Here is a 57,671-nt window from a genome sequence, read left to right as displayed (position 1 = left end):
TTTTCCTTCTTCATATTGGTCACGGTCAACACCGATCACCCAAATTTCTTTGTTTGGATCTTGTTTTTTCAAGTCGATTGCTTCTGAGAACACACCGTTTCCTGTTCCACCAGCTGCATGGTAAATGATATCAATACCAGAAGCGTACATGCTTGAAGCAATAGCTTTTCCTTTATCCGCTTTGTCGAATGCACCTGCATATTGCACTTCAACTTTGGCATTTGGATTTACTGCTTTTACTCCTGCAATAAAACCGCTTTCGAATTTTTCAATTAACGGAATTTCCATACCGCCAACGAAACCGATTTTATTTGTTTTTGTCATTAAACCAGCGACAACGCCGACAAGGAACGAACCTTCATGCTCTTTGAATGTGATGCTAGCAACGTTCGGTTTTTCAACGACGCTATCAACGATCGCAAATTTGTTATCTGGCTTTTGTTCTGCGATTTCTGTAATGGCATCTGTCATTAAATACCCAATACCATAAATGAGATCAAAGTCGTTACGTACAAGTTTGTTTAAGTTTGTTGCATAATCGGCATCACTTTGTGACTGTAAGTAGTCATAGCCGCCTTTTCCTTTTTTCAAGCCGTTTTCTTCACCGAATTTTTGTAACCCTTCCCATGCAGATTGGTTGAACGACTTATCGTCAATTCCACCAACGTCTGTAACCATTGCTATGCTAAATTCAGACGCTTTTCCTTCTTCTTTTTTCGGCTCTTCTTTTGCTTGTCCGCAACCGCCAAGAAGCATGCCGGCAGTTAATAATAAAGACATTGACAATCCAAAACGCTTTTTCTTCATCAATCATTACCCCCTCAATTTAAAAATATGGATAAGTAAAAAATTTGAAATGTGAACGAACCTTCTCCCTCCAATGTCACCTCCTTAACAGGATAAGCGCTTGTATAAGAAGCTACACGCGTTTTCGCAACACGTGGAAGCTAAACTTATCTGATTTAAAGTAGTCAATTGAGTACAAAATCGGCTCGTCATTTTCATCAAAATGCATTTGCTTTAAAACTAAAAGCGCTGTTTCTGGCTCACATTGCAAAATAGGCGACACCTTTTCATGGTAGCCGAGCGGCTCAATGTGGGTAACCGCATAGGCGATGTATCGATTCGCTTCATTATGTAATATTTCTAATAATGACTCATTTTCATAAGCAATTCCTTTAGGTAAATATTTACAAGGAACTTTATCGATACAATAAACGACCGGTTCATTATTTGCAGTTCGCACCCGCTCAACAACAAGTAAATCTTCCTCTTTATCACATTGAAAGCGCTTTATATCATCTTCAGTCGGTTTCTGTATGGAAGAAGATAAAAAAATCGTCCCCGGTTTTCGACCGGCTTGACGGATCATCTCCGTCACGCTACTTAGCTGCTCAATACCCGACGTAAACATCGGTCGGGAACTCACGAACGTCCCGACACCGTGGCGGCGGATGATCACGTTTTCTTCCTCTAATACCCGCAATGCTTCCCGCAACGTCGCCCGGCTAACCCCTAATTGTTTGGCTAGTTCAAATTCAGAAGGAAGTTTTTCTTTTTCCTTGTATACCCCTTGCTCAATATCTTTCTTAATCCGATCAATCACTTGTAAATATAAGTGTCGATGATCCGATTTGACTGACATTCACCATCCCCCACCTTAGATATCAGACATCTGATGTTAGACAAATTTCTTATTAATAATATAACATTTTTTCATTCATAAATAAATAGTGAATAAAAAAATTGTCGAAAAAAGTCGTATAAAATCATATGTAAGCGATTGTAATAATATATCATTATTATGTTCCATTTATGCAAAAAAAGAGGCTTGTTTTTAGCCTCTTTTATGACGTTTTTGCTTGATCGTTTGGCGATACGAGTACAGCGCGCGGTTTACTTCCTTCATAAGGCCCAACGATGCCACGAGCTTCCATCGCATCAATTAGGCGTGCAGCTCGGTTGTAACCGATGCGAAAACGACGCTGTAACATCGAAACAGATGCACTTTGCATGTCGATGACGAGTTGAACCGCTTCCTCAAACAACTCATCATCGAACGCTTCTTGTGGTTCATCATCTTGTGCGATCATCGTTTCTTCATATTGTGCTTGTTGTTGTGAAATCACATATTGTACAACTGTCTCCACTTCTTGATCAGACACGAACGCCCCTTGAACACGAACAGGTTTAGACGCACCAACAGGCAAAAAGAGCATATCACCACGTCCAAGCAATTTTTCAGCTCCACCCATATCTAAAATCGTCCGTGAGTCCGTCTGTGATGATACACTAAACGCAATGCGGGATGGAATATTTGCCTTAATTACCCCAGTAATGACATCAACAGATGGACGTTGCGTTGCGATAATTAAATGAATGCCTGCTGCCCGCGCCATTTGGGCAAGACGTGTAATCGAATCTTCGACATCGCTTGAAGCAACCATCATTAAATCTGCTAACTCATCTACAATGACGACAATGTATGGTAAAAGAGGTTGTTTCACTTCCGCTGTTTCATTATGCCGCTCAATATATTCATTATATCCTTCAATATTACGCGTTCCTGTATGCGAAAATAGCTCGTATCGTCGCTCCATTTCGCTCACTACTTTTTTTAATGCTTGGGACGCTTTTTTCGGATCGGTGACGACAGGAGAAAGCAAATGTGGAATGCCGTTGTACACGCTTAACTCAACCATTTTCGGATCGATCATCATCATCTTTACTTCATGCGGTTTCGTGCGCATCAATAAACTAACGATAATGGCGTTAATACATACGCTTTTCCCGCTTCCCGTCGCACCCGCAACAAGTAAGTGCGGCATTTTATTTAATTCAGCAAGCACCGCTTGTCCCGATATGTCACGCCCAAGTCCAATTAACAGTTTTGCTTCAGGTTTATCTGCTTCTTTCGCTTCTAACACTTCGCGTAGAGATACCATCGCAATTTCTTCATTCGGTACTTCAATACCAATTGCTGATTTTCCCGGAATCGGTGCCTCGATGCGAATGTCCTTCGCCGCTAACGCAAGCGCTAAATCATCACTTAAGCTTACAATTTTACTTACTTTCACACCGACGTCTGGATATACTTCATATCTCGTTACAGCTGGACCAATATGCACTTTCGTTACTTTTGCCTTTACCCCGAAACTTTGAAACGTTTTTTCAAGCTTGCGAGCATTTTCATAAATATTTTCTTTTTCCCGCGATTGATCGACCGCTTTTGGTGGGAAAAGTAAATCAATTGGCGGCAATGCATAATCCGCCGCATGATTTTGCGTAAATGATATCGGCTTTCCTTCTTCAACAGCTTCATTAAAATTAGAAATAACAGGTCCTTCAACAACAATTTCTTCTATTTCATTTTCTTCTTTTTCCTCGAGCGCTGTCACCACTTCAATATGAGTTGGCTGTTGTTTTTCTTTTTTCGGACGGCTTAAAAATGAACGAGCGTCCGCAATTACTGCTTTCGTTTGCGCTCGAATAAACGAAAGGAACCATTCAATTCCTTTGCCGGCTGTATCACGTAACGTTTTTCCTGTAAGAAGTAATACACCAATGATCATCAATAATGAGGCAATCCATTTTGTTCCTAATTGATCAAATAAATAATAACTGATCGTATACAGCAGGGCGCCAAGCATCCCACCACCTAAATCCGAAAAAGAACTATTTTCTCCATGCACATCTGCCCAAAATAGTTCCCATGTCGTTCGAATAATGCTTGGATTTGCTAATTTCCCATTTCTTGATAAAATATGAAATAACGCTTCGTGACTAAACAACAATAAGGAAAGAACAATCAAGTACAGCCCAACGAGAACGCGTTGAAAAAATGGAGGCCATGCGCGCTTCCAAATGACATATAGCGATGTCACAAGCGCCCCTAATAGCGCAACAATATACCATTCACCCATAAAGAAGCGAGTAGTAAAAACAAGTGAACGGCCGACCGCTCCGACGTTTGCCATCGCAATGACCGTACATGCTAACATCGTTAAACCGATTAGTTCAAAACGTAACGTTTTTTTCCATTGTTCTTGTTTGTTTGTGCGACGCTTATTTTTCTTTCCCATTTCGCCCACTCCAACATATAAGATGAAAAAGCAGCCAACAGAGAAGCGTGGCTGCTTGTTCTCATTATACCATAAATTGTAGTGATGTCGCATAAAGTTTTGTGCCCGGTTCATACGTTAAATAATGTTGTGGATCGCTACTTAATACACGCACAATTTCATACTCGTTCATTTCTGTTTGTTGCACAAGTAACGTCACTCCGTTATATTGAACGGTGCGTTGCTTTTTATACTCCGCCTCGTTCGTTTGAAAAACGATAAACTCTGGAACGATCGTATGTAAGATCATTGTAACATCGCTCCTTGCTGATGTGAATGGTCAATGAGTTCGCGCAATTTGCGCATCGCTTGTGACAGTCCCCCGACTTCATCAATTAAACCGTACTTCACAGCATCTGTTCCCACTACATTCGTTCCGATATCGCGCGTTAAATTGCCTTTCGAAAACATAAGTTCTTTAAATTTTTCTTCACTAATGTTTGAATGTTTAACAACAAAATTAACGACGCGCTCTTGCATTTTATCTAAATACTCAAACGTTTGTGGCACACCAATAACAAGACCTGTGAGGCGAATCGGGTGAATCGTCATCGTTGCCGTTTCTGCGATGAATGAATAGTCGCACGACACCGCAATCGGCACACCGATCGAATGGCCTCCACCGAGCACAATCGAAACAGTTGGTTTGGACATCGAGGCTAACATTTCTGCAATGGCTAACCCTGCTTCCACATCACCGCCTACTGTATTTAATACAACGAGCAAACCTTCAATATTCGGATTTTGCTCAATCGCTACAATTTGTGGAATAAGATGTTCATATTTCGTCGTTTTGTTTTGTGGCGGTAATTGAATATGCCCTTCAATTTGTCCAACGATCGTTAAACAATGGATCGTTGAATCTGAAGAAAGTTGTGGAATATTCGTTTGACCGAGCTGTACAATATTTTCGGCTGGAGAAGGCTTCGTTTCCTCTTGAGATATATCCCGTTCTTCCATAACAATCCCCTTTCCATTACATGATGTCGTTAGTATGCGTGAACATCGACATGTTCATACAAAAAACACCTGCGCGTCGCAGGTGTTTTCTTGACTTTGAGCATGTTGTTTTATACTTCCATAATAATCGGTAAAATCATCGGTTTTCGTTTTGTTTTTTCAAATAAATATTGGCTAAGTGCATCACGAATGTTTGTTTTTAGTGAAGACCATTCAATGACGTAATCTTCCATACTTTTTTCCACAATCTCTTTCACAATTTTTATCGATTCTTCGAAAAGTGTTTCGGATTCACGCACATATACAAATCCGCGTGAAATCATTTCTGGCCCAGCAACGACGCGCTTCTCTTGTTTACTTAACGTTACAACAACGATCATAATTCCATCTTGTGACAGTAAGCGACGATCACGCAACACAATATTTCCTACGTCTCCAATGCCTAACCCATCAATTAAAATTTGACCGCTCGGCACTTTTCCACCGAAACGGGCGTGACCGTTACGGAACTCGATCACTTCTCCTTTTTCAATCAAAAAGATCGCATCTTGACGAATACCGACAGCTTGGGCGATTTTTCCGTGCGCCTTTTGCATACGAAACTCTCCATGTACCGGGATAAAATATTTTGGTTTCATAAAATTTAACATAAGCTTTAATTCTTCCTGATACCCGTGCCCAGACACATGGACTTGACGTTGTCCGTACACGACATTCGCTCCTGCACGATATAGAGCATCAATTGTGCGAGCAATAAATAACTCATGCCCTGGCATCGGAGAAGAAGCGACAATAACTGTGTCTCCTTCTTTAATATTGATGTATTTGTGCGCCTGTTTCGCCATGCGTGCTAACGCCGCCATCGGTTCTCCTTGATTGCCTGTCGTTAAAATGACTAAATCACGATCGTTGTAACGGTCGACTTCCCCCATCGAAATAATCATGTTTTCATCCAATTTCAAGTACCCAAGGCGCACCGCGATATCGATGACTTTATGCATATGACGGCTCATAATGACCACTTTCCGTCGATGATCACGAGCAGCGTTTAACACTTGTTGAATGCGTGTAATGTTCGAGGCAAAGCAAGCGACAATCACACGCCCATGGGCATTGTAAATAACATCGGAAATTTCTTGACCAACAATCGCTTCAGAACCAGTATATCCCGGTTTTTCTGCGTTTGTACTGTCGGATAGTAAACAAAGCACTCCTTGCGCTCCGATTTTCGCCATTTTACCAAAATCGGTGCGACATATGCCAACAGGTGTTTGATCAAATTTAAAATCACTCGTATATACAATGGCGCCTTGCGATGTTTGAATGCTTACACCAAGACAATCCGGGATACTATGGTTCGTTTGGAAAAACGACACAATCGCTTTTTCAAATACAATTTCACTGTCAGCATGTATTTCGATGCGCTTCGCTTTCGATGTAATCCCTTGCTCTTTCAATTTTTCTTCCATGAGTGCAAGCGTCAATTTTGCCCCGTACACAGGTACAGTAATTTTTCGCAACACGTATGCAATTGCGCCAATATGATCGTCATGACCGTGTGTTAAAAAAATGCCACGAATACGTTCTTGTTGTTCCACTAAATACGAAATATCAGGAATAACCATATCAATGCCGAACATCTCGTCCTCTGGAAACATAAGTCCTGCATCAAGGACAAAAATGTCTTCGTCCACCTCGACGACATACATGTTTTTGCCTACCTCTCCCACGCCGCCGAGAGCAAACACACGAATTTTCTCTGCTTGTTTCATCTTAAATCCTCCTACAGTCAACCAAACTTCCCCGCTCAAAGTCACTTACATCCATTATAACTGATTCAACAATAAAAAAGAAAGGGATGAATTCCCTTTCTTTTAACGTTGTAGCACGTGCATGAGTTGCAAACGTTCTTGTTCCGTCAACGGTACAAGTGGTAGTCGAACAGAACCAACATCTAATCCCTTCAACTGTAAAGCCGTTTTTACTGGCACTGGGCTTGGGGCAGCAAATAGCGCTTTCATGATCGGCAATAGTTGTTGGTGTATCGTTGCCGCTTTTTTATTGTCTCCGCTCATGAAAGCTTCTATCATTTCTTTCATTTCGTTGCCGATAATATGCGAGGCAACGGAAACGACACCTTTTCCACCAATAGCTAATACAGGAAGTGTCAATCCGTCATCTCCGCTATATAGCATAAAATCATCGCGCGTTTTTGCTATAATTTCCGTCATCGCATCTAAATTTCCGCTTGCATCTTTGACAGCTACAATGTTTGGAATTTCGGAGAGGCGAACGATTGTTTCAACGGAAATATTGACGACAGCTCGCCCTGGAATGTTGTACACCATGACAGGCAACGACGTGCTTTCAGCAATCGCTTTATAATGTTGGTAAATTCCTTCTTGGTTCGGTTTGTTGTAATACGGTGCGACGATCATCACCGCATCGACACCGATTTGTTCTGCCTTTTTCGTTAGTTCAATCGATGCACGCGTATTGTTGCTCCCTGTTCCAGCAATAACAGGGACACGTCCGTCAACAACGTCGACAACGTGACGGAAAAGCGCCAACTTTTCTTCTGTCGTTAACGTTGGGGATTCTCCAGTTGTTCCAGCAACAACGAGTGAATCTGTACCGTTTTCAATTAAATAGTTCACTAATTGCGTTGTTTTCGCAAAATCGATGTTCCCCTTATTGTCAAATGGGGTGACCATCGCTGTGGCAATTTGACCAAATTGAACCACAATGTTTCACTCCTAACTAAAATCGTATTGTTTTTGTTCCGCAAGTTGAAATGCATCATGTAATGCATTTACCGCTTCTTTTAAATGCTCCTCTTTCACAAGTACCCAAATGGTTGTGTGGCTATCAGCCGACTGCAAAATTTGAATGCCTCGTTCAGATAGTGCTGTCACAATTTTTGCGGTTACTCCTGGAACGCCAGCAATACCCGCTCCGACAGTCGATACTTTCGCGCAACCGCGCGTGACGGTTGGCTCATAGCCAAGCTTTTGCAACGTCGTAATCGCTCGATCTGCCACGTCGCTCGATACGGTATATACGACCCCGTTCGGTGATATGTTAATGAAGTCGACGCTAATTCCTTCATTCGCCATCGCTTTAAATACTTCTGCTTGTAAATCGTAATGTCCCTCTTTTGCTGGCACTTTAATTTGCGTAATGTTTGAAACGTGGGCAATTCCTGTCACTAATCGTTCTTTTACATCGCTTCCTTTTTTTCCAATCGATGTAACGAGCGTTCCCGGTGAATCAGAATACGTCGAGCGAATGCGCAAAGGCACTTTCGCTTGCATCGCAATTTCGACCGCACGCGGATGGATGACTTTTGCCCCTTGATATGCCATATTGCAAATTTCTGTATATGTTACAACATCAAGCGGTCGCGCATTTTCTACGATGCGTGGATCCGCCGTCATTACACCTTCGACGTCAGTGAAAATGTCAATCCATTCTGCACCGAGTGCAGCCCCAAGCGCAGCAGCTGACGTGTCGCTTCCGCCGCGCCCGATCGTTGTCACATCTCCGTTTTCAGCCGCACCTTGAAAGCCTGCGACAACGACAACATCATGCTCTTTTAGGGTACGCAACAACCGTTCGCAACGCATATCGATAATTTTCGCGTTCGTATGATCATTGTTCGTGCGAAAGCCTGCTTGTGCTCCGGTAAAGGCTGTCGCTTTGATACCATGTTTATTTAACATGTTTGTAAAAACGACGCTTGAAATAATTTCCCCGCACGCCATCAACAAATCTTTTTCACGGTTTGTCACATGTGCATTGGCTCCGTCAATAAGGCTAAGGAGCGTATCCGTTGCATACGGATCCCCTTTTCGCCCCATCGCTGAAACGACAACAATAACTTTATATCCGTCTTCTAACGCTTTTTCAATATGTTTGCGCGCTAAATTTCGACCGTGTTCATCACGAACGGACGTACCGCCAAACTTTTGAACGATAATTTTCAACGTCAACACCTCGATGCCGATTTTACGCTTTCACAAGCCCTAATTTTAAAAGACTTTCAGCAATTTGAACAGAGTTCCATGCCGCTCCCTTTAACAAGTTATCAGAAACGATCCATAAATGGAATCCTGTGTCGCGATGTAAATCTTTGCGAATGCGACCAACGAATACGTCATTTTGTCCTGTTGCATACAGCGGCATCGGATAAAGCTGCTCGCTTGGATCGTCTTGTAAGACGACGCCCGGTGCCTCTTTTAGGAGCGACTGGATTTGCGCGACCGTTACTCCCTCTTTTTCTACTTCAATGTAAACAGATTCCGAATGCCCTACCATCACCGGAATGCGCACGCATGTTGCCGCTACTTCCAATTCAGGCATATGCATAATTTTTTTCGTTTCGTTAATCATTTTCATTTCTTCAAATGTAAATCCATTGTCTTGAAACTTATCAATCTGTGGAATGGCGTTAAATGCAATCGGATAATGTTTGCGATCCGATTTTACCGGTAAAATTTCCGGCGTCACTTCTTCGCCGTTTAACATGTGCGCTGTTTGCGTTTTTAACTCTTCTACCGCTTGTGCTCCTGCGCCTGACACCGCTTGATATGTCGAGACGATGACGCGCTTTAATCCGAACGCTTGACGAATCGGTTCGAGCGCCACAACCATTTGGATCGTTGAGCAGTTTGGATTTGCGATAATTCCGTTATGCCAATGTAAATCTGCTTCGTTTACTTCAGGGACGACAAGCGGTACGTTTTCGTCCATGCGAAATGCACTCGTATTATCAACAACGACCGCTCCGCGTTTCACCGCCTCGGGAGCAAGTTGCTTTGATACAGATCCGCCTGCGCTAAATAGCGCGATATGCACACCTTCAAAACTTTCCGGTTTTGCTACTTGCACTTCAATTTCTTCACCTTTAAATACGACTTTTTTTCCAGCTGAACGCTCCGATGAAAGTAAAGATAGTTTTGCAATTGGGAAATTTCTTTTTTCTAACGTTTGAATCATTTGTTGTCCGACAGCTCCTGTCGCACCAACGACGGCGACATGTAATCCTTTTTGCTCCATCTCTTCTTCTCCTTCCAACTCATAGACAATTTTAATATCATTTATTTTAGCACATTCATTCGTAAAGGAGAGACGTTTTTTATAAATTTTCTTTCAACTGTTTATTTATGAGCGACGATATTCAACGATGACTGGTTGAATTTGCCGACCTTCGAGCGCCGCTTCTACCGTATCAAGCAACAATGGCATATGAGCAACCATCGAATTCGGTTTTTTGAACGGATCATCTTGCCCAAATGGGATGAAGTAAATATTTTTTGCTGCCATTAATCGCATTAAATTAACACCGTTTAAACCGAGCGCATCGTTTGTCGAAATGCCAACAACAACGGGACGATGATTGCGCATCGTTGCTTTTGCAGCCATTAATACAGGCGAATCCGTCAGCGCGTTCGCTAATTTGCTCATCGAATTTCCAGTTAGCGGCGCAATAACCATGCAATCAAGCGGTAATTTCGGTCCTAACGGTTCCGCTTTTACAATTGTATCAATGACTTGATGACCTGTCATCTCTTCAAGCTTTTTCACCCATTCTTCTCCTTTGCCGAATCGGGTATTTGTCGATTGCACCGTATACGAAACAATCGGGATGACGTCTGCCCCTTTCGCAATTAATTTTTCAATTTCCGGCATTACCGCATCATATGTGCAATGAGAGCCTGTTAAACCAAAACCAATGCGCTTTCCTTGTACGTTCATTTTTTATTCTCCTTTCGTTTTTTCAAATCTGCAGAAAGAAGTTGCGCCAATACATTTGCGACAATTTGCCCCGCTGTTTTTGGCGCGACAATGCCGGGAAGTCCCGGGGCTAATAGCGCTTGAATGCCGCGCTTTTCCGCATATCGAAAATCCGTGCCACCAGGTTTTGATGCCAAGTCAACAATAAGCGTATGAGCAGGCATTTTCGCAATGACGCTTGCGGTTACAACAGGATATGGGATCGTATTAATACAAACGTCAATATCTTCCACGTGTTGTTCTAAATCGTTTAAATGAAACGGCTCTAACGCCATCTCTGCAATGCGCGCTAAATGTTCGGAGCGGCGGGCTCCCACTTTTACTTTTGCGCCTAAAGCTGCAAACGTTCGAGCGACCGTCATCCCTACACGTCCCAAACCTAAAACAGCAACGCGTGATCCATGAATCGTCACATCTGTATGTTGAATGACCATCATGACCGTTCCTTCTGCCGTTGGAATCGAGTTATAAATGGCGACATCGTCTCGCTCAAATAGTTGCACATGTTTTCGACCAACAGATTTGACGACGTGGTCTAAATAGTCATTTGTAATTCCTGAATAAACGGTGCAACGCGCCGGGGTTTGACGAAGCAATTCTTCAGTAAACGTCATTTTTTCGTTTGAAAATACCGTTTGAATTTCACCGTCCATGCTCGTTCCGTGAACAGGTAAAATAATGGCGTCTACTTCGTGAAAATCGACTTCGTGAATTTTCATTTTCGTTACTCCAGCAAAGCCATGGTCTAATTGATCGAAGCCAACGAGCGACAATTTTGCGTCAAGTTCCATCAATTTCCGAATGACTTCAAGCTGCCGAGCGTCCCCACCGATGATCGCAACGTGCATTCCTGTCAGCATGAGTTCATTCACCCTCTTATACATCTAGTTTTTTGCCCGTCGTTACTTTCACATCTTATGATGTCAGTCATCAAACGGTGAGCGGAAAATGAAAAAAGACACCCCTTGAGGTGTCTAGTCATCGACATCAATTAAAATCATATCTGAGCCGATCTTTTTTACACGGCTCCATGGTACGCGTATATCTGTTCCATCTTTCCGAAAGCCAAACCATTTTGTTGTTGGAATTAAAAGTGCTTGAATTTGACCTGTTCGTTCATTAATTTCTAAATCAGTCTGTCCTAAAATACCGAGCCGCTCTGCTCGCTTCATATCAACAATTTCTTTTCCGCTTAATTCACTTAATCGCATATGATGCCCCCTTTCTTTATCATTGTAGAAAAAAGGGCAAAAAAAATGCCTGCAAGTTTATTGTTGCAGGCTTTTTGGCAATGTTCCTTCCGGGCTAATAAGCGCAACGGAGAAGTCGTCTGTAAAAATCGTTTGTGCCATGCGGTCAACGCTTTCTTTTGTTACGCGATCAATGCTTTCAATAATTTCGTCAAGCGAGCGGTGACGGCCGAGTAACAGTTCATTTTTTCCATTTCGACTCATACGACTGTTCGTACTTTCTAAACTTAACATTAAGTTCCCTTTCATTTGCTCTTTGCTATTTTCTAGCTCTTTTTCCGTAATGCCGTCTTGTTTTAATTGTTCGATTGTTTGCTGAATCGTATCAAACAAAAGATCGAGCTGTTGACTTCCTGTTCCTCCATAAATCGTTACCATTCCACCGTCACGATATGAAGAATGGTATGAGAAAATGGAATAAGCTAATCCACGTTGTTCGCGTACTTCTTGGAAAAGACGACTGCTCATGCTTCCGCCTAAAATGTTGTTTAAAATAACTAAGCTATAAATATCTTCATGACCAATTGGTAACCCATTAAATCCAATGCATACGTGCGCTTGCTCTGTCTCTTTTTTGCGCGCGATTTTATTCGGGTAAAACGATGGTGCTACATACACGTCGTTCCCTTTTTGTCTCGTAAACGAACCGAAGTAAGCTTCTACTTGTTGAATAAACGACTCATCGACATTTCCTGCGATCGAAATGACGACCCGATCTGGCGTATACGTCTCATACATGTATTGGCGCAATGTATCACCCGTGAACGCCGCCAACGTTTGTTCTGTGCCTAAGATCGGGTAACCGAGCGGGTGATTGCCGTAACTTGCCTTACTCAATAGATCATGAACGAGGTCATCTGGCGTATCTTCATACATTTTAATTTCTTCGAATACAACATTTTTTTCTTTTTGTAATTCTTCGTCTACAAACGTCGAATGGAAGAACATATCGGCTAGTATGTCTAAAGCAAATGACGCATGTGTATCTAACACTTTGGCATAATAGCACGTGTACTCTTTTGACGTAAACGCATTGACTTGACCGCCAATGCGATCGAACGATTCCGCAATATCGCGCGCTGTGCGCGTTTTCGTTCCTTTAAAAAACATATGTTCAAGAAAGTGTGAAATGCCGTTGTTTTGTTCATTTTCGTTGCGTGATCCGGTGCCAATCCAAATACCGATCGCCACGGATCGAACCGTTGGAATGTGTTCGAGTACAACTCTTACCCCGTTTTGACACGTATATGTTTTAATCAAGTCCCTTCCTCCTACTTTTTACAATTCTTTCCTCATTTAATAATGTGGACACATCGTCGATAACATATTCTTGTTTTTGTAATGATTGAATTAACGGTTGTAATGCTTTTACTGTTGATACAGTTGGATGCATTAAAATCATCGCTCCGTTGTGCACTTTTGATGTTACTCGTTCCACTATAACAGAAGGCGATGGTTTTTGCCAATCAATTGTATCGACCGTCCATAAAATCGTGTACATCCCAAGCTCATGGGCAATGTATACGACATCATCACGATAACTGCCGCTTGGCGGAGCGAATAGACGAGGTTTGATGCCTGTTGCTGCTTCAATTGCATCGTTCGTTTTGACGATTTGTTCCCGAATGGCTTGTTTACTCATCGTTTTCATATCGGGATGGTTGTATGAATGATTGCCAATTTCATGCCCGGCATCTGCAATCATTTTCGCCAGTTGTGGGTTTTCTTTTACCCAACGCCCTTCTAAAAAAAACGTTGCACGTACGTTGTATTTTTCAAGAATATGTAACATACTTGGGATATGTTCGCTTCCCCATGCAACATTAATTAAAAAAGAGACCATCGGTTTGTCTGGATGTCCCCGATAAATAGGCGATGGGGGCAAATCAGATAAGTGAATAGACGGCGATACTTGTTTATATACAAGCTGTTGTTCAGAAAATGTCCCATTTTGCTTCATTTGCTTATATGATGCCTCAACATCTACGACTAGCCCATTATATCCAGGAATGGCTTTCCACACAGCATCTATTTTCGCATTTTGCGCAGGAATATTATACTGCTTTGCTCGCTCCGTAATTTGAATGTATAGCGGATCGCTTTGTTTTGCCACCGTCACATGCCGTAACTCATGGATGTACGTTGTCGTCCATGGGTTTTGTACAATCATAGCCGCCATACATATGATCATCGTTAAGAAAAACGCTCGCCGCACGCTTCGTCCCCTCCTTTTCTAATAAAGAGGGTATGTGTAAGAAGGACAAGGTAGAACGAGCATGAAAAAATTTTACACACAGCAAAGAAGCCAAGGGGATGCGAACCCAAGGCTCCAATTTTATTGCTCGGCTTCTTTTTGATCGCGTAATACGGCCTTGCGCGACAAGTTTACGCGACCTTGTTTATCAATTTCTGTTACTTTCACTAAAATTTCATCGCCGATGGAAACGACATCTTCTACCTTTCCGACGCGTTCCTCCGCTAATTCTGAAATGTGTACAAGACCATCTTTTCCACTAAACAATTCGACAAACGCTCCAAATTTTTCAATCCGTTTCACTTTGCCTAAATATACTTGTCCAACTTCCACTTCACGAACGATATCTTCAATGATCTTTTTCGCTTTTTTGTTCATTTCTTCATTTACTGATGAAATGAAGATCGTTCCATCTTGTTCGATATCAATTTTTACGCCTGTTTCTTCAATAATTTTGTTAATTTGCTTTCCGCTTGGCCCGATCACATCACGAATTTTATCAGGATTAATTTGCATCGTTAAAATTTTCGGTGCATACGGCGATAGCTCTTTACGCGGTTCGCTAATCGTTTGCATCATATGTTTTAAAATTTCAAGACGACCTTTGCGCGCTTGTTGCAACGCTTCTTCTAAAATTTCACGAGACAATCCTTTAATTTTAATATCCATTTGCAAGGCGGTGACCCCTTTTTCTGTACCGGCCACTTTAAAGTCCATGTCACCAAGATGGTCTTCCATACCTTGAATATCTGTTAAAATCGTATAATGTTCACCGCTTTTCACAAGCCCCATCGCAATACCTGCAACAGGTGCTTTAATCGGCACTCCCGCATCCATCATGGCAAGCGTACTTGCACAAATGCTTGCTTGAGACGTGGAACCGTTTGATTCTAACACTTCAGACACGAGACGAATCGTATATGGGAACTCTTTTTCAGATGGGATGACTGGCTCAAGTGCACGCTCACCAAGCGCACCATGCCCGATTTCACGACGGCCTGGTCCACGCATCGCTCCTGTCTCCCCAACAGAGAATGGCGGGAAGTTGTAATGATGCATAAACCGTTTCGTTTCTTCAATGCCAAGTCCATCTAAAATTTGCACATCACCAAGTGCTCCGAGCGTACATACACTAAGTGCTTGCGTCTGCCCCCGCGTAAACAAACCAGATCCGTGCGTACGTGGCAAAAGTCCAATAGCTGATGAAAGCGGGCGAATTTCATCAACTTTTCGTCCATCCGGGCGCACTTTTTCTTCTGTAATTAAGCGACGCACTTCTTCTTTCACAAGTTTATGTAAAATTTCTTTTACTTGTTTAATCGTTTCTTCGTCCGCTTCTTGGTCTTCGTACGCAGCAACAACTTCCGCTTTTAATTGTTCAATCGCTGCCTCGCGCGCCAATTTCTCAGGTACTTGAACAGCTCGTTTCACTTCCCCTTCCACGCGCGCACGAATCTCTGCTTCTAGCTGAGCGTCAAGTTCATAGAGGACAACTTCCATTTTCTCTTTGCCGACTTTTGCCGCGATATCTTCTTGAAAGGCGATAAGACGCTTAATTTCTTCATGACCAAACATGATCGCTTCAAGCATAACTTCCTCTGGTACTTCATTGGCTCCTGCTTCGACCATGTTAATTGCGTCTTTTGTTCCTGCAACAATGAGATGCATATCACTTTGTTCCATTTGTGCGATAGACGGGTTGATGACAAACTGCCCATTTACGCGACCAACTGTCACTCCTGCAATCGGTCCTTCAAACGGAATATCGGAAATCGTTAACGCAAGGGAAGACCCAAACATGGCTGCCATTTCCGGTGAGCAGTCTTGATCAACGCTCATGACCATGCTGACAACTTGCACTTCGTTTCGAAATCCTTCCGCAAACAATGGACGGATCGGGCGGTCAATGAGACGGCTCGCTAAAATCGCTTTTTCACTCGGACGCCCCTCGCGCTTAATAAATCCCCCTGGAATTTTACCGACAGCGTATAACCGTTCTTCATAGTTCACCGTTAACGGAAAAAAATCTACGCTTTTTGGTTCTTTCGATGCTGTCGCTGTGCTCAATACGACCGTATCGCCGTAACGCACTAATACAGCGCCGTTTGCTTGCTTGGCTAATTCGCCAATTTCAACAGTTAGCGGCCGACCTGCCCAGTCGATCGAAAACACATGTTTTTCTTGTTCCATATAAACCGAGTACCCCTCTCTATGTACAAATGAAAAATCGTATTTGTTTTAGTATAATCAAATATCAGTGCAAATACTAATAAAAAGCGGGAATGCTCCCGCTTTTTACTTATCGGCGTAATCCGAGTTTGTTGATCAATTCACGATAACGGTTGATGTCTTTGTTGCGTAAGTACGTAAGTAAGTTACGACGACGACCAACCATTTTCAAAAGACCACGACGAGAATGATGGTCTTTACGATGAACGCGTAAATGATCGTTCAAGTTGTTAATTTGCTCTGTAAGGATAGCAACTTGTACTTCAGGAGAACCTGTGTCAGTTTCGTGAATTTTGAACTGGTTGATGATCTCGTTTTTACGCTCTTGTGTTAATGCCATCCTTGTTCACCTCCTCTTTTTTCAGCCCCAATTACCGAGCAAACGGCGGTGACTCGTATTGCCCAGCAATGGTTAACATACATTAAATAGAATACATGTTTTTCCGATAAAATGCAAGGGGGTTTTGAAAATATTCGCGTGCCACTTGCGCATCGCGATGAATTTGTTCAATCAACTCTTGAACAGAAGAAAACGCTCGTTCATCACGCAATCGTTTATGCCATTGGATCGATACGCTCGCACCGTAAATGTCTGCTGAGAAATCGAATACATGCACTTCAATCGTTGGCTCTTTCGGCTGTTCCGTATGAAATGTCGGCTTATACCCAACGTTACATACTCCCGTCCACGTGTTACCGTCGATCGTGACCGTTACCGCATATACCCCGATACGCGGAATGATGTAATCATCGTCAAGCGCAACGTTCGCCGTTGGAAATCCAATTGTACGCCCGCGTTTATCCCCATGAACAACCTTGCCTGTTACTTCATATAATCGCCCAAGCAAATGCGGAAGTTGCTCAACGTCCCCTTCAGCTAAACACTGGCGAATATATGTCGAACTAATTTTCTCTTCGCCAAACGTCTGTTTCGGGATTACCGTTTGTGTAAATTGCTGTCGAGAATGAAAAGGCAACGTTTCCATCGTTCCTTTTCCTAAGCGACCGTACGTAAAGTCAAACCCTGCCACAACGTGTTTCACACCGAGTCCGATGATATATTCATCGACAAATTGTTGTGGCAACAAATGGGCAAATGCTGGTGTAAATTCAACGACGTATAAATAATCGATACCGAGTTTAGCTATTTGTTTTTCTTTTTCTTTTAATGGCGTAATAAAACGAACATGTTGCTTCGAGCGCCCTAGCACGACAGACGGATGCGGATGAAACGTCATAACCGCACTTTTATATTGATGATCGTCCGCAATTCGCTTCGCTGTCTGAATCACTTTTTGGTGCCCAAGATGAACACCGTCAAAATATCCGAGTGCCATGACAAGCGGACCATTGTTTTTTTCGTTTAATGGATGGGAAAGCCAAATCGTTTTCATTGTTTTCACCTACAATACTTTTAAAGGTTTCATACAGCCTTGCTTTGTCGGATGAGGCATGTAAATCGCTAATGCTTCACCTTGCTTATTTATCATCAATAGACGCGCAGACATGTCAGACAGGGCTGGCAAAAGCGCTCCGTTTTTTACTTTTCTCTCTTCTTCATCATTCAGTACATATGTCGGCAAATGGGCTAACGCTCGTTTAATCGGTAAAAGTAACATATGTGCAGTACCAGCCGACAAGTGTTGTTCGATGTCAGCAAATGTCACACATTGATCAAGCGTAAACGATCCGGACGCTGTGCGAACAAGGCGGGACATATGCGCTGGGTATCCAAGTTGTTCGCCTATTTGAACCGCAAGTGTACGCACATATGTCCCTTTACTACACGTCACCCGAAAACGAAACGATATACGCTCACCTGCAAATACTTGCCTGTCATCAAGGAGTTGCAACTCGTAAATATGTACATGTCGTTTCGGTCGTTCGACATCAATCCCTGCACGCGCATACTCATACAATTTTTTTCCATTTACCTTTACTGCAGAATACATCGGTGGAGTTTGTTCAATTTCCCCTGTCAGCTTAGCCAATACATGTTCAATTTCATGGCGAGCGATCGACCGTTCTATCGGTTTGATTGAAACAACATCACCCGATGCATCTTCCGTTGTCGTTGCTATCCCTAACGTCACTTCTCCTTCATACGTTTTTTTCTCCGCTGTTAATAGCTCAACAATTTTTGTTGCTTTGCCAATGCAAATGGGCAACACACCACGTACGTCAGGATCGAGCGTTCCTGTATGACCAACTTTTTTCGTTTGAAATAGCTTACGAATGCGCATGACGCAGTCGTGCGACGTCATGCCCGCAGGTTTATGTAACAATAACACTCCGTCCATCGCTTCACCTCTAAAATAACGGAAATGGATAGACGCATGTCTATCCATTATTCTTCTTTATGTTCTTTTTCTTCAGAAATTTGTTTAATTAAACTTTCAATGCGTTGTCCGTAATCGATCGTTTCATCAATTTCAAAGTAAATTTCTGGCGTCTTGCGCAAACGAATACGCTGACCGATTTCCGAACGAATAAATCCAGTTGCTTTTGCTAATCCTTTGAGCGTATTTTTCTTTTGTTCTTCATCCCCAAGAACAGAAATATACACTTTTGCTTGTTGCAAATCGCCCGTTACTCGAACATCTGTTACAGTAACGAAGCCAATGCGTGGGTCTTTTAGTTTGCGACCGATAATATCACTTAACTCTTTTTTCATTTGTTCGCCTACACGTGTGGCTCGCAAACTCATGATCATCACCTCGATTAAAACCACTCGAATGTTGTAACTGTTCGTTCGATTTCTGGAAACGAATCAATGAATTGCAACGTACGTTGAAGCTCTTGTTCTGTCGCAGCTCGTTCGGCCGTAATAGCTACAATTCCGAGCTTCGTTCGTTGCCATACGTCTTGATAATCGACTTCAGCTACTGATATATTATATTTTTGTTTGAGCCGTGTGACAATGCGTTGCAACACGGCTCGCTTTTCTTTTAATGATTGGACGTCGTAAATGATGCATTCACATTCGACGTATCCGATCATTTACGTACCACTTCTTGCATGACATACGCTTCGATAACGTCGCCTTCTTTAATATCGTTAAAGTTTTTAATCGTTATTCCGCACTCGTATCCTTGTGCCACTTCTTTTACATCGTCTTTGTAACGTTTTAACGTATCGATTTGTCCTTCATAAACGACGATGCCTTGACGAATGAGGCGAACGCTACTATCGCGCGTAATTTTCCCATCTGTTACATAGCATCCTGCAATTGTACCAACTTTCGATACTTTAAACGTTTGACGAACTTCTGCTTGGCCGATGACTTTTTCTTCATACTCCGGATCAAGCATCCCTTTCATCGCCGCTTCAATTTCTTCGATGACTTTGTAAATGATGCGGTGGAGACGAATGTCTACTTTTTCTGCTTCTGCGACACGTTTGGCGTTCGCATCCGGACGAACATTAAAGCCGATAACAATCGCATTCGATGCCGAGGCAAGCATAATGTCGTACTCTGTTACTGCCCCAACACCAGAGTGAATAATTTTCACTCGCACACCTTCGACTTCGATTTTTTGCAATGCGGCAACGAGCGCTTCGACGGAACCTTGTACATCCGCTTTGACGATAATGTTTAACTCTTTCATTTCGCCTTGCTTAATTTTTTCAAACAAGTCGTCTAGGCTGACACGCGCTTTTACACTTCGTTGTTGAGCAATTTGTTTTTGCGCACGCGCTTCGCCAATTTGACGCGCTTTTTTCTCATCTTCGAATACCATGAAGCGATCGCCTGCTTGCGGTACTTCGTTTAATCCCGTAATTTCAACAGGGGTAGATGGACCTGCCTCTTTCACGCGACGACCAAGATCGTTTGTCATTGCCCGCACGCGTCCGTACGTATAACCAACAACAATTGGATCACCAACACGCAACGTACCCGATTGAACGAGAAGCGTGGCAACCGGACCGCGACCTTTATCTAATTTTGCTTCAATGACCGTTCCTGTCGCACGGCGGTTTGGATTTGCTTTTAATTCTTCCATTTCACTCACAAGCAAAATCATTTCGAGCAAGTTGTCAATCCCTTCACCCGTTAACGCCGATAATTTACAATAAATTGTATCTCCGCCCCATTCTTCTGGAACGAGTTCGTATTCCATTAACTCCTGCATGACGCGATCTGGATTTGCTGTTGGTTTGTCGATTTTATTGACCGCGACGATGATTGGAACTTTTGCCGCTTTCGCATGGTTAATCGCTTCAACAGTTTGTGGCATTACACCATCATCGGCTGCAACAACAAGGATGACGATATCCGTTACTTGCGCTCCACGCGCACGCATCGTTGTGAACGCCTCATGACCCGGTGTATCTAAAAACGTAATTTTTTTGCCGTTCACCATGACTTGGTACGCACCGATATGTTGTGTAATACCGCCTGCCTCTTGTTCTGTCACTTTCGTATGACGAATCGAGTCAAGCAACGTTGTTTTTCCGTGGTCAACGTGTCCCATAATCGTGACGACAGGTGGACGTTCGACTAAATCTTCTGGGTTATCGACAATTTCAATTGTCTCAAATTCTGTTTCGTCAATCGTTACTTTTTCTTCTACTTCCACACCGTAATCGGAGCAAATTAACTCGATCGCATCTTTATCTAAATCTTTGTTAATCGTTGCAATAATGCCGAGCATAAATAACTTTTTAATAATTTCAGAAGGCTCCTTACCTAGTTTTTTCGCTAGCTCAGCAACCGTTAATGAACCTTCAAATGTAATTTTTTTCGGAAGCTCTTTTTCTTTTTTCTTTTGCACTTCTTGTTGTGGAGCTTGCTGAGGTTTTTGTTTTTTATTTTTTTTGTTATTGAAAATTTTCTTTTCTTTTTGTTGGATTTGCAAGTCGTGTTTTTTCCCTTCGCGATTTTTGACTACTGCTTTTTTAATCGGTACTTTCGTTTGAATGACCTCATCTTCGTCTTCTTCAAACTGTTCTAAAACAGGCTTTTTCACAGGTGCCTTCTTTTCTTCTTTTTCTGCTTCTTGTTTTTGTTCTTGTTTTTGTCCTTTGTTAAATGAACGATCTAATTTTTCAACAACGTCCGCTTCAATCATCGTCATATGATTAGATACGTCGATGTTCATTTCTTTCAGTTTATGGATGACATCTTTACTTGACACATTATGTTTTTTCGCATATTCGTATACACGCATTTTTGACATACATTCACCCCCAAAATGTTAGAGCATCGTTTTCAGCTTTTGTGCGAATCCTTCATCTGTAATCGCTACAACAACCCGTGCTCCTTTTCCAATCGCCCCACCTAATTCGTGGCGATTATCTACGTAACAAAGCGGAACGCGATAAAACGCGCATTTATCGGAAATTTTTTTTCTTGTATTTTCTGATGCATCTTCCGATAAAATGACAAGCTTCGCGCGTTTACGCTGAATTTCTTTTACAACAAGCTCTTCTCCCGAAATGACTTTGCGCGCCCGATTCGCCAGTCCGAGAAAAGAGACCCATGGTTTATGATTCATTTGTTTCTCTGTTCTCCTTCTCGGCAAGCTGTAATAGCTGTTCGTAAATCGAATCGTCAATAGTCGCTTTTAAATGGTGCGCAAGTGTATTTTTCTTTTTCGCAAGCAAAATACATTCTTTACTTAACGTAATGTACGCACCGCGCCCGGCTTTTTTTCCCGTCGGATCAATCGACACATCGCCTTCTTTCGAACGAACGATGCGAATGAGCTCTTTTTTCGGTTTCATTTCCCCTGTGACAACACATTTACGCATCGGAATTTTTTTGGCATATTATTCCACCTCACTAATCTCCTCTTCGTCAACTTCGAACGATGATGAAGAACGAGGGTAAATACCTAATTGTTCCGCTTCCGATTGACTTTTAATATCAATTTTCCAATTTGTTAATTTTGCCGCTAAACGAGCATTTTGACCACGTTTTCCGATCGCAAGCGATAATTGATAATCCGGCACAATGACCGTCGTCGCTTTTTCTTCTTCATTCACGATGACGTCAAGCACTTTAGATGGACTTAACGCATTGGCTACAAATTCGACTGGATCGGCTGACCAGCGAACGATATCGATTTTTTCGCCCTTTAACTCGTTTACAATCGCTTGCACTCGTTGTCCCTTTGGTCCAACACATGCACCAACCGGATCGACTTCTGGGTTATCCGAATGAACGGAAATTTTCGAGCGATCTCCTGCTTCGCGTGCAACAGACTTAATTTCGACCGTCCCATCATAAATCTCCGGCACTTCTAATTCAAACAATCGTTTTAGTAGTCCTGGATGTGTGCGCGATACGTAAATTTGTGGTCCTTTTGTCGTTTTCTCTACTTTTGTAATGTACACTTTAATGCGATCATGCGGCTTATATGTTTCATTCGGCATTTGTTCGCTCACCGGAAGCAACGCCTCGATTTTGCCAAGGCTGACGTAAATAAATTTTGAGTCCGTCCGCTGTACAATGCCAGTCATAATATCTTCTTCACGATCAACAAATTCGGCATAAATGACGCCTCGTTCCGCTTCACGGACGCGCTGCGTGACGACTTGTTTCGCTGTTTGGGCAGCGATGCGCCCGAAGTTTTTCGGTGTTACTTCAATTTCAACGACATCGCCTACTTGATAATTCGGATTGATTCGCTTCGCCTCGTCAAGGGAAATTTCTAAGCGCGAATCGTACACTTCATCAACGACTTCTTTGCGAGCAAATACGCGAATCGTTCCCGTTTCTTGATTAAAATCAACGCGAACGTTTTGTGCTTGATTAAAATTGCGCTTATAAGCGGACACGATCGCCGCCTCTATCGCTTCAATTAACACTTCTTTACTAATGCCTTTATCGCGCTCAAGCGCCGTTAAAGCATCTAACAACTCTGTATTCATGAACCGGTCGTCCCCCTCTAATGTGAATTAAGAAAAGATGACAGCTAGCCGTGCACTAGCTACTTTTTCATATGGAATCGTGATTGTTTTTTTCTTTGTTTTCACTTTCACTTCTACCGTCACGGTTTGCCCATCAAACGCGGTCAACAACCCTTCGAACTCTTTTTGACCGTCAATCGGTTCATACGTTTTCACATAAACGTTTTTTCCGACAGCGCGTTCGAAGTCTCTCGTCTTTTTAAGCGGACGCTCCGCCCCCGGTGATGATACTTCTAAAAAATAATTGTGGGGAATAGGGTCGATTTCATCAAGCTTTTCGCTTAACCGCTCACTTACGACACCGCATTGATCGATATCAACTCCCGTTGGGGAATCGATAAACACACGCAAAAACCAATTTTTACCTTCTTTCACATATTCAATATCGACGAGCTCCAACCCCATATGCGTGACGATCGGGGTGACAAGCTCTTCGACGATGTGTGTAACTTTTTTCATATTGGTCCTCCTAACTGCAAGAAAATCCCTTGCAACAGCAAGGAATCTCGAATCAATACGAAAGAGTGGGTTTCCCCACTCTTTTTGTCCATTATCTTTACCATTTCCACTAGAACTATAACATATTGGCAAAAAAATTGCAACTCATTCAAAAGAGTGATAATTGGTTGTGATCCGGCAACGACTGCAAACAACCGCGGCTTTCCAGATATTCTAAAATCGTTTTCGATACTTTACCGCGTTGTTGCAAATCTTCTTTCGATAAAAACTCGCCTTCCTCACGAGCACGTACAATGGTATGCGCCACGTTCGTCCCAAGTCCCGGAATGGCATTAAACGGCGGAATAAGTGAATTGCCATCGATAATAAATTCCGTTGCTTGTGAACGATACAAATCAATATTTTTAAAGGAAAAACCCCGTTCACACATTTCTAGCGCGATTTCAAGTACAGTTAGCAAATTCTTTTCTTTCGCTGACGCATCAAGCCCTTTCGCTTGAATTTCCTCAATGCGTCGACGAATCGCCGCAGATCCTTGAATCATGACATCTAAATCAAAATCTTCTGCACGTACGGTAAAATACGATGCATAGTAAAGAAGCGGGTGGTGCACTTTAAAGTACGCAATGCGTACCGCCATAAGAACGTAGGCTGCCGCATGCGCTTTCGGGAACATATATTTAATTTTTTTGCATGATTCGATATACCATTCTGGTACGTCATGTTTACGCATTTCTTCTTCAAACTCTGGCGTTAATCCTTTTCCTTTACGGACGGATTCCATAATTTTAAATGCTAATGACGGTTCTAAACCGCGGTAAATTAAATACACCATAATGTCGTCACGACATCCAATCACTTCTGATAGCGTACATGTGCCGTTTTGAATAAGCTCTTGCGCGTTGCCAAGCCAAACGTCCGTCCCGTGCGATAAGCCCGAAATTTGCACAAGCTCGGAAAACGTTTTTGGCTTTGTTTCTTCTAACATTTGACGAACGAAGCGCGTACCGAACTCTGGGATACCGAGCGTTCCTGTGTTACACATAATTTGTTCCGGTGTCACCCCGAGCGATTCTGTGCTACTAAAAATTTTCATCACTTCAGGATCATCTGTTGGAATCGTCTTCGGATCAATTCCACTCAAATCTTGTAACATCCGAATGACCGTCGGATCATCGTGCCCGAGAATATCGAGCTTTAATAAATTATCATGAATGGAGTGGAAATCAAAATGCGTCGTCCGCCATTCTGCTTCTGTATCGTCGGCTGGATATTGAATTGGCGTAAAATCATAAATGTCCATGTAATCTGGAACGACAATAATACCTCCTGGATGTTGCCCTGTCGTTCGTTTCACTCCCGTACATCCAGCAGCTAAACGATCGATTTCTGCCGCACGTACATGAAGATTTTTATCGCTTATATACCCTTTGACAAATCCGTACGCCGTTTTGTCAGCAACTGTACCAATCGTTCCAGCACGATATACGTTATCTTCACCGAATAGCACTTTCGTATAGTTATGCGCTCGCGGTTGATACTCGCCTGAGAAGTTTAAGTCAATATCTGGTACTTTATCACCTTTGAATCCTAAAAACGTCTCGAACGGAATATCGTGCCCATCTTTATTGTACCGCGCGCCACATTTTGGACAGTCTTTATCAGGCAAGTCAAATCCCGAGCCGACCGAACCATCATCGAAAAACTCAGAGTGTTTGCAGTTCGGGCAAACGTAATGCGGCGGAAGCGGGTTTACCTCTGTAATTTCAGTCATCGTCGCAACAAACGATGAGCCAACTGAACCACGTGAACCGACAAGATAACCGTCATCGAGCGATTTTTTTACGAGTTTATGAGAGATTAAATAAATGACCGCAAAACCATGACCAATAATGCTTTTCAACTCTTTTTCTAACCGTTTTTCAACGATGTCCGGAAGCGGGTCCCCATAAATGCTCTTCGCTCGTTCGTAACTCATTCGCCGAATTTCTTCGTCTGCTCCTTCAATTTTTGGGGTGTACAACTCATCTTTAATCGGTTTCACTTCTCCAATGAGATCGGCAATTTTTTTTGTATTCGTAACGACAATTTCTTTTGCTTTTTGTTCACCAAGAAACGAAAATGCTTCTAACATTTCGTTTGTTGTACGGAAGTGAACATTTGGGAGTTCATGACGATTTAACGGATTGCCACCGGATTGTGAATGAATCAAAATTTTGCGATAAATTTTATCTTCTTGGTTCATGTAATGCACGTTTCCTGTCGCAACAACCGGAATGCCGAGCCGTTCGCCAAGCTGTACAATGTTTGTAATAATTTCTTTTAGCGCTGCTTCGTCACGCACATATTCCATTTCAATAAGCGGAGCGTACACTTCTGGCGGATGCACTTCAAGGAAATCATAAAACGGGGCAATCGCCTCTGCTTCTTCGATCCCTTTTTGCATCATCGCTTCAAATAGTTCCCCTTTATCGCATCCTGATCCGACTAAAATACCTTCGCGATGTTGTTGCAAGACGGAACGCGGAATACGGGGAACACGATAAAAATAGTTCACATGTGAAAGCGATACGAGTTTAAATAAATTTTTTAACCCCACTTCATTTTGGACAAGCAACGTGGCATGAAATGGCCGAGATCGTTGAAACGCTCCTTGTTCTTTTGATGCTTCGTTTAACTGATCAATGTAGTGAATTCCTTTTTCATCAAGTTCTTTCAACAAATGAATGAGTAAATCCCCTGTCGCTTCTGCGTCATAAATAGCGCGATGGTGCTGGGTTAATTCAATATTGAATTTTTTACAAAGCGTATTTAAACGATGGTTTTTTAGCTCTGGATATAAGTAACGAGCAAGTTCAAGTGTGTCAATCACTGGATTAGTTACTTTGCCACGATTGATTTTCTTAAATCCTGCATTTAAAAAGCCAATATCAAACGTTGCATTATGGGCAACGAGCACGCAGTCATCGATCCAATGATAAAATTTTTCTAATACTTCTTCGACGTCTGGTGCATCTTTTAACATATCATCTGTAATTTTTGTTAATTCAATAGTTGTCGCAGAAAGCGGATGATGCGGGTTAGCAAACGACTCAAAACGGTCGATAATTTCTCCGTTTTTGACTTTGACCGCTGCTAATTCAATAATTGTATCGTATACGGCCGACAGTCCTGTCGTTTCCACGTCAAACACGACAAACGTATCGTCCATGAGCCGTCGATGCGCTTCATTGTAAGCGATCGGTACCCCGTCATCAACAATATTAGCCTCTAGTCCATATAAAATTTTCACACCATATTTTTTTCCCGCACTATACGCTTCCGGAAACGACTGAACAACGGCATGGTCCGTCACAGCAATCGCCTCATGTCCCCATTTTTTCGCTTGTTCAACGAGTTTTGTAATCGAAGCGACCGCATCCATTTGACTCATTTGTGTGTGGACGTGCAATTCCACACGTTTTTCCTCGGCTGTATCTTGTCGCTCGTTCGGCTTTATTTCATTTAGGTCGTTCGCAATGAGCACAAGATCGCGCACAAACGTATCGTTTTGCACGCTACCGCGCACTTTAACCCACATACCTTTTTTTACACGTTGCATTAATTCCGCATCTTCTTTATCGCGTGAAAACATTTTCACAAGAATAGAGTTTGTATAGTCCGTCATTTTTAACGTCAATAACGTACGGCCACTTTTTAGTTCTTTTGCCTCGGCATCAAAGACGTATCCTTGTACGACGACACGACGTTCTTCTTCCACAATTTGATCGAGCGAACGAATATGTTCTTCATCTTTAATTTGATAGCCAATTACAAGCGGGCCGCTTGCTTCGGTTATATTTGTCTCTTCTTGTTTCGGCATCGCTTCCATAAATGCGGCTAACGCTCGTTCTTCATCTTCTTTTTGTTTTTGAGCTAAAAATTGTTCAAACTGTTGCGCATCATGTTTCACGCCCGCTTCTAATTGTAAGTGAGGAAAGCCAAACGATACATACGTCTCAGTAAACAATGGCGCAAATCTTTTTTTTAGTGCAATCGCTTCTGCTTCGTTGCGCGCTTGCACAGTGACTTTCGTCCCCTTCACTTCCGGTTGCTGTTGCGCGAGCAAGGAAAGAAGAGGCGAGTTTTGTTGAATCGTGTCAATAAAAATCGGCCAATACATCGCGACATCTTCAGCAGTAAACGTTTGATCCTCTGCTACAACTGTGCATTGCACATGGGCGATATGGCGAAATTGTTCGATTAATCGTTTACGAAACTCGGCATATACATTCGCTCGTAAAATCGTAGGAAATTGAAAATAAAAATGCCAACATTTCGTTTGTTTATTAACAACAACTTTGTTAATCCGTCCGTGTGCTAAGTCGTTTGCTATACTCGAAGAAGTGAGCTGTAGTTGTTGTAGTAAAATAGAAAATCGCTCTTTTTGTTCTTCTCCCATCGTTGTTCGTTAAACCTCCCTTTTTTTGTACGTTGGTTGGGAGTGATAGACGACAGAAAGAGGGGGATCCCCCTCTCTGCCTTTTACAAATATCGGCGCAAAGTCTCCACTAATTGCGACACATGTACTTCTTCTGTTTCACCTGTTTTGCGAACTTTTACTTCGACAATTCCTTCACTTGCACGTTTTCCGACTGTTACACGCACAGGTAAGCCGATTAAATCGCTGTCAGCGAATTTCACACCCGGACGCTCGGCACGATCGTCATACAACACTTCAAATCCTTCTTGTTGCAAACGTACGTACCATTCATCAGCAAGTTCTCGTTGCTCGTCCACTTTCGGATTGACAGAAATGAGGTGGACGTGGAACGGAGCAACAGATGTCGGCCAAATAAGTCCATGCTCATCATTATATTGTTCAGCAATCGCTGCAAGCGTGCGAGAGACACCAATACCATAGCAACCCATAATCATCGGTTGCGTACGTCCATTTTCATCTAAGTATGTTGCATTCATCGCTTCACTGTAACGCGTGCCGAGTTTAAATACATGCCCTACTTCAATTCCGCGCGCAAAGCGAATCGTTCCTTTTCCATCTGGTGATGGATCTCCTTCTTGAATGAAACGAACATCCGCGTATTGCGCAACAAAATCACGATCCGGATTGACCCCTTTATAATGATAGTGTGCTTCATTGGCCCCACATACACCGTTGACAATCGCTTTTACCGCGTGGTCCGCCAAAACGAGCACATCGTTTCGGACACCGATTGGGCCAAGTGAACCGATTTCGCAATTCATCACTTGTTTCGTTTCTTCTGGTGTCGCCAACTCCACCACTGTTGCTTCTAATATATTTTTTACTTTTACGTCATTGACTTCATGGTCACCACGCACAAGAACGAGCACATAGCGATCATCTACTTTAAATAATAGCGACTTAATGCATTTTTCTTTTGGCACTTGAAGGAATTGACTTACTTCTTCAATTGTACGTTGTTCTGGTGTATGCACTTTTTCAAGCGACGCATGCGGTTCATCGCTCCGCTCATATGTCGTAATGACAGGAGCCATTTCAATGTTCGCAGCATAGTCAGACGAGTCTGAATATGCAATTGTATCTTCACCGACATCGGATAAAACCATAAATTCATGCGTATCTTTTCCGCCCATCGCCCCAGAATCGGCAATGACAGCGCGGAAATTTAATCCGCAACGACGGAACACATTGGCATAAGCTTCGTACATTTTATTGTATACTTCGTCTAAACTTTCGTGTGAAGCGTGAAATGAATATGCATCTTTCATAATAAACTCACGACCACGAAGCAAACCGAAACGTGGACGCTTTTCGTCACGAAACTTTGTTTGAATTTGATAAAGCGTAAGCGGCAAACGTTTATACGATTTCACTTCATCACGCACAAGTGCCGTAATGACTTCTTCATGAGTTGCACCGAGCGCAAAGTCACGCTCGTGGCGATCTTTTAAACGCATTAATTCAGGTCCGTATGAATACCAGCGACCTGACTCTTGCCACAACTCTGCTTGTTGAAGCGCTGGCATTAGTAGCTCTACCGCGCCTGCTCGCTCCATTTCTTCACGAATGATCGCCTCAATTTTTTGTAATACACGCTTACCAAGCGGTAAAAAGCTATATACTCCGCTCGCGTTTTGACGAATAAAACCGGCACGGAGGAGAAGTTGATGACTTTTAATTTCCGCATCTGCCGGTACTTCACGTAATGTAGGAATAAACGACATACTTTGTTTCATCTTTTTTTAGCACCTCTTACTTCATTGATTTATAGGAAAAATTTTTGAATATCGTTCCATGTAACAACAAGCATAAGCAACATGAGAAGAGCAAAACCGATAAAATGTACAATACCCTCTTTTTGGCGATCAATTGGTTTTCCACGTAACGCCTCAATTGCAAAAAACGTTAATCGTCCGCCATCGAGCGCCGGAAGTGGAAGCAAGTTAATAATTCCTAAGTTGATGCTTAAAATAGCTCCCCATTTCATTAAGTAATACACGCCAGATTGGGCGACTTTGTGAGTCGAAACCGCAATACCAACAGGTCCAGATAACATATCAAATGAAAATTTCCCCGTCAATAAATGACCTAGCCCAACGATAATTTCTTTTGTCCAATAGTACGTTTCTAACGCTCCTTGTTTGATCGCACCTGCAATCGATTTTTCCATTGGCCCATACACACCGATTAGCCCAATCGTCTCACCTTCGATCGTTTTCTTTTCAGGTGTAACGATGAGATCAATTATTTGGCCGTTGCGATTTACTTGAAACTGGAGCGGTTTTTCTGGGCTTTTCCGAATCATTGTCACCACATCCGTCCATGAAGACATCGACTGGCTATCAATCGAAATAACGATATCCCCTTGCTTTAATCCGGCTTTAAGCGCAGCCCCATCTTCCGTCAATTCACCAATGATCGGTTTATCGACAGGATAACCTTGTAATAGTCCAATAACAATGAAGATGACAAGCGCTAGCACGAAATTCATAAGCGGACCAGCGAAAATGGCCATCGCTCGCTGCCCGAGCGTTTTTGAACCAAACTGACGATGATACGGTGCAATTTGCACTTCTTCCCGATCAATAACGATGTAAGCTGGATCGCTTAATTCAAAGCGTTGTAAGTGATCATCATCACCTTCATAGCCTTCAATATATAGCTCATGTTCAAAGTCAGCGCGCTCCACTTCAATGATTTTGGCATCTCGATATTCGTCTTTATGATTGACGATTACTTTTTTCACTTTGCCTTCCGAGTCAAACAATAATCCGACAACTTGACCGCGCTTAACATCAATCATTTCAGGGTCTTCGCCAGCCATGCGCACAAAACCGCCGAGTGGAAGTAAACGAATGGTGTACGTCGTTTCCCCTTTTTTCATCGAAAACACTTTTGGACCAAATCCGATCGCAAACTCACGGCATAAAATGCCTGCCCGCTTAGCAAAAATGAAATGTCCTAATTCATGAAAAAATACAAGCGCACCAAAAATAACAATAAAAGAAATAACCGTTTCCAAAGTTTCAACCACCTTTTACATGTATAGTGATTTTACATATTGTCGCGTTTCGCGATCAACTGTACGAATCGTTTCCAAATCCGGATGAGCGATCGGTACGTGCCAATTCATTGCTTGTTCAATGTATTGTTCAATCGCTAAAAACGATATTCGTCCAGTTAAAAAGGCCGACACCGCTTCTTCGTTGGCCGCATTTAATACGGTCGGCATCGTTCCGCCGATTTTTCCTGCTTCATAAGCAAATTGTAAACAACGGAATCGGTCCATGTCCACTTTTTGAAAGTGCAACGTGGCTACTTGTGCTAAGTTTAGCCGTTCAATATGTAGCGGAAAACGGTCAGGGTATGTTAATGCATATTGAATCGGTACGCGCATATCTGGCGTTCCTAGTTGAGCGATGACACTTCCGTCGTGAAATTGCACCATCGAATGAATAATGCTTTCTTTATGTAACAGCACGTCAATTTGTTCATACGGTAAGTGGAACAACCAGTGTGCTTCGATCACTTCGAGTCCTTTGTTCATCATCGTTGCAGAATCAATTGTAATTTTCGCTCCCATCGACCAATTCGGATGTTTTAACGCCTCTTCCACCGTAACATGCTGTAGTTGTTCGCGCGTCCGATCGCGAAAACTCCCACCAGATGCCGTCAAAATAATATATTCGATATTTTTTTGTTGTTCCCCTTGCAAACATTGAAAAATAGCAGAATGCTCACTATCGACAGGCAAAATGGTTACGCCATAATCGGCAGCATGTTTCATAACAAGATGACCTGCGGTAACTAACGTTTCTTTATTCGCTAACGCAATCGTTTTTTTCGCCTCAATCGCCTTTAACGTAGGAACTAACCCAACGCTCCCAACAACTGCGTTGACAACAATATCCGCTTCTTGAACTGTTGCTACTTCAATGAGCCCGTCTTCACCGAAAACGATGCGTACTCGTCCCTTATATTCGCTTTGTAACCGTTCAGCATCTTCCTTTTGCGCGACGCATACAACATTTGGTGAAAATTGCTCAATAATACGTCGAGCCTGCTCAATGTTTCGTCCGGCTGAAAAAGCAACGAGACGAAACGCATTAGAATGAGCGCGAATGACATCTAACGTTTGCATGCCGATCGAGCCAGTCGCTCCTAATAAACTAATTGCTCGCAAACTATTCACTCCTTTTTAAGCCACAAGGTAAAACAAATGTAAAATAGGCAAAATAAATAACAAACTATCGAAGCGATCTAAAATGCCGCCATGTCCGGGCAAAATCGCTCCTGAATCTTTTACTCCGTAATGACGTTTAAAAGCGGATTCTACTAAATCTCCAAGCTGGCCGAAAACGGATAAAATGACTGTCGCAATGAGCAACATGAGAAAAGACGGGGAAAACGGCGATAGCCACTCATAAATACTCACAACAACAAGAGCACATACAATGCCACCAATCGCTCCTTCAACGGTTTTATTTGGGCTAATATGCTCCCATAACTTTCGTTTTCCGAATGCACGGCCAATAAAGTATGCACCACTATCTGTTGCCCAAATTAAAAAGAGCGCATAAAAAATGTACGATAATCCGGCTTCACGCACTTGAACAAAAGAGTAAAAACCGACACCTACGTATAGTAAAGCGGCAACCATAAACGCTGCATCATCAAACGTAAACGCATTTTTCGATATGACCGTATAAATGAGCAACAAAAAGAGACTGATGATAAGGATCCATATATTTATCATATGTTCATGTGGATATAAAAAGAGCCATAATGAAAGAAAACTAACAACGCTAGGAAATGAAAACACGGACATGCGCTTCATACGAATGAGTTCAAATAAACCAACTGTAGCTAGTACATACGTTAAAACGAAAAATGGCCATCCGCCATATATGACGATTGGTAAAAAGATTGAAGCTGCAATAATTGCTGTTATAATTCTTTGTTTCATATGAAATTACACGCCTCCAAATCGACGGCTTCGTTGTTGAAATTCATGTACCGCCTGTAAAAAATGTTGTTCGGTGAAATCTGGCCACAATATATCCGTAAACCAAAATTCTGTATAAGCTAGTTGCCAAAGCATAAAATTACTTAAACGAATCTCACCGCTTGTGCGAATAAGTAAATCTGGATCTGGTAAATCGTTTGTCATCAAATATGAATGAAATAGTTGTTCATTCACATCGCTTGCTTGAATCGCTCCGTTTTGCACATCGTCAACGAGCTTTTGAACGGCATGCACGATTTCTGCACGACTTCCGTAGTTTAACGCAAAGTTTAAGATTAACCCCGTATTTTGTTTCGTCTCTTCAATCGCCTTATTAACCGCACGCAGCGTATGTGAAGGTAATTGCTCTTTATGTCCCATGACGCGTACTTGCACGTTTTCCTCGATTAACTCTGGCAAAAATGTGTTCAAAAATTGTTCCGGCAACTGCATTAAATAATCGACCTCTGTTTTCGGTCGTTTCCAATTTTCTGTTGAAAATGCGTATAACGTTAACACTTTCACGCCGAGTTCATTCGCAAAGCGCGTAATTTTCCGAACCGTTTGCATCCCTTCATAATGCCCAGCCATGCGTGGCAATGCACGTTTTTTCGCCCATCGTCCGTTTCCATCCATAATGATTGCCACATGCGCAGGGATCGGACCTTGTAAAATCGTTTCTTTTTCATGCCCTTCTTCTTTGTTTTTCCATCTTTTCATCTTTTCAAACATTAGCGCGTATCCTCCAGCTTTGATCCAACATGATTAGGCTGTGCGCCCTATTTCGTAATTATAGCAAAAAACCCTCTATAAACATAGAGGGACTTATACTTCCATGACTTCTTTCTCTTTTTCTTTCGTAATCGCATCAATTTTTGCGATATGATCATCCGTCAATTTTTGGATATCCTCTGTATAACCACGCAACTCATCTTCTGTAATTTCGCCATTTTTTTCGAGTTTTTTCAACTCGTCGTTTGCATCGCGACGAATGTTGCGCACAGCAACTTTCGCTTCTTCAGCATATTTTTTTACAAGTTTAACAAGCTCGCGACGACGCTCTTCCGTTAGTGGCGGAATAGAGATGCGAATAACTGAACCGTCGTTTGAAGGTGTTAAACCTAAATCGGATGCTAAAATCGCTTTTTCAATTTCTTTCAATACGGATTTGTCATACGGCTGAATGACAAGAAGACGCGCTTCTGGCACTTGAATGCCTGCTAATTGAATGATTGGTGTTGGCATGCCGTAGTAATCTACTGTAATCTTTTCTAACAACGCAGGATTGGCACGACCTGCACGAATGGTTGCGAGCTCACGCGAAAAAGCTTGAACAGCTTTATCCATTTTTTCTTTTGCGTTCGTTAATACTTGCATCTTATTTCCCCCTTACAATTGTTCCAATATTTTCGCCTAATACAGCACGTTTAATATTTCCTTCTTCCATAATCGAGAAAACGATAAGCGGAATATCGTTATCCATACATAACGATGAGGCGGTCGAATCCATGACGCCCAATCCTTGTTTAATGACGTCTAAATAAGATAGCTCGTCATATTTGACTGCATTTTTATCTACTTTCGGATCGGCACTATATACGCCATCTACGTTGTTTTTCGCCATTAAAATGACGTCTGCTTCGATTTCGGCAGCACGAAGCGCAGCTGTCGTATCTGTTGAAAAGTACGGATTTCCTGTTCCTGCCGCAAAAATGACGACGCGTTTTTTCTCTAAGTGACGAATCGCCCGTCGACGAATGTACGGTTCTGCCACTTGGCGCATTTCAATCGACGTTTGTACGCGCGTTTGTACCCCAAGTTGCTCGAGGCTGTCTTGCAAAGCGAGCGAATTCATCACTGTTGCTAACATACCCATATAATCAGCTGTGGCGCGATCCATGCCCATTTCACTGCCGATTTTTCCACGCCAAATGTTCCCGCCACCAACAACGACCGCTACTTCAACTCCAAGTTCCGCTACTTCTTTTACTTGTTGAGCAATCGATTTAATGACAGACGGATTAATGCCAAATCCTTGGTCACCAGCTAACGCTTCACCGCTTAATTTTAAAACGACACGTTTATACTTTGGGCTTTTCATTTTAAACCTCCATACCGTTCTTTAAAAATAGGGAACACGTATGTGTTCCCTATTTGTCTTCATTACTTACGAACTTGGCTCATAACTTCTTCAGCGAAGTTATCTTGACGTTTTTCAATGCCTTCGCCTACTTCGTAACGGATGAAGCTTTTTACAGTTGCGCCATTAGATTCTACAAATTGACGTACTTTCACATCAGGATTTTTTACGAAGCTTTGCTCAAGTAAGCAAATGTCTTCGAAAAATTTACCTAAACGGCCTTCAACCATTTTTTCAACGATGTTTTCTGGTTTTCCTTCATTTAATGCTTGTTGTTTTAATACTTCGCGCTCACGAGCGATTTCGTCTGCAGATACTTCATCGCGAGAAACGTATTTTGGATTAATAGCAGCAATGTGCATCGCTACATCTTTTGCAATGTCGCTATTTGTTGTGCCTTCTAGTACTGTTAATACAGCAATGCGACCACCCATGTGCAAATAGGCACCGAATGCTGCGTTGTCGCCTTTTTCTACAACAGCAAAGCGACGCAACGTAATTTTTTCACCGATTTTAGCAATCGCCGCGTTGATGTGCTCTTCTACTGTTGCACCGTTGTCCATTTTTTGTTGTAACGCTTCTTCTACTGTTGCAGGTTTATGTTTTAATAAATGATCCGCCAATTCTTTTACTAATGTTTTAAATCCTTCGTTTTTCGCAACGAAGTCTGTTTCAGAGTTTACTTCTAAAATGACAGCTGCATTCCCATCAACTTCGATTAATGTTGTTCCTTCAGCTGCAATGCGATCTGCCTTTTTCGCTGCCTTCGCCATTCCTTTTTCACGAAGCCAGTCGATCGCTTTTTCCATATCGCCGTTTGTTTCTGTTAACGCTTTTTTGCAGTCCATCATTCCTGCGCCAGTTTTTTCGCGCAATTCTTTTACCATTTGAGCAGTAATTGCCATGTTAAACATCCTCCTTTTTATGTGCCTCGTATGTATACAAACCGAAACGGTTCGCAGGCTTAGTATGCCCAACTTTCTTAAAAAAAGGTGATAAAAGGCCCCCCTCTTATCACCTTTCGCATGCTTACTCAGCTGTGACAACAGCTTCTTCGCCTTGCTTTGCTTCTAAAATCGCATCAGCAATTTTAGAAGTAAGAAGTTTCACAGCACGAATCGCATCGTCGTTTGCAGGAATGACGTAGTCGATTTCGTCTGGATCACAGTTTGTATCCACGATTCCGATGATCGGAATGTTTAATTTACGAGCTTCCGCAACGGCAATGCGCTCTTTGCGTGGGTCGATAACAAACAACGCATCTGGCAACTCTTTCATTTCTTTAATACCGCCTAAAAACTTTTCAAGACGCTCTAACTCTTTCTTTAGTTTTACCACTTCTTTTTTAGGCAATACATCGAATGTGCCATCTTCAGCCATTCTTTCGATTTCTTTTAAGCGTTTAATACGCTTTTGAATTGTTGCAAAGTTTGTTAACGTTCCACCTAACCAACGTTGGTTCACGTAAAACATGCCAGAACGTTCTGCTTCTTCTTTCACAGAATCTTGCGCTTGTTTTTTCGTACCAACAAATAAGATTGTGCCGCCATTTGCTGCAAGTTCTTTAACGAAGTTGTACGCTTCTTCTACTTTTTTCACTGTTTTTTGCAAGTCAATGATATAAATACCATTGCGCTCAGTGAAAATGTATTTTTTCATTTTTGGGTTCCAGCGACGTGTTTGATGCCCGAAGTGAACCCCTGCTTCAAGCAACTGTTTCATTGAAATAACAGACATCTTTCATCCTCCTACACGGTTTTTTCCTCCGCTCATGTCATTTTTAAGCAAGACTGCAAAGCAGCACCGTTGCTTAAATCGATGAGCGTGTGTATTCACACCAAATAGAACTATATCACAATTAAAAAACACATTCAACTACTTTTGGTGAAATTTAAGCAAAAGCTCCATTTCTGTCTTGCCACGTTTTAACGCTTTCGCTATTTCGTCGATCGTTTTTCCTTGTTGTTGAAGCTTTAATGCTTCCGAAACGAGCGATTCAAGCGATTGCTCTCCCTTTGGTGTAGTTGTTGATAACTCGATGCGGTCGACAACGTCGTCAATCGGAAGCGACGGTTGTTCTTCTCGAAGCGAAGGCGGAGTTTCTCTTTTCTTTTGACGAACAGCCGATGATGTGATTTGTTTAACAAAGCGCTCATTTTCCTCTTTAAATTGCATTAAATACGTTGTCATCATCGTTTCCATCTCACGAATAAGCTCCGCTTGCTCTCTTTCCGTCTCTTTAATTTTTACCCATTTTAAAGACAAAAGAATAATAAGAAAGAGCGAAATACCGTGCAAAACGAAGCTAGCAAACCATAAAAACGTCGTCATATCATCCCTCTTATCCGATAAAATCAATATGCGTTCCTTTGTAAGGATGTTTGCTTTTTTCTTTTTGCTCAGATTGTTTTTTCCATTTAGCACGCTCGCTTTGTTCAGCTTTCGTCACTTGTTGCCGAATGCGCTCGTCTTGTTTTTTCATTTCTGATGCAAGCTGTTGTTGAGCAAGCTGTCCGTACTGTTGTATATGTTCTTGCCATTTTCCGAGCTCATGCGTTTTCGGTAACGCTACTTGTAACTCGATTAACTTTAAACTCATCGGTTTCACTTCCTTCATAAAGATTGATGAAGGACTGTCATACTGCTTGCTCAATCAGTTTGCGCATTTTAAACAACGCTTTTGCATGAATTTGGGAAATTCGTGACGTCGACAGTCCCATAATATGCCCGATTTCTGTGAACGTCAGTTCCTCTTTGTAAAACAAACTAATCACTAACTGTTCTTTTTCATTCAATTGTTGGATGACTTGGGCCAATTGGGCAATTTGTTCTTCCCGTAACATATGTTCTTCGGGTGACGGTGAGTGATCGTCGCGTATCGTAAACGACGGTTGATCATCATCATCGTCAAACGGCCGTTCATCAAGCGATAAAACATTCGCGAAAAACTGTTCATTCATGACCGCATACACTTCATCTTCTGATATATTTAACGCATCCGCCACTTCTTTGGCGCTCACGTCACGCATATGCATTTGTTGCAACCGCTCGATCGTCGCTTCGATTTTTTTTGCTTTTTCTCGTACGCTGCGCGGAAGCCAATCTTCTTTGCGCAATCCATCTAAAATGGCACCACGAATACGAAATGAAGCATACGTGTCAAACTTCAAATCACGTGAAGGATCAAATTTTTCTAACGCATCGTACAAGCCGAGTAACGCTAAGCTTTTCAAGTCTTCTTTTTTTACGCTTTTTGGAAGGGATGAAGCGATGCGTTGGACGTGGTAATCGACAAGTGGCATGTACTTCTCAATAAGTTGATCACCCGCTTCACGATCGCGAGTATCTATCCACTTTTGCCAGCACAATATGTCATCCCCCCTAAGCTACGCTTTTGCATTTATTTTTCTTCGTGATTTAACAGTTGACGAATATACTCGGCTACTTTTTGTTGTTCTTCTTCGCTTAAGCTTTCCATCATCTGTTCAACTTCTATGTCGTTCGTTTGTGTAAACGAAGCATTCGGTGTTGATTCATCTCGTTGGATAAATGCGACCATCCAACGAATCATAAATGCAAAAACAAAGAACACGATAAATGTGATGAAAGCTCGAATGGTAGAAGTCCATATACTATTTTGTAGCAATGAAGAGAAAAAGGCGATCATACAGCCGAATAAAGCAAAGCTAACGTTAAATTTCCATGTACCAGCCATTACATTTCCCGTACCCCTTGATTTACTGTTCGAATGAGCAACATGCCTGTTTTTGGATGAAATTCAATCGTTCGTCCGCTATTTCCCCCGACATCTTCGGCGACAATCGGAATGCGAAAGCGCTGAAGCTGCTCACGAACAGCTTCAACGTTGCGTGGCCCGATACGCATCATATCCGTCGTCCCTGTACGAAATTGGAACATTTGTGCACCACCAGCCATTTTTGCTTTCAAATGACCGTTTCTTCCTCCTGCCCCGATCACGCGCCGAACCAATTCTTCTACTGCGGTATCGGCATATTTCGCTACATTCATTGTTTCGGATTTTGCTAACGATGAATCTGGCAACATCACGTGCGCCATGCCAGCCACTTCTTTCACTAAATCATATACAACAACACCGACGCACGAGCCGAGTCCGCATGTGCGAATGACATGCGGTGCCTTTACAACGTTCATATCAGCAATGCCGACTTTTACAACTTGAACAACTTCATTCATCACGGTCCACACCTAAAGCGCGAAAGATGATATGAAATGATTCAGGGTCGGGAAGCAAGAAAAAGTGGCCATTTACTCGATCATTCGGCTGATGCTCCTCATGAATTGCCGTATCAACGACGATGACATGGTCACCGACACGTGACATTTCTATTAATCCATAGCTTAAAATTGCGCCGATCATATCGATGCTGAGTGCCGGAACAGATGGATATAAATTTAAACGTGTAAAGTCTGATAAAGATGATAAATACGAGCCTGCTAAAATGTTACCCAGCTCTTGCAATGCGGACAACGATAATTCCGAACAATCTTGTTCTAATTTAAATTGTTCGTCACCAATCATTTGTTGGATAAATCGTTCCGCTTGCTCGATCGATAATACAAAAAACATATTGCCAGGCGCATCCCCTTCAATGCGCAAAAAAACAGCAGCAACGACATTTTCAGCTCCTCCGACAATGTCCATCATTTCATCAAATGAAATGATGCGCACATCCGGAATCGTCATTTCAATTCTTTTATTTAACAGCTTTGATAACGCTGTTGCTGCGTGACCCGCACCAATATTTCCAATCTCTTTTAGTATGTCCATATGGACGGCATCCATCCGTTCAAAATATGACATGGACGATTTATCCTTTCTCTGTTTTTAGTACTTTTTCTAAGTTTAATAAAATGAAAAGTCTTTTTTCAATTTTTACAACACCGTTAATATAATCTGCGGTTGTTGCATCAACCACTTCTGGTGGCGGTTCGATCGCTTCTGTCGAAATATCAACGACGTCGTTCGCAGCATCAACAATTAAGCCGACTTCAATGTCATCAAGCGCCACAATAATGACGCGCGTATGATCGGAAAATTGCGCTTCTTCTAACCCGAAACGCATGCGTAAATCAATAATTGGTGTAACGACCCCACGTAAATTGATGACACCTTTCACATATTTCGGCACGCGAGGAACGCGTGTAATATGTTGAATTTTTTCGATGGAGCGCACTTGTTGCACTGGAATCGCATATTCTTCGTCTTTTAATTGAAACACAATTACTTTCAGCTCAGCCACATCAAATTCCCCCTCTCGCTTGTCCCTACTTAATTAGCGCGTTGCAATCAACAATGAGCGCCACTTGTCCATCTCCTAAAATGGTCGCGCCAGAAATGGCAAACACAGATGTTAAGTAGTTGCCAAGCGATTTTAACACCACTTCTTGTTGACCGATAAACGAGTCAACGACAAGTCCAGCCATTTTTTCACCTTTCCGCACAATAACAACGGACAAGAAATCATCGTCTTCCTTCACAACAGGTACTTCAAAAATATCTTTCAAAAATAAAAGCGGAACAACTTTTCCACGGAAATCAATGACTTTTTGGTTATGGGCATGTAAAATGTCTTCTTTTTTCACGATGGCCGTCTCGATGATCGATGACAACGGAATCGCATATTTTTCATGTTGAATTTCAACGAGCATAACAGAAATAATGGATAGTGTAAGCGGTAGTTGAATCGAAAAGATCGAGCCGACTCCTTCCTCTGAATCAATCGACACGGATCCACCTAGCGACTCAATTGTACTTTTTACAACGTCTAATCCGACACCACGGCCTGAAATATCGGATACTTTATCCGCTGTAGAAAAACCTGAAGCAAAAATAAGCTCATATACTTGTTTATCCGTTAAGTTCGCCGCATTTTGTTCAGAAATAATGCCTTTACTAATGGCTTTTTTCAGCACTTTTTCGCGACTAATGCCTGCACCGTCGTCTTCAATTTCAATAAATACATGATTGCCACTATGATATGCTTTTAATTTGACTGTTCCCTCTTCCGGTTTTCCTTTTGCGCGACGTACATCTGGCGTTTCTATGCCGTGATCGATGGCGTTGCGCAATAAATGAACGAGCGGATCGCCAATTTCATCAATGACTGTTCGATCGAGTTCTGTTTCAGCACCGATAATTTCAAGATTAATTTTCTTTCCTAAATCGCGAGCTAATTGACGAACCATGCGCGGAAAGCGGTTAAATACCGTTTCAACGGGCACCATGCGCATATTTAAAATAATGTTTTGTAAATCTCCTGAAATGCGCGACATCCGTTCAACCGTTTCGTGTAATTCTGGATTGTTTAGTTCACGTGAAATTTGTTCTAAACGGCCACGGTCAATGACAAGTTCCTCAAACAAGTTCATGAGTACGTCGAGTCGCTCGATGTTGACGCGAATCGTTTTGTTGCTCACTTGTTTGCCAGTCGTTTTTTCTTCTTGATTTTCTTGTTTTTTGTCAACAACTTGTTCTACTTTTTGTTCTACTTTTTGTTCTACTTTTTGTTCAAGCGATTCATCCTGTGCAACAGATCGACGTAGATCAACGGACCGAACGTTCACTTCTTCTACTTCAGACACTTTCATAATGCGCTTTTGTAATTCATCTTGTGACACTTTTGTCACGACGGTCACGACAAATTGATCGTCGAACTGTTCGGCCTCTAACATTTCAACGGTCGGAACAGATTTAATCACTTCTCCAATTTGTTCAATCACTTCAAAAATCATAAATACACGAGCAGCTTTTAATAGACAGTCAGAACGTAGTTTGATCGTGACTTCATAGCTGTGGAATCCTTGTTCAGCGGACTGCTTTAAAATCGTGTATTCAAACTCGTCGTATGTTTGTTCATATGTTGAACTGCTTTTTTGAGGAACTACAACAACATCCCCTTTTTCAATTTGCTTTAGCTGCGCAACAACTTCGGTGACGTCACGCTTTCCATCTCCACCTTCTGAAATAGAGACAACCATCGCCTCTAAATCATCGACAGCGCGAAAAATGACATCAAGTAGCTCAGGTGTGACCGAAATTTTCCCATTGCGAATGGCATCGAGTACATTTTCCATTTGATGCGTTAAATTTGCCAAGTCCTCAAATCCCATCGTTGCTGACATTCCTTTTAACGTATGGGCAGAGCGGAAAATTTCATTGACGATCGACACATCGTCTGGGTTTTTTTCAAGTTCTAGCAGTTGCTCGTTAATCGTTTGTAAATGCTCTTTACTTTCATCAATAAACACTTCGAGGTATTGACTCATGTCCATTGTTCCTATCCCCCTCAAACTTGTACGTGTCTCATTACCGCTTCAGCAATATCGTCAACGTGAACGATTTCATCAACAACGTTTGCGGCAATGGCTGACTTAGGCATACCAAACACAACGGAAGATTCAGCAGATTCAGCAATGACAAACGTCTTGCCAGACACTTTTAACTGTTTTAATCCTGCCGTACCGTCTGACCCCATGCCTGTCATAATAACAGCTACTTTTTCATAATCTGTTAAAGCGCTTAACGATTCAAACATCACGTCAACAGAAGGTCGATGCCCATTGCGCGGCGCTCCTTCATCTAAATGAATGGCTAACGATGTGCCTACGCGTTTCACATATAAATGATTACCACCTGGGGCGATATATGCTGTCCCTTTTTGAATCACTTCCCCATCTTCTGCTTCTTTGACGCGAATGTTGCACAACGAATCAAGTCTTGTCGCTAACGATTTTGTAAACCCTTTCGGCATATGTTGGACGATTAAAATCGGCGCGTCAATGGTCGCTGGAAATTTCGTTAATACGTGTTGAAGCGCGCGTGGTCCTCCTGTTGATGTGCCGATGGCGATAATTTTTTTCTTTCCGATTGCGTTGTTCCGTTCGCTTACTCCTATTTTACTATATTGCTTTTGTGGCAACATAGACATTTTTTGCTTTATTTTCACTGTTCGCAAATTCGCTTCGCTTGCTAAGAACACTTTTTCGATCATCTTATCTTTAATTTTATATAAATCTAGTGAGATGGCTCCTGAAGGCTTCGCAATAAAGTCAACCGCCCCGTATTGCAACGCTAAAATTGTATTTTCCGCTCCTTCTGTCGTCGTACTTGAAATCATGACGACAGGAAGTGGCTTTTTTTGCATAATATGCTTTAACGTCTCAAGCCCGTTCATGACAGGCATCTCAACATCTAACGTCACGACATCCGGATTGAGTTGCTCAATTTTTTGCAACGCTTCTTGTCCGTCACGCGCTGTACCTACGACGTGCAAACGCGGATGTTCTGACAAAAAATCGCTAATTAATTTTCGCATAAAAGCAGAGTCATCAACGACGAGCACTTTCACCTTATTCACAGCGATGATAACCTACCTTTCCAAAAAGTATTGGCGAAGCTTTGCAAAAAAGTGAAACGGACGTTTCGTTTGCTCCTCGTGTTCCCCGTTCGCTAAGTAGCGATCAGTCATTCGCATAAGCGCCTTGCTTGCTTTTGCACTCGGATCAAATAAAAGGAAAGGCGTTTGACGAATGACAGCGTTACTTACCGTTCGGTCTTCAGGTACATATCCTAATGCGTGTAATTCTTTTCCTAAAAAACGTTTTGCCACTTGTTTTAAACGCTGGAGTGTCTCTACTCCTTCTTTATCCGAACGTGCGCGATTGACTAACACATAAATCGGGAGTTGCGGATCTGCTAAGTGAATGTATTTCATCGTTGCATATGCATCTGTCAAAGCGGTCGGTTCCGGAGTTGTTACGATAAAAATATCATCAACCGCTTTGAGCAGCTGCAGACGATCTTCGGACATCCCTGCTCCCATATCGAAAATAAGATAATCGTATTGCTCGGAAACGAGTTGCAATTGTTCAATAAAATACTCGACTTTTTGTTCGTCCATATGAAAAATTTCTGTGAACCCTGTTCCGCCAGCAATAAACGATAACTGTTCAGGTCCTGTCTTTATAGTATCATGAATGGTAACGTTTGGACGAAAAATATCGATCATTGTATAAGATGACGATTGTCCAAGTAAAATATCGATATTCCCCATACCAATATCCATATCAAACAGCAATACATGTTTTTCGCGTTGGCGTAACGCCAATGAAAAGTTTAACGAAACGTTCGATTTTCCAACTCCGCCTTTGCCGCTTAATACAGCAATCGTTTTCGTTTCTGTTCCGTGCTGCATTTTTTTCACGCGTAAACGTAAGCTTTCCGCTTGATCTCTCATCATCGTAGCTCGACCCCGGTAACCATATTTGCAACAAGCTGTGGAGTGGCTTCAACAATATCATCGGGCACGTTTTGTCCGTGCGTCATGTACGCTGCGCCGATACGGCATTGAATCATCATATTTAACATCGCACCATGTCGGCTTGTTTCATCTACTTTCGTAAAAATAAATTTATGAATCGGAATGAGTGAAAACTGTGTATAAATGTCTTTCATATCTCTCCATTTTGCTGTGAGTGATAACACAAGAAACGTTTCCATTTCCTCATTAAAGTCGATCATTTCTTTTAAATCATTTACATATTGAGCGTTGCGAAAATTTCGTCCTGCCGTATCAATAAATACAATGTCATACGATGCTAGCTTCTCTTTCGCTTTACGAAAATCGTCGAGATTGTAACATACTTCAAGAGGAACGTTTAAAATTTTTGCATATGTTTTCAACTGATCAATGGCGGCAATGCGATACGTATCTGTCGTAATAAATGCAACTTTTTTCCGATGTTTAATGACGCAATCAGCGGCCATTTTCGCAAGCGTCGTCGTTTTGCCAACCCCCGTTGGTCCAACAACGTTAATAAATTTTTTTTGAAACGAAATTCCCCCAAACGAAAGCGAAGATAATGCACGAACGATTTCTTCATGAAGCCATTGCTTCACCTCGTCATATGTGGCATTTTTTTCCGACGTATACCAACGCTGCAACAACGTGGACATAAGCATCGCTCGCACATCGTCGCTTATTTCTTGGTCGATTAAATGCGCATCGATTGCTTTTAATGGAGTAGGATAATGCTCAACTCCTCCTCCTTGCGATAATTGACGAATCGTTGCTTTTAATTCATGGATTTCCTTTAATAACTGTTCATCACGCATCGATTCTGTGCGCTCTTTTCGTTTTTCTTTTATTTTTTGAACGGGCGGAGTGGCTGGTTTTGGATCAACAGCAGCAATCACTTCAATATTTTTTCTGGAAAATAACCCAAGAAAACCTTTTTTTTGCACAACTTTCGAATTTAAAATGACGGCGTCATTGCCAAGTTCCGCTCGAATCATTTTCATCGCTTCTGGCATAGACGAAGCGACAAACTTTTTTACTTTCATTCCACATTCACCACCCCAACACTTTGAACTTCCACATTTGCTTCAAGTTCATTATATGACAATACTGGAACGTGACGGAAATATCGTTCAGTCAATTGTCTCACATACATGCGCACAGCCGGTGAACAAAGTAAAATTGGCGTTTGATCTTGAAACGGAAATTGTTCAATTTGCATCGCAATCGCTTCAACGATCGCTTGCGAGACGACCGGATCAAGCGCTAAATAATTGCCATGTTCCGTTTGTTGCACACCTTCGGCAATCATTTTCTCTACTTTTCCTGATAATGTAATTACCCGTAATGGCTGTCCTTCAACAACGTATTGGCTCGTAATTTGACGGGCGAGCGCTTGACGAACATATTCTGTTAAAAGATCTGGATCTGTCGTCATTCGTCCAAAATCCGCAAGCGTTTCAAAAATAACCGGCAAATTGCGAATCGATACTTTTTCACGTAATAAGTTCGCAAGCACTTTTTGAATATCGCCAACGGATAACGGATTTGGCGTCACTTCTTCCACTAAAATCGGATACGACTCTTTCACATGGTCGATTAACTGTTTCGTTTCTTGACGACCGAGCAATTCATGTGCGTGCGCCTTCAACAGCTCAGTAATATGCGTAGATACGACAGATGGTGGATCAACGACCGTATAGCCAAACATTTCTGCTCGTTCTTTCATTTCTTCAGAAATCCATTTCGCTGGTAATCCGAACGCTGGTTCTACTGTATCAATTCCCTCAATGGCATCGTCATCAATGCCAGGGCTCATCGCTAAATAATGATCAAGTAACAACTCGCCACGCGCCACTTCATTGCCTTTAATTTTTAATCGGTACTCATTTGGCTGCAGCTGAATGTTATCGCGAATGCGGACAACGGGAATAACGATGCCGAGCTCTAAAGCGAGTTGTCGACGAATCATGACGATGCGGTCTAGTAAGTCTCCACCTTGATTCGCATCAGCAAGCGGTATTAATCCGTATCCAAATTCAAACTCAATCGGATCAACGCTAAGCAAACTGACAACACTTTCTGGACTTTTCATTTGATCCATTTCGATTTCTTCTTCAGTCTCTTCTGTTGTTGCTTCAGGCGCATCGGCTTGTTTTGTAAATTGGTATGCCCCCAAAGCGAGCAACGAAGCGATCGGAATTGTTAACAAATCATTAATTGGGGTAAATAGCCCAAGTAAAAAAATCGTCCCTGCTGTCACGTATAACATTTTTGGGTACGCAAACAATTGCCGCATAATATCGGCGCCTAAGTTGTCATCCGAAGCGGCGCGCGTAACGACAATTCCTGTTGCAGTTGAAATTAATAACGCTGGAATTTGGCTAACGATCCCATCCCCTACTGTTAGCAACGTATATCGTCTCGCTGCTTCGCCAATATCCATGCCTTGCTGTACCATGCCAATGACGATACCAAATAACATATTGATTAATACGATGATAATTCCTGCGATGGCATCACCTTTCACGAATTTACTTGCTCCGTCCATTGCACCGTAAAAATCCGCTTCTTGCGCGATTTTTTCACGTCGTTCTCTCGCTTGTTGTTCGGAAATGATGCCAGCATTTAAATCGGCATCGATGCTCATTTGTTTTCCTGGCATCGCATCAAGCGTAAAACGTGCAGCCACCTCTGATACGCGCTCTGCCCCTTTTGTGATAACAACGAATTGGATAATAATTAAAATTAAAAAGACGACGAAACCGACAACAACATTACCACCAATGACAAACGTTCCAAACGTTTCAACAACCCCTCCTGCTTCTCCTTTACTTAAAATCGAGCGAGTCGTTGAAACGTTTAAACCGAGACGGAATAAGGTAAGCAAAAGGAGGAGCGAAGGGAAGATCGAAAATTGGAGCGGTTCGCGCATATTCATCGATGTTAAGAGAACGAGCAACGCAAGAGAAATGTTCATAATAATGAGGACACTAAGCAACCATGATGGTAGAGGAATGATGAGCATCGCTACAATTAATACAACCATAATTAATACAGATAAGTCCCTTGCCAACATAAACGTTCTCTCCTGTTCGCATACATAAAATTAAAGTTTATTTTTCGTTTTGTAAACGTACGCTAAAATTTCTGCTACTGCTTTGAAAAAAGCTTCTGGAATGACCATCCCGACATCTGTTTGATCGTATAACGCACGTGCAAGCGGCCGATTTTCAACGATCATGACGTCATTTTTTTTCGCAATATCTTTTATTTTTTGCGCCATATAATCTGCTCCTTTCGCGACAACGATCGGAGCGTCTGCTTGCTGTTCATCGTACTTTAACGCCACAGCAAAATGCGTCGGGTTTGTAATGACGACATCTGCTTTCGGCACTTCTTGCATCATGCGGCGCATCGCCATTTCTCGTTGCTTTTGCTTAATGCGTGATTTAATTAACGGGTCTCCTTCTGTCTTTTTGTATTCGTCTTTAATATCTTGTTTTGACATACGAATATTTTTTTCAAAATCATACCGTTGATATAAATAATCGAACAGCGAAAGAAATAGTAAAGCGACAGAAGCAACAAGCCCCATTTGAATCGTTAAACGTCCAAGCGTCGCGGCAATTGCCCCAATCGATTTATGCGATAACGATAAAATATCATCGATGTGCATCCATAAAATAGAAAATGTGACAACACCAACAAACAATACTTTTAAAATCGATTTGAGCAATTCTACAAGGGCGCGGAGCGAAAAGATGCGCTTAAACCCTTGAATCGGGTCAAGTTTACTTAACTTCATTTGCAGCGGTTCCGTTGTGAATAAAAAACCGACTTGCACAAAATTAGCAAATAACGCCGCCGCAATTGCCGCTAAAAAAATAGGTCCAACGAGCAATGCAAGTTGCTGTAGGAGATCAACGAAAATGAGCTGTACAGAATCGATCGTCACATCCATGAAAAAATAATGTTGAAACGACTGGCGAAATAGCCGAGTAATTGCATCTCCCCACATACCGGAAGAAAAAGAGAGGACGAGAAAAACGATAAGCATTAAAAAGGCAGCTGTCACATCTGCACTTTTTGCTACTTGTCCCTTTTTACGAACTTCTTGCCGTTTTCTTGGCGTCGCTTTTTCTGTTTTTTCTCCTGCAAAAAACTGCAGATCGACCGACAACCAGCTCACGCTACGCCCCTCCTAACAATTTCATCATGCCGCGCATCGATATAAAAGCGAATTCAAACAATTGCTTTGTGACGGCAAACATACTTGAAAATACGATGACAAACAGCACAAAACTAACGATAATTTTTACGGGAAGACCGATCACAAAAATGTTCATTTGTGGGACAGTTCGCGCGACAATACCAAGTGCTACATCGACTAAAAACAAACATCCAACAATCGGAATAGCCATTTGTAAAGCAATGACGAACATCGCTTGAAATAAACGGACAACTTGTTCTGCGATTTGTTCATTTCCAAACGAAACGAGATGATCGAGCGGAATGAATTGATAGCTATAAAAAATACCGTCTAACAACATATGATGTCCATTGACGGCGAGTAAAAAAAACAAAGCGATCGTGTATAAATATTGTCCCATTAATGGGCTTTGGGCACCTGTTTGCGGATCGATGACGTTTGCAATCGCAAACCCCATTTGAAAATCGATGAATCCGCCCGCAATTTGAATAGCCGACATAATGATAAATGCAACAAGCCCAATCAATAACCCGACAAGCACTTCTTTAATTAACAACATCATATACGTCCCGTCAATATCCAATGGCTTTGGATCAAGCGAAAAAAACATGAGCCAACTAATAAAAAAGGCAAAACCGATTTTATGAACGTTTGGCACGTTTCGATATGAGAAAAGCGGCATCGTCACAAAGAATGAAGCGACGCGCGCAAAAATAAGTAAAAAAGTTGGTACATACGTGTATAGCTCCATACGCTTCATCCTACAAATTTACTTAAGTTGCTAAAAATATTGTATGCATATGACACCATGCGCGAAAGCATCCACGGTCCGAAAAAAACGAGACCGAGTAACACGGCAACAATTTTAGGAACAAACGCTAACGTTTGTTCTTGAATTTGCGTCGTCGCTTGCAAAATGCTAATCAATAGTCCGACCGCAAGCGCAAGCAACATGAGCGGTCCGCATACGACAAGCACCATGTACACACCGCGTTCCGCAACTTGAATGACAAAATCGGGACTCATTTTTCCCACCTACTTTAAAAGCTTTCTAATAATGATTTCACAACTAAATACCAACCATCCACAAGAACAAACAGTAAAATTTTAAACGGTAACGAAATCATGACCGGCGGTAACATCATCATTCCCATCGACATTAATACGCTTGCCACAATCATATCAATGACTAAAAACGGAATGAATAGCATGAAACCGATTTGAAACGCTGTTTTTAATTCGCTAATCGCAAAAGCAGGGACGAGCGCTGACATCGGAATATCTTGTATTGTTTTTGGCTGTTCAGCCCCTGCGTAGCTTAAAAATAAAGCTAAATCTTTTTGTCGCGTATGTTTGCTCATGAACTCTTTTAATGGTGCTTCGGCTCGTTCATATGCTTGCTCTAAATTAATTTTTTCATCAAACAGCGGCTGCAAGGCATCACGATTAATTTGTTGAAATGTCGGTGCCATAATAAAAAATGTTAAAAATAAAGATAGCCCGATAATGACTTGGTTCGGCGGCATTTGTTGCGTGCCGAGCGCTGTTCTGACAAACGATAAGACGATCACGATGCGCGTAAACGACGTCACCATAATTAAAATGCCTGGCGCAATCGATAAGACCGTCAGCAACAATAACAGCTTCACAGATGTCGCTACGTTTTCGGGCGCGCTATTATTAAAAAACTGCATCACTTCATTCATGTGAATCCCTTTCTTTTTCCAGCGCTCTCATCGCTTGTTTTCGCTTCTCAACCAACTGTTGTAACTCTCGATCGAACAATTGGCGAAAACGAGGCTCGTTCGTTTTTTGCTGTAAAAGCGATTGCAATGATTTCCATACGTTTGTATCAAGCAATGAATCGAGGCGCGCTTCATGTTGCTTAAGCAACTCCTCAATTTCTTGCTCATCCGTAATTTCTTTTAATAAGTGAATCGATTCACCTACACCAACAACTAACACACGCCGACCGACTTTCACAATTTGAATCGTTCGGTTTGTACCTAAACTTGTCCCACCTAAATGTTGAATGAGCCCTTTTCGCTCATAAAATCGGTTTTGTTTATTTAACCATTTTAAAAGCGCATATAACAAAAATATAACAAAAGCAGTTGCACCAATCAGTTTAACGAAATCCCAAACGGTAATCGGAGTCGATTCCGAAACTGTTGCCGTTTGAGTTGCCTCATTTGTTTGTTGTTCTTTACACTTTTCTGGATGTTCTACACATTCTTTTACGCTGTTCGCTTGTTCTGCAAAAGCAGGGGAAACTGCTTGCAGAACAACGAACGCGCACAACATGATGATGCGAATATAGCGCAATGAATTCCACCTCTAACCGAGCGTTTTATTAATCGCTTCAATGACGCGATCTGCTTGGAACGGTTTGACAATAAAATCTTTTGCTCCTGCTTGAATCGCATCAATAACCATCGCTTGTTGCCCCATGGCTGAACACATAATGACTTTGGCGTTGCTGTCAATTTTTTTAATTTCTTTCAGCGCCGTAATGCCATCCATCTCTGGCATCGTAATGTCCATTGTGACTAAGTCTGGGCGAAACTCTTTATATTTTTCGACCGCTTGCGCCCCATCAGCTGCTTCCGCGACGACTTCGTGCCCATTTTTCGTTAAAATATCTTTAATCATCATTCTCATAAATGCTGCATCATCAACAATTAAAATTCTCGCCATTCTCCAAAAACCTCCCGAATTATCGTAATTTGTTTAACCGATCGCTCTGGCTAATAATGCTCGTCACACGCACGCCGAAATTTTCATCGATGACGACAACTTCACCTTTCGCGATCAATTTGTTATTGACTAAAATGTCAACCGGTTCACCAGCCAGCTTATCAAGTTCAATGATGGAGCCTGATGATAAACTTAAAATATCTTGCACAGAGCGCTTCGTTCGCCCGAGTTCCACCGTCACTTGCAACGGAATATCAAGCAACATATCAAGATTGCGTGATTCCGCTTCTGGCAATGGCGCTGGTTCAAAACTTGCAAAAGCAACAGGCTGGACGTTGACAGGCTGCTGCACGGCTCCCGTCCCAAAATGTTGAGGAGCTTCTTTTTGCGTTTGTTGAGCCGATGAAGGCGCTGGTTTCGTCTGTGCGGATGGCGCGGTTTGATGTGGCTCGTTCGTATTTATTGTAGCTGATGTTTCGGTCTTTGTACTAGACGGATTTAATAAATTTTCGACTAATTCTTTCGCAAAATGAATTGGCAACAGTTGCATAATATTCGAATCAATTAAATTGCCTACTTTTAAACGGAACGATACTTTAACAAGCACGTCGTCCGGCGGTAAATATTCAAATCCTTCGCCTTCCGATAAATCAAGTAAGTGTAAACTTGGTGGCGAAATATCAACTTTTTTGCTAAAGATCGTCGACATCGACGTCGCAGCCGAACCCATCATTTGGTTCATCGCTTCTTGTACAGCACTCAATTGAATTTCGTCCATAAAATCGGGTGGATTTGTGCCATCTCCCCCCATCATTAAATCTGCGATAATCGCAGCGTCAGATTGTTTAATGACAAGTAAATTTGTTCCTAAAAATCCTTCGGTATAGCTGACCTGAATCGCAACGTACGGATGCGGAAACTCTTCTGCTACGCGCGCACGTTCGATGAGTGAAACGCTCGGCGTTGTAATTTCAACTTTTTGATTTAATAGCATCGATAACGCTGTCGCTGAACTACCAAACGAAATATTTCCAATTTCACCAAGCGCATCTTGCTCGATTGGTGTTAATACTTCATCGATCGACATTGTGCTAGACGGCATCGGGTCTTCGTCAATTCCTCGCAACAACGCATCAATCTCATCTTGAGATAACATATCGTCACTCATCATCGCCGTCTTCCCCCTTTATCACATCTAAAATTTGTATAGCTAATCGTTTATTCATTTTTCCTGGCTGCCCGATAAATTTCGGCACATCTCCTACTTTAATCACGAGTGGATCACGTACCGTTTGATCGAGTTGAATGACATCACCAACAGAGAGTTGCAAAAATTCTTGAATGGAGATCGTCGATGTACCGAGCTCTGCGATCATTGGCACTTTCGTTTGCTTTAATCGCTTTTGCAACGTCGCAACTTCTTCAGGTTCCCGAGCCTTTTTTTGTGTTTGCATCCAATAATGAACAGATAATTTCGGAATGATTGGTTCTAACACAACGTGCGGAATACAAATGTTAATCATTCCGCTCGTATCACCGATTTGTGTATTTAACGAAATAACGACAACCGTTTCATTTGGTGATACCATTTGTAAAAATTGTGGATTGACTTCGAAATCTGTCAGCATCGGGTCGATGTCTGCGACGGACTCCCACGCTTCTCGCAAATTGCTAAACGCTTTTTCAAACAAATTCGACATAATTTTTGTTTCAATTTCGGTTAAATTTTCAATTTTATTTAAGCTGACACCTCTGCCTCCCAATACGCGGTCAAGCATAGCATAGGCGATGTTTGGGTTGACTTCTAACAGGACGCGTCCATCCAAAGGTGGAACTTCAAACACCGTTAAAATCGTCATTTTTGGAATAGAGCGAATAAATTCTTCGTATGGCAACTGATCGGCCGATGCGACAGAAATTTGCACATACGTACGCAGTTGTGCGGAAAAAAACGTCGTCAATAGCCGAGCAAAGTTTTCATGTATGCGTGTTAAACTGCGAATTTGGTCTTTTGAAAACCGCAACGCCCGTTTAAAGTCGTACACTTTCACTTTTTTCTCTGCTTCTTCTTTTTTCAGCTCATCCGCGTCCATCTCTCCAGCAGATAACGCTGCCAGCAAGGCATCAATTTCACTTTGTGATAAAACTTCTCCTGACACTGTTCTCACCTCCTACTCCTATTCATTTTATTTACTGGAGAATAAAGGAGGTTATATAAATTTTCTCAACTTTTCCTTCTTGCATAAGCTCATTGATGCGTTCACGCAATTTTTTCTCTAGGAGCAGTTTTCCTTGTTTTCCTTTAAACTGTTCCGCCGTCATTTCAGATAGTTCTTCAATGATGATATTTTTAATTTGAAAATCACGTTTTTCTGCTTCTTCTTTTGCCTTTTCGCTATCTGTTTGAATTTTAAACGCGATTTTAATAAAGCTTCCATCCATTAGGTTGGTCATGATTTCAGGTACATCAAATGAACTGGCGACGATTTCATCAACCGTCGGTTCTTTTGGCTCATTATTGCCCATAAATTTCATGACAACAACAAGGGCAACGACGCTAACAAGCGTAATCACTCCCATGATAATTAGCATCATTTTTAACATTTTATTGTCTTTCAACGTCGGATCCCTCCGCCTCTCTCCTTAACCCGAGCACAGAAATGTTACGATAAAACGTTTCTACTAATGACATAACATCTTCTACAGACTCCCGCACGACAAACTTTTTGCCATTCGTTAACGTAATGGTCGTGTCTGGAAACGCTTCAACTTGTTCTATGTATATCGCGTTTAGTGTGAATTGTTTTCCATTTAACCGCGTTAATGTAATCATATGTATGCGGGCACTAGACAGAGCCTAGTGCCCTCCCCTCCCTTATTATTTCTTTAAGTTAACTAATTCTTGTAAAATCTCGTCCGATGTTGTAATAATGCGCGTGTTTGCTTGGAATCCGCGTTGCGCAACAATCATTTCGGTAAACTCTTCGGATAAGTCTACGTTCGACATTTCGAGCGCACCAGAAATAATTTCACCGGCACCGTTTAAACCTGGGCGCGACAACTCATTAATCGTCAAGCCGTCTGCATTGCGGTCAAGTTTACCAGAGTTGTTCGTTTCTTTAAACGTATTCCCCCCCATTTTCTCTAAACCTGTTGGGTTTGGAAATTGCGCTAATAAAATTTGACCTGCAATTTTTAATTGTCCATTGCTATCGATGAACGTTACTTTTCCATCCGCTGTAATCCCGAAGCTTTTCGCTGTTTTTGGAATTTGAATGAGACCCGGTTCAAAGCTTGTGACATTTCCGTATTTCGGCTCGCTGTAGTCTTGCAACACTTGTTGAACACTTTCAACAAAACCGCTAATTCCTTCTAAATATGGTCCCATCATTTTTTCTGCTTCTGCTAATGTATCCGGCCAGTCCGCCTCGTTTGCTGGAAGCAGAGGAACAGGGTTAATGCTAGCTTTAGGAGATACACGGTCATTAAAATATGTCCCAGCTGCTGCCAACGTTGTATCGTTCGGATCCGTCTTCCCTGTTATTTTCTCGTTTAAGGTGCTTAATTCATTGTTAAAGTTGTTAATAAAAGTAATAAAATCCGTTTGTGTCGTCGGATTGTTATCAGGATCTTTCGTGAACTCTTCTTTCCATTTTTTTATAAAGTTTACAAGACCGTTTGCACTATTAAGAAATGTTTCTAAATCACGTCTTGCTTGAGCTACATGCGGCGCATTCGTAATGACTGTATCCACATCTTTAATCGCTGCCTCACCAATTAAATATTGTCCGTCTGAGTTTACAATATAGCCGTACTCATCCAAATAAAAGTTCCCTGCACGTGTAAAGCTTAAATTAAAGACGCGGTCAATAGGCACTCCTGTATTCACTCTATTCGTTCCGAGTTTTCCAGCTGGTCCATCCATGCTAATTAATGTGACGTCGTTAATCGAACCAACAACGAAAAAGCCGTCGCCACCGATCGCCAAATCGAGCGGACGTGCCGTCGTTTGCGTCGATCCTTGCGTATGAATCGTTTCGATCGAACCGAGACCGCTTCCCAATCCGATTTGTTTTCCGTTAATTCCCCCGCGCGTTCCTGTCGATGATGTCGCCGCAGAAATTTGTTGCGACACAAGGTCTTTAAACGTCACGCGCGCTTTTTTATAGCCATACGTATTGACGTTAGAAATATTGTTACCAATGACGTCTAATTTATATTGGAAGTTGCGAATACCACCAATGCCAGTAAACATTGAACGTAACATATAATCCTCTCCTTTTTCTTATTTGAGCGGCTTCCGTCATTCCGCACGCTCAAAGGCTTCCTGTAACGGTCCAGCCTTATATAATGATGGCGCCATTAATATTTGTAAATAGTTGCGTTTGTGCTTCTTCGCGATTCATCGCGGTAATGACCGTTTCATTCACAGCGCTCACAATTAATGCAGCTTCATTTGTAATGACGAGTGAATCGCGCACCCCTTTTTGTTTTGCCTCTACAATTTTTTGCCCAATCATCGCCCACTGTTCGTCGTTAATGTGAATATTTCGCTCTTGCAAACGTTGTTGTGCATGTTTGCTTATTTTTAGCCCTTTTCCTGCTTCAATAAGCGCATCGCGAAACGATTGTCGCTCTGACTTTGATGAAGCAGCGACTTGCTTTTTCGGCGGAATGAGCGGGGCATGCGGAAAGAACTGTATTCGATCCATTTCTTCACCTCCTTTATTGCGACACTTTTGTGACGCGAGAGGCTAACACCGTTTCTCCTTGTTCAAGCTCTAACCATATGTCTGTTCCTTTTTGGACGACAGCTCTCACTACACCGCTTTGTTCATCCCATGTTACCGTCTTGCCGATCCATTCACTATATTGAGCAAGCGACGGTGTAGATTGTTGTTGGATAAGCTTTTGCAATGCATCTAATGTGCCTGTAAGTTTTTCCGATGTACCCGTTTGTGTCTCAATAAACTTGCTCATCATATTTGACATATTGACCATTTGCTCAAGTGATGAAAAGTTTGCCATTTGTGAAATAAATTCACGGTCTTCCATCGGATTTAACGGATCTTGATGTTGCAATTGGGCAATTAAAATTTTTAAAAAATCGTCTTTCCCTAACGAGCTTTTCCCTGTTTCACGCTGCGCGACTTGGCGTTGCGATAAAAGCAAACTTGGATCGATCGCAGTCATATGATCACCTCTATTCAAAGTCAAACCACTCTTTTAACCACTCATCAAACGATTGATCACGCTCATTCTTCTCTTCTCTCTGTTGCTCTTGTTGTTGCTGTTGCTGCTTTTGTTGCTGGAATGAATGATCGCGAAATTTCGCTTCATTAAATACATCAAATTGCTCGACCGTAACCCGATCCGCAATGTGCGAAAGCTGATGAATGTGCTGTTCCACTAACTGTTTTGCCGCTTCCGTAGACGTAATCATTTTTGCCGTTAGCTTCCCTTTTTGCTGAATGAGTTTAATCGTGACATACCCTAAATGCTCAGGATGCAACCGAATAAGTAATTGTGCATTTCCGTTTCTCCATTGTGTAAATTGACTCGCGCGAACGATTCGCTCCATTTGCGACGCAAGCGGAGTTTCGCTTGTCGTATCGACCGTTTGCACATCTATCAGTACATTTTTTTCAGCCGACTGCTGTACTGCATGTAGCACGCTTGGCATCCGAACGATTCGCTCCATTTGCGATGCAAGCGGAGTTTCGCTTGTCGTATCGACCATTTGCACATCTATCGGCACATTTTTTTCAGCCGACTGCTGTACTGCATGTAGCACGCTTGGCATCCGAACGA

61 protein-coding genes (1 of these 61 running past the window's edge) are annotated in these 57,671 nt (G+C 42.1%); all 61 read right to left on the bottom strand.

The features are described from left to right. Nucleotides 1-807, bottom strand: partial view of a BMP family lipoprotein gene (locus BO219_RS11805; RefSeq protein ID WP_077429669.1) — the 5' portion only. 267 nt of this gene lie to the left of the window's left edge; only the first 807 of its 1,074 coding nucleotides appear in the window; the start codon lies at nt 805-807; the stop codon falls past the left edge of the window. A 112-nt stretch (nt 808-919) separates the two neighbouring features. Next, nucleotides 920-1,645: a GntR family transcriptional regulator gene (locus BO219_RS11800; RefSeq protein ID WP_077429668.1), complete on the bottom strand. Its 726-nt coding sequence runs from the start codon at nt 1,643-1,645 to the stop codon at nt 920-922. Between the two features lie 202 nt (nt 1,646-1,847). Then, complete coding sequence (locus BO219_RS11795; protein WP_077429667.1) at nt 1,848-4,082, bottom strand: DNA translocase FtsK; 2,235 nt, start codon at nt 4,080-4,082, stop codon at nt 1,848-1,850. A gap of 64 nt (nt 4,083-4,146) precedes the next feature. Further along, nucleotides 4,147-4,371, bottom strand: coding sequence for a YlzJ-like family protein (locus tag BO219_RS11790; protein WP_004890988.1), 225 nt, complete (start codon nt 4,369-4,371; stop codon nt 4,147-4,149). Next, entirely contained in the window at nt 4,368-5,081 is a 714-nt protein-coding gene (locus BO219_RS11785) for a ClpP family protease (RefSeq protein WP_077429666.1), read from the bottom strand. Before BO219_RS11785 ends, BO219_RS11790 begins: the two co-directional genes overlap by 4 nt. A 110-nt stretch (nt 5,082-5,191) precedes the next feature. Further along, nucleotides 5,192-6,853 (bottom strand): ribonuclease J, encoded by a 1,662-nt coding sequence (locus BO219_RS11780; RefSeq protein ID WP_077429665.1) that lies wholly within the window; start codon nt 6,851-6,853, stop codon nt 5,192-5,194. Nucleotides 6,854-6,955: 102 nt separating this feature from the next. Next, nucleotides 6,956-7,825 (bottom strand): 4-hydroxy-tetrahydrodipicolinate synthase, encoded by an 870-nt coding sequence (gene dapA / locus BO219_RS11775; RefSeq protein ID WP_006322288.1) that lies wholly within the window; start codon nt 7,823-7,825, stop codon nt 6,956-6,958. A gap of 12 nt (nt 7,826-7,837) precedes the next feature. After that, nucleotides 7,838-9,067, bottom strand: coding sequence for an aspartate kinase (dapG, locus tag BO219_RS11770; protein WP_077429664.1), 1,230 nt, complete (start codon nt 9,065-9,067; stop codon nt 7,838-7,840). A 22-nt stretch (nt 9,068-9,089) separates the two neighbouring features. Continuing rightward, complete coding sequence (asd, locus tag BO219_RS11765) at nt 9,090-10,139, bottom strand: aspartate-semialdehyde dehydrogenase (protein ID WP_077429663.1); 1,050 nt, start codon at nt 10,137-10,139, stop codon at nt 9,090-9,092. 105 nt (nt 10,140-10,244) lie between these two features. Next, entirely contained in the window at nt 10,245-10,838 is a 594-nt protein-coding gene (dpaB, locus tag BO219_RS11760) for a dipicolinate synthase subunit B (RefSeq protein WP_004890997.1), read from the bottom strand. Then, nucleotides 10,835-11,737 carry a dipicolinic acid synthetase subunit A gene (gene dpaA / locus BO219_RS11755; protein WP_004890998.1) on the bottom strand — a complete coding sequence of 301 codons (903 nt, stop codon included), beginning with the start codon at nt 11,735-11,737 and terminating at the stop codon, nt 10,835-10,837. Before dpaA ends, dpaB begins: the two co-directional genes overlap by 4 nt. Before the next feature lie 114 nt (nt 11,738-11,851). Next, a complete protein-coding gene (locus tag BO219_RS11750) occupies nt 11,852-12,088 on the bottom strand; it encodes a YlmC/YmxH family sporulation protein (RefSeq protein ID WP_004891000.1) in 237 nt (78 codons plus the stop codon). A 57-nt stretch (nt 12,089-12,145) separates the two neighbouring features. Next, entirely contained in the window at nt 12,146-13,387 is a 1,242-nt protein-coding gene (locus tag BO219_RS11745; RefSeq protein WP_077429662.1) for a M16 family metallopeptidase, read from the bottom strand. After that, nucleotides 13,380-14,342: a polysaccharide deacetylase family protein gene (locus tag BO219_RS11740; RefSeq protein WP_077429661.1), complete on the bottom strand. Its 963-nt coding sequence runs from the start codon at nt 14,340-14,342 to the stop codon at nt 13,380-13,382. The genes BO219_RS11745 and BO219_RS11740 overlap by 8 nt, the downstream gene beginning before the upstream one ends. Nucleotides 14,343-14,462: 120 nt before the next feature. Continuing rightward, nucleotides 14,463-16,571 (bottom strand): polyribonucleotide nucleotidyltransferase, encoded by a 2,109-nt coding sequence (pnp, locus tag BO219_RS11735; protein ID WP_077429660.1) that lies wholly within the window; start codon nt 16,569-16,571, stop codon nt 14,463-14,465. Between the two features lie 109 nt (nt 16,572-16,680). Then, nucleotides 16,681-16,950, bottom strand: coding sequence for a 30S ribosomal protein S15 (rpsO, locus tag BO219_RS11730; protein WP_004891005.1), 270 nt, complete (start codon nt 16,948-16,950; stop codon nt 16,681-16,683). Between the two features lie 82 nt (nt 16,951-17,032). After that, nucleotides 17,033-18,004 (bottom strand): bifunctional riboflavin kinase/FAD synthetase, encoded by a 972-nt coding sequence (gene ribF / locus BO219_RS11725; RefSeq protein ID WP_077429659.1) that lies wholly within the window; start codon nt 18,002-18,004, stop codon nt 17,033-17,035. Nucleotides 18,005-18,013: 9 nt separating this feature from the next. Further along, nucleotides 18,014-18,910, bottom strand: a complete 897-nt coding sequence (truB, locus tag BO219_RS11720; RefSeq protein WP_006322302.1) for a tRNA pseudouridine(55) synthase TruB — start codon at nt 18,908-18,910, stop codon at nt 18,014-18,016. A 47-nt stretch (nt 18,911-18,957) separates the two neighbouring features. After that, nucleotides 18,958-19,317 (bottom strand): 30S ribosome-binding factor RbfA, encoded by a 360-nt coding sequence (rbfA, locus tag BO219_RS11715; RefSeq protein ID WP_003394813.1) that lies wholly within the window; start codon nt 19,315-19,317, stop codon nt 18,958-18,960. Between the two features lie 14 nt (nt 19,318-19,331). Further along, the gene (locus BO219_RS11710) at nt 19,332-19,610 is read right to left on the bottom strand and encodes a DUF503 domain-containing protein (protein WP_004891008.1); all 279 of its coding nucleotides are present in this window, start codon (nt 19,608-19,610) and stop codon (nt 19,332-19,334) included. Further along, nucleotides 19,607-21,790, bottom strand: coding sequence for a translation initiation factor IF-2 (gene infB, locus BO219_RS11705; RefSeq protein WP_077429658.1), 2,184 nt, complete (start codon nt 21,788-21,790; stop codon nt 19,607-19,609). Before infB ends, BO219_RS11710 begins: the two co-directional genes overlap by 4 nt. Nucleotides 21,791-21,808: 18 nt before the next feature. Then, on the bottom strand, nt 21,809-22,108 hold the full coding sequence (locus BO219_RS11700; RefSeq protein ID WP_077429657.1) for a YlxQ family RNA-binding protein: 300 nt from the start codon (nt 22,106-22,108) through the stop codon (nt 21,809-21,811). Beyond that, nucleotides 22,098-22,337 (bottom strand): RNase P modulator RnpM, encoded by a 240-nt coding sequence (rnpM, locus tag BO219_RS11695; RefSeq protein WP_275531843.1) that lies wholly within the window; start codon nt 22,335-22,337, stop codon nt 22,098-22,100. Before rnpM ends, BO219_RS11700 begins: the two co-directional genes overlap by 11 nt. Nucleotides 22,338-22,382: 45 nt before the next feature. Further along, the gene (gene nusA / locus BO219_RS11690; protein WP_077429655.1) at nt 22,383-23,486 is read right to left on the bottom strand and encodes a transcription termination factor NusA; all 1,104 of its coding nucleotides are present in this window, start codon (nt 23,484-23,486) and stop codon (nt 22,383-22,385) included. Nucleotides 23,487-23,513: 27 nt separating this feature from the next. Next, nucleotides 23,514-23,984 (bottom strand): ribosome maturation factor RimP, encoded by a 471-nt coding sequence (rimP, locus tag BO219_RS11685; protein ID WP_077429654.1) that lies wholly within the window; start codon nt 23,982-23,984, stop codon nt 23,514-23,516. Nucleotides 23,985-24,132: 148 nt separating this feature from the next. Continuing rightward, the gene (locus BO219_RS11680) at nt 24,133-28,425 is read right to left on the bottom strand and encodes a PolC-type DNA polymerase III (protein WP_077429653.1); all 4,293 of its coding nucleotides are present in this window, start codon (nt 28,423-28,425) and stop codon (nt 24,133-24,135) included. 83 nt (nt 28,426-28,508) lie between these two features. After that, nucleotides 28,509-30,203: a proline--tRNA ligase gene (locus BO219_RS11675; protein ID WP_077429652.1), complete on the bottom strand. Its 1,695-nt coding sequence runs from the start codon at nt 30,201-30,203 to the stop codon at nt 28,509-28,511. Nucleotides 30,204-30,232: 29 nt separating this feature from the next. Beyond that, the gene (rseP, locus tag BO219_RS11670; protein ID WP_077429651.1) at nt 30,233-31,489 is read right to left on the bottom strand and encodes an RIP metalloprotease RseP; all 1,257 of its coding nucleotides are present in this window, start codon (nt 31,487-31,489) and stop codon (nt 30,233-30,235) included. Nucleotides 31,490-31,504: 15 nt separating this feature from the next. After that, nucleotides 31,505-32,659 carry a 1-deoxy-D-xylulose-5-phosphate reductoisomerase gene (dxr, locus tag BO219_RS11665; RefSeq protein WP_077429650.1) on the bottom strand — a complete coding sequence of 385 codons (1,155 nt, stop codon included), beginning with the start codon at nt 32,657-32,659 and terminating at the stop codon, nt 31,505-31,507. Between the two features lie 6 nt (nt 32,660-32,665). Beyond that, complete coding sequence (locus BO219_RS11660; RefSeq protein ID WP_077429649.1) at nt 32,666-33,433, bottom strand: phosphatidate cytidylyltransferase; 768 nt, start codon at nt 33,431-33,433, stop codon at nt 32,666-32,668. A gap of 6 nt (nt 33,434-33,439) precedes the next feature. Then, the gene (locus BO219_RS11655) at nt 33,440-34,204 is read right to left on the bottom strand and encodes an isoprenyl transferase (protein ID WP_077429648.1); all 765 of its coding nucleotides are present in this window, start codon (nt 34,202-34,204) and stop codon (nt 33,440-33,442) included. Nucleotides 34,205-34,297: 93 nt separating this feature from the next. Next, the gene (gene frr / locus BO219_RS11650; RefSeq protein ID WP_006322344.1) at nt 34,298-34,849 is read right to left on the bottom strand and encodes a ribosome recycling factor; all 552 of its coding nucleotides are present in this window, start codon (nt 34,847-34,849) and stop codon (nt 34,298-34,300) included. 1 nt (nt 34,850) lies between these two features. Then, nucleotides 34,851-35,573 (bottom strand): UMP kinase, encoded by a 723-nt coding sequence (pyrH, locus tag BO219_RS11645; protein WP_004891026.1) that lies wholly within the window; start codon nt 35,571-35,573, stop codon nt 34,851-34,853. A 62-nt stretch (nt 35,574-35,635) separates the two neighbouring features. Next, nucleotides 35,636-36,517, bottom strand: a complete 882-nt coding sequence (gene tsf, locus BO219_RS11640) for a translation elongation factor Ts (RefSeq protein WP_004891028.1) — start codon at nt 36,515-36,517, stop codon at nt 35,636-35,638. A gap of 124 nt (nt 36,518-36,641) precedes the next feature. Further along, a complete protein-coding gene (gene rpsB, locus BO219_RS11635; protein WP_003394841.1) occupies nt 36,642-37,349 on the bottom strand; it encodes a 30S ribosomal protein S2 in 708 nt (235 codons plus the stop codon). A gap of 138 nt (nt 37,350-37,487) precedes the next feature. Next, the gene (locus tag BO219_RS11630) at nt 37,488-37,943 is read right to left on the bottom strand and encodes a hypothetical protein (RefSeq protein WP_077429686.1); all 456 of its coding nucleotides are present in this window, start codon (nt 37,941-37,943) and stop codon (nt 37,488-37,490) included. A gap of 10 nt (nt 37,944-37,953) precedes the next feature. Beyond that, the gene (locus tag BO219_RS11625; RefSeq protein WP_077429647.1) at nt 37,954-38,211 is read right to left on the bottom strand and encodes a hypothetical protein; all 258 of its coding nucleotides are present in this window, start codon (nt 38,209-38,211) and stop codon (nt 37,954-37,956) included. Nucleotides 38,212-38,248: 37 nt separating this feature from the next. Next, nucleotides 38,249-38,980, bottom strand: a complete 732-nt coding sequence (locus tag BO219_RS11620) for a FliA/WhiG family RNA polymerase sigma factor (RefSeq protein WP_012575284.1) — start codon at nt 38,978-38,980, stop codon at nt 38,249-38,251. A 32-nt stretch (nt 38,981-39,012) separates the two neighbouring features. Then, nucleotides 39,013-39,327, bottom strand: a complete 315-nt coding sequence (locus tag BO219_RS11615; protein WP_077429646.1) for a hypothetical protein — start codon at nt 39,325-39,327, stop codon at nt 39,013-39,015. After that, nucleotides 39,327-39,827, bottom strand: coding sequence for a chemotaxis protein CheD (locus BO219_RS11610; protein ID WP_077429645.1), 501 nt, complete (start codon nt 39,825-39,827; stop codon nt 39,327-39,329). The genes BO219_RS11615 and BO219_RS11610 overlap by 1 nt, the downstream gene beginning before the upstream one ends. Further along, nucleotides 39,820-40,455, bottom strand: coding sequence for a chemotaxis protein CheC (locus BO219_RS11605; RefSeq protein ID WP_077429644.1), 636 nt, complete (start codon nt 40,453-40,455; stop codon nt 39,820-39,822). The genes BO219_RS11610 and BO219_RS11605 overlap by 8 nt, the downstream gene beginning before the upstream one ends. Nucleotides 40,456-40,462: 7 nt before the next feature. Continuing rightward, entirely contained in the window at nt 40,463-40,894 is a 432-nt protein-coding gene (locus BO219_RS11600; protein ID WP_077429643.1) for a chemotaxis protein CheW, read from the bottom strand. Between the two features lie 25 nt (nt 40,895-40,919). Beyond that, complete coding sequence (locus tag BO219_RS11595) at nt 40,920-42,926, bottom strand: chemotaxis protein CheA (protein ID WP_077429642.1); 2,007 nt, start codon at nt 42,924-42,926, stop codon at nt 40,920-40,922. 14 nt (nt 42,927-42,940) lie between these two features. Further along, complete coding sequence (locus BO219_RS11590; RefSeq protein WP_077429641.1) at nt 42,941-44,011, bottom strand: protein-glutamate methylesterase/protein-glutamine glutaminase; 1,071 nt, start codon at nt 44,009-44,011, stop codon at nt 42,941-42,943. Between the two features lie 12 nt (nt 44,012-44,023). Beyond that, complete coding sequence (locus tag BO219_RS11585; RefSeq protein ID WP_077429640.1) at nt 44,024-44,893, bottom strand: MinD/ParA family protein; 870 nt, start codon at nt 44,891-44,893, stop codon at nt 44,024-44,026. Continuing rightward, a complete protein-coding gene (flhF, locus tag BO219_RS11580; RefSeq protein WP_012575292.1) occupies nt 44,890-45,996 on the bottom strand; it encodes a flagellar biosynthesis GTPase FlhF in 1,107 nt (368 codons plus the stop codon). Before flhF ends, BO219_RS11585 begins: the two co-directional genes overlap by 4 nt. Beyond that, nucleotides 45,993-48,029: a flagellar biosynthesis protein FlhA gene (gene flhA / locus BO219_RS11575; RefSeq protein ID WP_077429639.1), complete on the bottom strand. Its 2,037-nt coding sequence runs from the start codon at nt 48,027-48,029 to the stop codon at nt 45,993-45,995. The genes flhF and flhA overlap by 4 nt, the downstream gene beginning before the upstream one ends. Nucleotides 48,030-48,059: 30 nt before the next feature. Next, nucleotides 48,060-49,142: a flagellar biosynthesis protein FlhB gene (flhB, locus tag BO219_RS11570; RefSeq protein ID WP_077429638.1), complete on the bottom strand. Its 1,083-nt coding sequence runs from the start codon at nt 49,140-49,142 to the stop codon at nt 48,060-48,062. A 1-nt stretch (nt 49,143) separates the two neighbouring features. Then, nucleotides 49,144-49,923 (bottom strand): flagellar biosynthetic protein FliR, encoded by a 780-nt coding sequence (gene fliR, locus BO219_RS11565; protein ID WP_004891044.1) that lies wholly within the window; start codon nt 49,921-49,923, stop codon nt 49,144-49,146. Then, nucleotides 49,920-50,189 carry a flagellar biosynthesis protein FliQ gene (fliQ, locus tag BO219_RS11560; RefSeq protein WP_035018732.1) on the bottom strand — a complete coding sequence of 90 codons (270 nt, stop codon included), beginning with the start codon at nt 50,187-50,189 and terminating at the stop codon, nt 49,920-49,922. The genes fliR and fliQ overlap by 4 nt, the downstream gene beginning before the upstream one ends. A 14-nt stretch (nt 50,190-50,203) precedes the next feature. Continuing rightward, entirely contained in the window at nt 50,204-50,869 is a 666-nt protein-coding gene (gene fliP, locus BO219_RS11555; protein ID WP_077429637.1) for a flagellar type III secretion system pore protein FliP, read from the bottom strand. Continuing rightward, nucleotides 50,862-51,488: a flagella biosynthesis regulatory protein FliZ gene (fliZ, locus tag BO219_RS11550; protein ID WP_077429636.1), complete on the bottom strand. Its 627-nt coding sequence runs from the start codon at nt 51,486-51,488 to the stop codon at nt 50,862-50,864. Before fliZ ends, fliP begins: the two co-directional genes overlap by 8 nt. Nucleotides 51,489-51,500: 12 nt before the next feature. Then, a complete protein-coding gene (locus BO219_RS11545; RefSeq protein ID WP_003394872.1) occupies nt 51,501-51,860 on the bottom strand; it encodes a response regulator in 360 nt (119 codons plus the stop codon). A gap of 19 nt (nt 51,861-51,879) precedes the next feature. Beyond that, entirely contained in the window at nt 51,880-53,031 is a 1,152-nt protein-coding gene (fliY, locus tag BO219_RS11540; protein WP_077429635.1) for a flagellar motor switch phosphatase FliY, read from the bottom strand. Beyond that, nucleotides 53,021-54,019: a flagellar motor switch protein FliM gene (fliM, locus tag BO219_RS11535; protein ID WP_077429634.1), complete on the bottom strand. Its 999-nt coding sequence runs from the start codon at nt 54,017-54,019 to the stop codon at nt 53,021-53,023. Before fliM ends, fliY begins: the two co-directional genes overlap by 11 nt. A gap of 31 nt (nt 54,020-54,050) precedes the next feature. After that, the gene (gene fliL / locus BO219_RS11530) at nt 54,051-54,464 is read right to left on the bottom strand and encodes a flagellar basal body-associated protein FliL (protein WP_077429685.1); all 414 of its coding nucleotides are present in this window, start codon (nt 54,462-54,464) and stop codon (nt 54,051-54,053) included. A gap of 1 nt (nt 54,465) precedes the next feature. Beyond that, on the bottom strand, nt 54,466-54,693 hold the full coding sequence (locus BO219_RS11525; RefSeq protein ID WP_004891058.1) for a flagellar FlbD family protein: 228 nt from the start codon (nt 54,691-54,693) through the stop codon (nt 54,466-54,468). Between the two features lie 45 nt (nt 54,694-54,738). After that, nucleotides 54,739-56,127, bottom strand: a complete 1,389-nt coding sequence (locus tag BO219_RS11520; protein ID WP_077429633.1) for a flagellar hook-basal body complex protein — start codon at nt 56,125-56,127, stop codon at nt 54,739-54,741. Nucleotides 56,128-56,203: 76 nt separating this feature from the next. Further along, the gene (locus BO219_RS11515; protein ID WP_077429632.1) at nt 56,204-56,572 is read right to left on the bottom strand and encodes a TIGR02530 family flagellar biosynthesis protein; all 369 of its coding nucleotides are present in this window, start codon (nt 56,570-56,572) and stop codon (nt 56,204-56,206) included. A 13-nt stretch (nt 56,573-56,585) separates the two neighbouring features. After that, nucleotides 56,586-57,053, bottom strand: a complete 468-nt coding sequence (flgD, locus tag BO219_RS11510) for a flagellar hook assembly protein FlgD (protein WP_077429631.1) — start codon at nt 57,051-57,053, stop codon at nt 56,586-56,588. A gap of 10 nt (nt 57,054-57,063) precedes the next feature. Further along, a partial coding sequence (locus BO219_RS11505; RefSeq protein WP_143271297.1) for a flagellar hook-length control protein FliK occupies nt 57,064-57,671 on the bottom strand: 608 nt, incomplete at its 5' end.

This window comes from Anoxybacillus kestanbolensis (genome assembly GCF_001996285.1).
Lineage (GTDB): Bacteria > Bacillota > Bacilli > Bacillales > Anoxybacillaceae > Anoxybacillus > Anoxybacillus kestanbolensis_A.
Note: the sequence above shows the minus strand (reverse complement) of the source record. Positions and strands in the feature narration are given on the sequence as shown.

Coding starts and splice junctions, on each gene's coding strand:
- flhF (WP_012575292.1), bottom strand. CDS start 45,996: ATGAAAGTAAAAAAGTTTGTCGCTTCGTCTATGCCAGAAGCGATGAAA.
- BO219_RS11780 (WP_077429665.1), bottom strand. CDS start 6,853: ATGAAACAAGCAGAGAAAATTCGTGTGTTTGCTCTCGGCGGCGTGGGA.
- BO219_RS11610 (WP_077429645.1), bottom strand. CDS start 39,827: ATGAATGAAGTTGTTCAAGTTGTAAAAGTCGGCATTGCTGATATGAAC.
- rnpM (WP_275531843.1), bottom strand. CDS start 22,337: ATGAAACCGAAAAAAGAGCTCATTCGCATCGTTCGTTCGAAAGAAGGC.
- infB (WP_077429658.1), bottom strand. CDS start 21,790: ATGTCAAAAATGCGTGTATACGAATATGCGAAAAAACATAATGTGTCA.
- BO219_RS11630 (WP_077429686.1), bottom strand. CDS start 37,943: ATGACGACGTTTTTATGGTTTGCTAGCTTCGTTTTGCACGGTATTTCG.
- BO219_RS11520 (WP_077429633.1), bottom strand. CDS start 56,127: ATGTTACGTTCAATGTTTACTGGCATTGGTGGTATTCGCAACTTCCAA.
- BO219_RS11675 (WP_077429652.1), bottom strand. CDS start 30,203: ATGAAACAAAGTATGTCGTTTATTCCTACATTACGTGAAGTACCGGCA.
- BO219_RS11595 (WP_077429642.1), bottom strand. CDS start 42,926: ATGGACATGAGTCAATACCTCGAAGTGTTTATTGATGAAAGTAAAGAG.
- fliL (WP_077429685.1), bottom strand. CDS start 54,464: ATGTTAAAAATGATGCTAATTATCATGGGAGTGATTACGCTTGTTAGC.
- rpsO (WP_004891005.1), bottom strand. CDS start 16,950: ATGGCATTAACACAAGAGCGTAAAAACGAGATCATCAACCAGTTCAAA.
- pnp (WP_077429660.1), bottom strand. CDS start 16,571: ATGGAACAAGAAAAACATGTGTTTTCGATCGACTGGGCAGGTCGGCCG.
- BO219_RS11795 (WP_077429667.1), bottom strand. CDS start 4,082: ATGGGAAAGAAAAATAAGCGTCGCACAAACAAACAAGAACAATGGAAA.
- asd (WP_077429663.1), bottom strand. CDS start 10,139: ATGGAGCAAAAAGGATTACATGTCGCCGTCGTTGGTGCGACAGGAGCT.
- pyrH (WP_004891026.1), bottom strand. CDS start 35,573: ATGAAAAGCCCAAAGTATAAACGTGTCGTTTTAAAATTAAGCGGTGAA.
- BO219_RS11605 (WP_077429644.1), bottom strand. CDS start 40,455: ATGTCATATTTTGAACGGATGGATGCCGTCCATATGGACATACTAAAA.
- BO219_RS11680 (WP_077429653.1), bottom strand. CDS start 28,425: ATGGGAGAAGAACAAAAAGAGCGATTTTCTATTTTACTACAACAACTA.
- nusA (WP_077429655.1), bottom strand. CDS start 23,486: ATGAATACAGAGTTGTTAGATGCTTTAACGGCGCTTGAGCGCGATAAA.
- fliR (WP_004891044.1), bottom strand. CDS start 49,923: ATGAAGCGTATGGAGCTATACACGTATGTACCAACTTTTTTACTTATT.
- BO219_RS11700 (WP_077429657.1), bottom strand. CDS start 22,108: ATGAATCATAAACCATGGGTCTCTTTTCTCGGACTGGCGAATCGGGCG.
- fliQ (WP_035018732.1), bottom strand. CDS start 50,189: ATGAGTCCCGATTTTGTCATTCAAGTTGCGGAACGCGGTGTGTACATG.
- BO219_RS11625 (WP_077429647.1), bottom strand. CDS start 38,211: ATGAGTTTAAAGTTAATCGAGTTACAAGTAGCGTTACCGAAAACGCAT.
- BO219_RS11710 (WP_004891008.1), bottom strand. CDS start 19,610: ATGATCGGATACGTCGAATGTGAATGCATCATTTACGACGTCCAATCA.
- rbfA (WP_003394813.1), bottom strand. CDS start 19,317: ATGAGTTTGCGAGCCACACGTGTAGGCGAACAAATGAAAAAAGAGTTA.
- ribF (WP_077429659.1), bottom strand. CDS start 18,004: ATGAAAACGATTTGGCTTTCCCATCCATTAAACGAAAAAAACAATGGT.
- BO219_RS11585 (WP_077429640.1), bottom strand. CDS start 44,893: ATGATGAGAGATCAAGCGGAAAGCTTACGTTTACGCGTGAAAAAAATG.
- tsf (WP_004891028.1), bottom strand. CDS start 36,517: ATGGCAATTACTGCTCAAATGGTAAAAGAATTGCGCGAAAAAACTGGC.
- BO219_RS11800 (WP_077429668.1), bottom strand. CDS start 1,645: ATGTCAGTCAAATCGGATCATCGACACTTATATTTACAAGTGATTGAT.
- BO219_RS11615 (WP_077429646.1), bottom strand. CDS start 39,327: ATGGCTGGTACATGGAAATTTAACGTTAGCTTTGCTTTATTCGGCTGT.
- truB (WP_006322302.1), bottom strand. CDS start 18,910: ATGGACGGAGTGTTATTGTTACATAAACCTGCGGGCATGACGTCGCAC.
- fliY (WP_077429635.1), bottom strand. CDS start 53,031: ATGATGAGTGACGATATGTTATCTCAAGATGAGATTGATGCGTTGTTG.
- fliP (WP_077429637.1), bottom strand. CDS start 50,869: ATGAATGAAGTGATGCAGTTTTTTAATAATAGCGCGCCCGAAAACGTA.
- frr (WP_006322344.1), bottom strand. CDS start 34,849: ATGCAAGTATTAACGAACGCAAAAGAAAAAATGGATAAAGCTGTTCAA.
- dpaA (WP_004890998.1), bottom strand. CDS start 11,737: ATGCTGACAGGAATGCACGTTGCGATCATCGGTGGGGACGCTCGGCAG.
- BO219_RS11655 (WP_077429648.1), bottom strand. CDS start 34,204: ATGTTTGAAAAGATGAAAAGATGGAAAAACAAAGAAGAAGGGCATGAA.
- BO219_RS11545 (WP_003394872.1), bottom strand. CDS start 51,860: ATGGCGAGAATTTTAATTGTTGATGATGCAGCATTTATGAGAATGATG.
- rimP (WP_077429654.1), bottom strand. CDS start 23,984: ATGAAAAAAGTTACACACATCGTCGAAGAGCTTGTCACCCCGATCGTC.
- BO219_RS11790 (WP_004890988.1), bottom strand. CDS start 4,371: ATGATCTTACATACGATCGTTCCAGAGTTTATCGTTTTTCAAACGAAC.
- BO219_RS11785 (WP_077429666.1), bottom strand. CDS start 5,081: ATGGAAGAACGGGATATATCTCAAGAGGAAACGAAGCCTTCTCCAGCC.
- BO219_RS11525 (WP_004891058.1), bottom strand. CDS start 54,693: ATGATTACATTAACGCGGTTAAATGGAAAACAATTCACACTAAACGCG.
- BO219_RS11660 (WP_077429649.1), bottom strand. CDS start 33,433: ATGAAACAAAGAATTATAACAGCAATTATTGCAGCTTCAATCTTTTTA.
- flgD (WP_077429631.1), bottom strand. CDS start 57,053: ATGACTGCGATCGATCCAAGTTTGCTTTTATCGCAACGCCAAGTCGCG.
- BO219_RS11750 (WP_004891000.1), bottom strand. CDS start 12,088: ATGCGATTAAGTGAATTAAGCGGAAAAGAAATTGTTGATATGAAGCGA.
- flhA (WP_077429639.1), bottom strand. CDS start 48,029: ATGTTGGCAAGGGACTTATCTGTATTAATTATGGTTGTATTAATTGTA.
- BO219_RS11515 (WP_077429632.1), bottom strand. CDS start 56,572: ATGGATCGAATACAGTTCTTTCCGCATGCCCCGCTCATTCCGCCGAAA.
- rpsB (WP_003394841.1), bottom strand. CDS start 37,349: ATGTCTGTTATTTCAATGAAACAGTTGCTTGAAGCAGGGGTTCACTTC.
- dpaB (WP_004890997.1), bottom strand. CDS start 10,838: ATGAACGTACAAGGAAAGCGCATTGGTTTTGGTTTAACAGGCTCTCAT.